The organism is Rhizobium sullae, from assembly GCF_900169785.1.
Taxonomy (GTDB): domain Bacteria; phylum Pseudomonadota; class Alphaproteobacteria; order Rhizobiales; family Rhizobiaceae; genus Rhizobium; species Rhizobium sullae.
In genome coordinates this window covers 1-55,068 of sequence record NZ_FWER01000030.1, presented here as the reverse complement: position 1 = coordinate 55,068, position 55,068 = coordinate 1, and the positions used below count along the sequence as shown (strand labels likewise).

Below are 55,068 nucleotides of genomic sequence, written 5' to 3'. Positions count from 1 at the left end.
TCGAAGATGCTGCGGGTGGAAGCGCCTGCCGATGCGATCGATATCGTCGGCACCGGGGGTGACGGCAGCGGCACCTACAATATCTCGACGCTGGCGGCGCTGATCGTCGCCGGCGCCGGTGTTCCGGTCGCCAAGCACGGCAACCGCGCCCTGAGTTCGAAATCCGGCGCCTCCGATAGCCTTGCCGCACTCGGAGTCAAACTCGAGATCGCACCTGAAGTGATCACCCGCTGCATCAGCGAGGCAGGCGTCGGCTTCATGTTTGCCCAGCAGCACCATTCGGCGATGCGGCATGTCGGCCCGTCGCGCGTCGAGCTCGGCACCCGGACGATCTTCAACCTGCTCGGCCCGCTGACGAACCCGGCCGGGGTGCGCCGCCAATTGCTCGGCGTCTTTGCGCCGCAATGGGTCGTGCCGATTGCCGAAGTGATGCGCGATCTGGGATCGGAGAGCGTCTGGGTCGTGCATGGCGATGGCCTCGACGAGATCACCACGACCGGCAAGACCAGTGTCGCCGCACTCGAAAACGGCAAAATCCGCACCTTTGAGCTTTCGCCGGCCGATTTCGGTGTTTCGTCTTGTGCGCTTGCCGCGATCAAAGGCGGCGATGGCGTCGCCAATGCCGCGGCCCTTCGCGAAGTGCTGAGCGGCGCGAGGAACGCCTATCGCGATATCGCCCTTGCAAACGCGGCTGCCTCGCTCGTCATTGCCGGTAAGGCGGAGACGATCACCGAGGGCATGAAACTCGCGACCGAATCGCTGGACAGCGGCGCGACCGCTGCAGCACTCGATAAACTGATCGCCGTTTCGAACGATATCGACTAGGATTGCCTGATGACCGATATCCTGCGAAAGATCGAGGCATACAAGCGCGAGGAAATCGCCGCCGCCAAGGCGAAGGTTTCGCTTGCGGACCTGAAGGCGATGCAGGCAGGGCAAACCGCGCCGCGCGGCTTCCACAAGGCTCTCGCCGCCAAGCGCGCTGCCGGACTGTACGGCCTGATCGCCGAGATCAAGAAGGCAAGCCCCTCCAAGGGCCTTATCCGCCCGGATTTCGATCCGCCGGTGCTCGCCAAAGCCTATGAAGCCGGTGGTGCCGCCTGCTTGTCGGTCTTGACCGACACGCCAAGCTTTCAAGGCGCGCCGAAGTTCCTGACGGCGGCCCGCGACGCCTGCGCCCTTCCGGCGCTGCGCAAGGATTTCATGTTCGAGACATATCAGGTGCACGAAGCGCGCGCCTGGGGCGCGGATTGCATTTTGCTGATCATGGCCTCGCTTTCCGATGACGAGGCAGAGCAGCTGCAGGATGAAGCCTTTGCGCTCGGCATGGATGTGCTGGTCGAAGTGCACGATGCACCGGAAATGGAGCGGGCGCTGAAACTCTCCTCGCCGCTCGTCGGCATCAACAATCGCAGCCTCCGCACCTTTGAAGTCAGCCTGACCGTCAGCGAGGAGCTTTCGGCGATGGTTCCGGATGACCGGCTGCTGGTCGGCGAAAGCGGAATCTTTACCCATGCCGACTGCAAGCGGCTGCAGGCGGCCGGCATCGACACCTTCCTCGTCGGCGAAAGCCTGATGCGCAAGGACGACGTGACGGCTGCGACCCGCGCTCTGCTCTTCGGCGAAGCGGCAATCGCGGCGGAATGACATGAGCGGCGAAAAGCCAAGCCTGACCCATATAGCTGCCTCGGGCGAGGCCCACATGGTCGATGTCGGAAACAAAGCCGATACGGTTCGCATTGCGACCGCAGAGGGCCATGTGAAAATGGCGGCAGCAACGTTGCGATTGATCCGTGACGGGAATGCGAAGAAGGGCGACGTCATCGGCACCGCGCGACTTGCTGGCATCATGGCGGCCAAGCAGACGTCCAGCCTTATTCCGCTCTGTCACCCTTTGATGCTGACGAAGGTGAGCGTCGAGATCGATGAGGACGCCGCCCTGCCCGGCCTGCGCGTCACCGCGACCGCCAAGCTCACCGGCAAGACCGGTGTCGAGATGGAGGCATTGACGGCCGTGTCCGTCGCCTGCCTGACGATCTACGACATGGCGAAGGCCGCCGACAAGGCGATGGAGATCGGCGGCATCAGGCTGCTCGAAAAATCCGGCGGCAAATCGGGCGACTTCCGCCATCCGGAGGCTCGCCGATGAGCCTGCTTCCGGTCGCAGAGGCGCAAGGCAGGCTGCTTGGCAGCGCCAATCCGATTTCCGATGTCGAGACCGTTTCGCTTGCCAACGGCGATGGACGCGTCCTCGCGAACGGCTTGCCGGCGCGGCTGACGCAGCCGCCCTTCAACGCGTCTGCGATGGACGGCTATGCGTTGCGCCGCGAGGATGCACCGGAACCCGGCGCTCAGCTCAAGCTTATCGGCACATCCGCTGCCGGACACGCTTTCGACGGCACGGTGGGCAAAGGCGAGACAGTTCGTATCTTTACCGGCGCACCGGTTCCCTTAGGCGCCGACAGCGTCTTGCTGCAGGAGGACGCGGAGAAGATCGACGGCGGCATCCGCACGAAATTTCCCGTTCGCCAAGGCCAGCATATCCGTCCCCGTGGTCAGGACTTTGCCGAGGGCGAGGCGGTGCTCGCGGCCGGCACCGTCATGGATTTCACGCGGCTGACGGTGGTGGCCGCGATGAACCATGCCTCGCTCGACGTGCTGCGCAAGCCGCTTGTGGCAATCCTTGCGACCGGCGACGAGCTGCTGGCGCCCGGAAGCGATCTGGGTCCTTCGCAGATCATTGCGTCGAACACGTTCGGTATCGCGGCACTGGTGCGCAAGGCCGGCGGCGACGTGCTGGACCTCGGCATTGTAGCTGACGACAAGACGGCGATCACTTCAGCGGTCCGCAGGGCGCAGGCTGCCGGGGCCGACGTTGTCGTGACGCTCGGTGGCGCCTCCGTCGGCGACCATGACCTCGTGCAGGCCACACTAGTTGCAGCGGGCATGACGCTCGATTTCTGGAAGATCGCCATGCGGCCTGGCAAGCCGCTGATGGTTGGTAGCCTCGGAAGCACGCATGTGCTCGGCCTGCCGGGCAATCCCGTGTCGAGCCTCGTTTGCGCCTTGCTGTTCCTCGAGCCGCTGATCCGCAAGCTTGCCTCCCTGCCGCCTGTGAAGCGCGACTCAACGGTCGAGGCGGCGGTCACCCTTGCCGCCAACGATCAGCGCCAGGACTATGTGCGGGCGAAGCTCGCCAAATCCTCCTCCGGCAACTGGTTGGTAGAGCCGTTCGGCAAGCAGGATTCGTCGATGATGAAGGTCTTCGCCCATGCCGACTGCCTGATCGTCCGCCCGCCCCATGCACCGCAGCTTCCGGCAGGAACCCCCTGCCCGGTGATGCTGCTCCGGCCTGAGCTTCTCGGCTGACGTTTAGTGCGATCCGTCGGACCTTCGCCGTATTAAAGCGAATAAACCCCACTGACCTTGTCCGCACCTGCATCTCCAAAATCTGTGACAGCATGTGTTGCGACGAGGCGGAACTGCTCGCGCGGGAAAGATGCCCTGTCGGGATCGCCGATCAGGATATCGATGCTTGCGGCGCGGCAGCGGGCAAGGAATGGCAGAACGCGGCTTGCAAGCCTTGCATCGTAGAACACGTCGCCTGCCAGGATGACGTCGCAAATGGGAGGCAACGCGTCGAGGATATCGGCTTGCAGGGTTTCGATCGCAACGCCGTTGGCAGCGGCGTTGAGGTCTGTTGCGGCGATGGCACGGGGATCGACATCCACGGCGGTGACATGCATAGCACCTGCCTTCACAGCGGCAATAGCGACAAGGCCCGAGCCTGAGCCGAGATCAAGGACACGGCGGCCGTTAACGGTCTGAGGCTGCGAGAGGATATGGCGGGCGAGCACGGTTCCGCCAGCCCAATGATAGGCCCAGTAGGGTGCCGCGCCATCCAGACTTGTCAATCGCCCAAGCCCGCTTCCCGAATGCGCGAGATGGAGCACTATCTCCGGAATTGCCGGTACCCGCTGAAGGCGGAGGTTTTCGCGAATGAAATCTGCTGCCGCAAGATATTCCGGGCGGTCTTTACCTGTCATCGGCGCGCCTATATCCATCGCGCCCACGGAATTAGTAGTTCTTCATGGCGAGGTGCGGCATGCCCCCGTCGAGAAATTTGTCACCGAACGCAGTGAAGCCGAACTTCTCATAGAGCGCGATCTTGTCGCTTTGAGCCGTCAGGTAAAAGCGATTGCCGCGTGCCGTGCGATGCGCCTCCATCGCAAAGCGGATCATCGCGCTTGCGATGCCATGGCCGCGCCATTGCGCTCCGACGGCCACGCGGCCGATCTTCACGTGATCGTCGAGATAGACGACACGAAGCGTGCCCGCGACTTCGCCGGCATGGATGGCGACGATGTGCTGGGCGCTGAGATCGGCTTCATCGAATTCCTCGTCGGCGGGCACATTCTGCTCGCCGATGAAGACGGCACGACGCAGCTTGAAAGCTTCGTTGCACAAGGTGCTGAAGAGCGGAACCGATAAAATCAATGTCTCTGTCACGGTTGCCTCTCAAGTGGGCACATACGGAAGGCACCAATTGTCAGTCCTTTTCTCCTCAGCCTTGCTTCTTCTTAGCGAATTTGCCCTTCGGCGCGAAGCCGCCCTTGCCCTCGAATTTTGGCTTACCGGCTGCCGTGCTCCAGGGCTTTTCGTTGCGCTCGCCATTCGCCGGAGTGGCTTTGCCTTTGAAATCCTTCTTGAACTTCCCCTTAGGGCGCTCATCATGGGACGTCTCGTCGCGGCGCTCGCCGAATGGCTTCTTGCCGCCGTAAGGTTTCGCGGCGGCCGGGCGGCCGAAATCCGGCGTGCCGTTCAGACGTGTCACGCGGATGCCGCGCTCCATCGTCTTGTTCGGCCCGACCGCTTGCAGAAAGGCTTCGGCGCTATCGGCAGAGATTTCCACATAGGTTTCTTCCGGCTGCATCTTGATCGCGCCGATTTCGCGTTTCGTCAGATTACCGTTGCGGCAGAGCATCGGGATCAGCCAGCGCGGTTCGGCATTCTGCTTGCGGCCAACGGAAACCGAAAACCAGACGCTCGGTCCGAAATCGTCGCGCGGGCCCTTCTGGCTCGGTTCGCGCGGCTCGAAGGCATCATCGCGGCGCTGACGCTTGCGGTCGCCCTCGATCGAGACTTCGATCAGATCCTCCGGCGCCGACTGATTGGAGCGATAGAGGCGCACGAAGGCCGCGGCGAGCTTTTCCGCGCCGTGATTTGCAATGAGCCGGCTGACCAGCACTTGATCCTCTTCGCGCCCGGCCTCGCTGAGGATTGGGTCGGCAAGCAGGCGCTCGTCGTCGCGGCGCATCACGTCTTCGGCCGACGGCGGCAGAGCCCAGGCGGCGGCGATCCCGGCGGCATCGAGAATGCGCTCGGCCTTGCGGCGGGCATTGAGCGGGACGATCAGCGCGCTTACGCCCTTGCGCCCTGCCCGGCCAGTACGGCCGCTGCGATGCAGCAGCGTTTCCGGATTGGTCGGCAGGTCGGCATGGATGACGAGATCGAGGCCGGGAAGGTCGATGCCGCGCGCAGCCACATCCGTTGCGATGCAAACGCGGGCGCGGCCGTCGCGCATCGCCTGCAGCGCGTGCGTCCGCTCGTTCTGCGTCAGTTCGCCGGAGAGCGCCACGACCGAGAAATTGCGGTTGTTGAAGCGGGCCGTCAGATGATTGACCGCAGCGCGGGTCGAGCAGAAGACGATGGCATTGGTCGCCTCGTAGTAGCGCAGCACGTTGATGATCGCGTTTTCGCGATCGGCGGGCGCAACCGCGAGCGCGCGGTATTCGATATCGACATGCTGCTTCTCTTCGGTCTGAGTCGAAATGCGCACCGCGTCGCGCTGGTAACTTTTGGCGAGCTTGGCGATGGCGGACGAAACCGTTGCCGAGAACATCAGCGTCCTGCGGTCGCCGGGTGCGGCATCGAGGATGAACTCCAGATCCTCGCGGAAGCCCAGGTCCAGCATCTCGTCCGCCTCGTCGAGCACGACGGCCTTCAGTGCTGACATATCGAGCGCCTTGCGGCGGATATGGTCGCAGAGACGGCCGGGCGTGCCGACAACGATATGGGCGCCGCGTTCCAGCGAACGGCGCTCGCTGCGGATATCCATACCGCCGACGCAACTGACGATCAGCGCACCGGTCATCTCGTAGAGCCATTCGAGCTCGCGCTTCACCTGCAGGGCAAGCTCGCGTGTCGGCGCGATTACCAGCGCGAGCGGTTCGGCGGCGGGCGCAAATCGCTCTTCGCCTTCGAGCAGCGTCGGCGCAAGCGCAAGCCCGAAGGCGACGGTCTTGCCCGAGCCGGTTTGCGCCGAAACCAGCGCATCCGAGGCGGCAAGCGCCGGATCCAGCATGGCCTTCTGAACTGGGGTCAGCGCTGCATAGCCGCGCTTCGCCAACGCCTTGGCGATCGCCGGAACGACGCTGTTGAGATCTGTCATCTGTCTGTCTTTCGGAATATCGGGCGCAGAAGCGCCGTGGCCGGAACCTGCCGGCAGAACGGTTGGCGCGTTCCTACCCGCTAAGACGGCAAATGTCAAAGCGGCAAATCAGGTGGCTGGGCGCCAGAGCCAGACGCCGATGCTGCCGGAACGGCCGCGGATATGCGTCTCGAGCGGACCCTCCAGCGGACCGGCGGGCAACGGGCCGCCGTCGCTGGACGCGACGCGGACGAGAGCTGCGCTGAAGGCGACCTCTGCGCCGCGGCTTGCCGCGACTTCCATCAAGCGGCTGGCGACATTGACGGTGTCGCCGGTCGCGGTGATCTGCTGGCGGTCACCGGTACCGAGGCGCGAGGCGACGACCGGGCCGCAATGGGCGCCGATTTTGAAGCCGATCCTGCGCTCCCCTTGCAGGTCCGCGTGAGAATTGAGCCAGGTGCGCATCCGGTCTGCGAGCGCCAGCGCGCAGGCGGCGGCACGTGAGGCATCGTCATCCGCCGGATGCGGCAGTCCGAACAGGATCATCGCGCCGTCGCCCATGAAGCTGGTGATCGCGCCGCCATGCGCCCTCGCCTCCTCATCGACGATCTCGAAGAAGCCGCTCAGGATCTCGCGCACGGTCACCGCGCCGACCGCCTCGCTGAGACCCGTAAAACCCGACAGATCGATGAACACCACCGCCGCGTTCTGCCTTACCGGTACGGCGAGGAAGGACGGGTCTCGGGCAAGCCACTCGCCGAGGCCTGGGGCTTCGACCCGTTGCAGGAGCTCGCTCTGGGCGGCGAAAAGACGGGCCTGACGGCGGCCGAGAAGGAGCTGCGCTGCACCGAAAGCGAGAACGGGAGGCAGAGCGGCAGCGATCGGCAGCGATGCGCTGAGCCAATAGCCCGCCCTGAACATGGCGAGATTGACGGTTGCCCAGGTAACGAGAACCAGCACGATCAGCGCAAAACCGATAATGCTGCGCCGCCAGGCAATCAGGCCGACAAGCGCCAGCGGCAGAAGCACCGCGACAGTGGCATCCAGCCGGCGGATATTGTGATCGCGCACGATGCTGTCGCCTGCGATCAGATGCGCTATGGCTGTCGAAATGACCTCGACTCCGGGTAACACCGGATCGAAAGGCGTCGGAAAAACGTCGCCGCCGGCCGTGACCGTTGAACCGAAGATGACGACGCGGTTCTCAATTGCGTCTGGAGGCACCTTGCCGTCGAGCGCGTCTGCCAGGCTGAATGTCGGGATGGTGCCGCGTGGGCCATAGAAGGTGAGCGGCAGACGCTGACCGGTATCGGTCGGAATATGCCGGTCGGCAAAGGAGATGCTGCCCGGCTGGAATGCAGGATCGCGATCGAGCGCCAGCGATGCGGTCCGCAACGCGAATGATGGATCGACGCGTCCGTCGCTGCGCGAGATCAGGGGCATGAAACGGGGGACGCCTGTCTCGTCCGTTGCGACATTGACGACGCCGGTGGCGGCGACATCGGAAAAACGCTTGAGCGGCAGGAGCAGGCTGTCGGCGAAGGGGATCCCAGCAAGCGGGTCGTTCGGGTCGCTTGCCACCGTCTGGGTACTTTGCGGAAAGACGGCCGCGGCGGCAATAACTGACGGCACGAGCCGGAGCGCGGATACGAGCGCCGAATCACCTTGCTCGGTGCTCGGGTCGATGAAGAGCAGATCGAGAGCGATCGTCTTCGGCCTTAGGGCGGCAACCGTAGTGACCGCGCGGGCAAGCGTTGCCCGGTCGACAGGATAGCCGTGTGATGCGGCCGTGCGGTCGTCGATCGCAACGATCGCGACCATTTGCGGCGGCATCTTGCGGCCGATCAGCACGCTCCGGAAATCCGTCAGCGAAGCTTCCATCCGGTCGAGGAACCCGGCGCTGCCCGTGAGATGCAGGGAGCCAAGAAAGCCTCCCCAAAGTGCAGACAGGAGAATGGCAGCAGTGATCGAAAATCTCTTGTCGGGCATGAGCTCTACTGGCCGAGGCGGGCAAGCAACGCGGCGGCACGGGCGGCCGGCCAGCGGCGCACTTCAAGCGCGCCTGCGCCGCTTGTGACATCGACTCCCTCGCCGGGACGGAGTACGACCGGATTACCCGCAGGACGGCGCACGGCAACGGAGCCTTGCACCACGAGCACGGACGTCCGGCCGCCTGCAACGTCGACTGCCCATTGCGTGCCGCGTACGGCAGCGATCGCCTGAGGCGTCACCACCTGAAAGCTGCCTGTGTGGCGAGCGTCGTCGACATCGACCAGGATTGCCTTGCCGCGCAGCGACACAACATCGGGGCTGCCGTCGCGGTTGCGGTCATTCAGCCTAAAGGAAGCACCGGCCTCGGCCGTCACCGTTACGCCGTTCGGGCAGCGGAGGATTTCACGCCCGCCCGCTGCATTCTCGACAGTGCACCCGCCCGTTTGAGCAAGTGCGGCGCCCGCCGGCAGGAGAAGTGCCGCAAGGGCGGCTGCGGCAAAACCGCGAAGGAATGCTGAGATTATGCTCATGATCCGCCCCCACATCGCACAAACGTCATGATCCGGCATGGTATTCGCCATGCGGTCACCTGCTTGCCCCGGCCCTATCATCATAAAACAAAACCGGATTTTCGTATGCAGAAAAGCGCAAGCTGGCAAGGTTGACGAGTGTTACCCACCAGAAGTTTCAATCATGGGTCCTGTGTAGCGTGCTCTTGGACGGATAAGATGGCCATCTTCGACCTGCTCCATGGCATGCGCGAGCCAACCACAGGTGCGAGCGAGAGCGAAGATGATAAGCGGCGCATCTTCGGGAAGCATGAAGGTGGCCGTCAGGGCGGCGATCGCGAAGTCGACATTGACTGGCTCGCCGAGCAATTCCTCGCCTGCTTCCGCCAGAGAACCAAAAAGCCGTGGCGCTTCGAAGCTTGCCATTAACGCCTTCGCACGAGGATCGCCCTGCGGGTAAAGCCGATGGCCGAAAGCCCGCACAACTCCTTCGGACGATAGCGCTCCACGGATTGCCTCTCGCACCCCAACGCAAGCGGCCTGTTCGGTAAGCAGCGTGACACTCAGCCACGCCCCGCCGTGGCGGGGGCCTGTGAGCGCCGCTAGACCCGAGAGCGTCGCCGCCGAAAGGGCCGCACCGGAAGATGCGGTGACGCGCGCCGCAAAAGCCGAGACGTTGAGTTCATGTTCGGCGGCGAGCACCAGAGCCCGGCGGATCGGATCGGCCGCCTCGGGTCGCTGCCAGCCACGCGCAAGACGTTGATGCAGAGGCATTGGCTCGCCATGCCAGGGGGCGAGTCCGCCGGCCACGGTTAATAGCACGTCCGCTGCCTCTGCTCGAAGAACTGCCGGATTCCGACCGAGGGCCGGCAGGTCGGTGGTGACGCGCGCTGCAAGAAGCGTGAAGGCATTCGCCATGCGGGATGCGTCGCCCTCACCGCCTTCGCCCGTTTCGAACGCAATATTTCCGCCGCCCCACAGGAGTGCCGCGACCTCTTCCAGCGTCGCATGCTCGGAAAGAGCGACCGCCTCACGGCCGCGATAGAACAGCCTTCCATCGGAAATCGTCGAGATCGCCGTCGGCAAAACGGGATCACCCCAGCGGATCGCTTCGGCTGCCACCGCTGCCGACTGCCGTCGGCCTGCGTGCCGCTCCGCCAGTCGCCCGACGTCGTCGGCCTGGTAGAGGCTACGACGCGGGTCGGCGGGATCCGGTTTGGCGCGGATCCGTCCGCGGCTAACATTGGCGTAAAGCGTCTGTGGCTTTGTACCGAGGCGGGCAAGCGCCTCTTCGGTGGTGATCCAGAGCGTGTTCATATTGATCGATTGCATCAAGATTGACGTCAATAAGACTAGGCCCGATCATCCTCCTCGTAAAGGAGAAACACCCATGAAGAACGGACTTGAAGACGTCATTGCCGCAGAAACCCGATTATCGGATGTGGATGGAGAACTCGGCCGCCTGATTATTCGTGGGGTGTCGCTGGATCGCCTCGTGGAGCGCGCGACCTATGAGGATACGGCAGCCCTGTTGCTCGATGACCTGCTGGAGGTCCCCGCTGCCGCCGGCGAATTGAAAACCCGCCTCGGCCGTATGCGTACGGAAGTTTTCACGCATGTCCGGGCCATGGATGAAGCGCTTTTGAAGCTGCCGCCGGTCGATGCGATGCGGGCGCTGATTGCTCGTTTGCCAGACGGCGAGGATTTCGAAACGGTATTGAGGCTCCTCGCTGCACCCGCGGTGTTCCTGCCGGCGGTGTTGCGCATGCAACGCGAAGAGAAGCCCGTTCCGCCGGACGCCTCGGTTTCGCAAGCCGCGGACATTCTGCACATGATGACGGGCAGGATGCCGAGCGCCGAACAGACGGCTGCGCTGGACGGCTATCTGGTGACGATTTCCGATCACGGGTTGAACGCCTCGACCTTCGCCTCGCGCGTAATCGCCTCGACGCATGCCGGCCTCACCTCTTCGGTGCTTGCGGCGCTCAGCGCACTCAAGGGACCGTTGCATGGCGGCGCGCCGGGACCGGTCCTCGATATGCTGGATGCGATCGAAACGGAGAACCATGCGAAAACATGGCTCGCCGCTGCCCTTGATCGCGGCGAGCGGCTGATGGGTTTCGGCCATCGCATCTATCGCGTCCGCGACCCGCGTGCCGACGCCTTGAAAAATGCGCTGAAGCCGCTTGTTGCAACCGGCCAGGTCGACCGGAAACGGATAGCGCTGGCGGAGGCGATCGAAAAGGCGGCGCTCGCCATCCTCAAGGAACGCAAGCCGGATCGCCCGCTGGACGTCAATGTCGAATTCTATACGGCGCTGCTTCTGGAATCGCTCGGCTTCCCGCGCGAGGCCTTCACCGGCGTCTTTGCGATCGGCCGCACCGTCGGCTGGATTGCGCATGCGCGCGAACAGTTGCTCGAAGGCCGATTGATCAGGCCGAAATCGGTCTATGTCGGGCTCTTGCCGCTCGCTGCATGAACAGGGGTTCCGGGGTAGGTTCACGCCTGCCGCCGGGCCGGGCTTTTCCGGCCCAGCCGCGGACATAGGCGGCAAGTTGCTCCAGCGTCTGAAGGCAGCCGGTTTCGTTATCCTCCAGGCGAATTCCTTCCGGAATATCCTCGGTTACCATCGTGACTTGGGTGCCACCCGCCGCAGGGACGAGATGGGTGCGGACGGTCATCTCTCCGGCGAAGGTCGGATCCGGTGAATCGAACACCGTCTTCCAGACGACGAGGGCATCCGGAATGAGCTTGGCGGTCCGTCCGCGGAAGGTATCGGTCTTTTCCGAGGTCTTGCCGCTCATCTCCGTCTCGTCATCCGGATAGACCAGCGACATGTTGAAGGCACCGCCTTCCCTGCCCTCGAATTCATGGACGATGCCGCGCATATCACCAGGTGGAAGCCAGGTGGCAACCGCTTCCGGATCGAGGAAGGCAGCATATATCGCACACGGCGGCGCGTGGATGATGCGGGAGACGGTAATGCTGCGGTTTGCGCTCGTGCGGCGCAAGATAGCAGAGGGGCACCTGTTTTAAAGGCCGCTCCCGCAAATGTCGCGAAGCGGCCTTTTGTTGCTCAGACCAACCGGCTCTGCTCGGTGGCGGCTTCAATGAAGCTTGCAAAGAGCGGATGCGGGTCGAGCGGCCGGGACTTCAGTTCCGGGTGATACTGGACACCGATGAACCACGGATGATCCGGATACTCGATCGTTTCCGGAAGCACGCCGTCCGGCGACATGCCGGAGAAGACGAGGCCGCAGTTTTCCAGGCGGTCCTTGTAATCCACGTTGACTTCGTAGCGGTGGCGATGGCGCTCGGAAATATCGGTCGATCCGTAGATTTCGGAGATCTTCGTGCCTTTCTTCAGCGCCGCCTTGTAGGCGCCGAGGCGCATGGTGCCGCCGAGGTCGCCGGCTGCTGTACGCTTCTCCAGCGCATTGCCCTTGATCCACTCTGTCATCAGGCCGACGACCGGTTCCTTGGTAGGGCCGAATTCTGTGGAGGAGGCATTCTCGACGTCAGCGAGATTGCGTGCTGCTTCGATGACCGCCATCTGCATGCCGAAGCAGATGCCGAAATACGGCACCTTGCGCTCGCGGGCAAACCGGGCCGCATGAATCTTGCCTTCCGAACCGCGTTCGCCGAAGCCGCCAGGAACGAGAATGCCGTGGACCTTTTCGAGGTACGGCGCGGGATCTTCCTTTTCGAATATCTCCGACTCGATCCATTCGAGATTGACTTTGACGCGGTTGGCGATGCCGCCGTGATGCAGCGCTTCGATCAGCGACTTGTAGGCGTCCTTAAGGCCGGTGTACTTGCCGACGATCGCGATCGTGACTTCGCCTTCCGGCGTGCGGATGCGATTGCAGACCTCTTCCCACGGCTCAAGGCGCGGCTTCGGCGCCGGCTCGATGCCGAAGGCGGCAAGCACTTCTCCGTCGAGGCCCTCTTTGTGATAGGCCATCGGCACGTCATAGATGTTGGCGACGTCGAGCGCCTGGATGACGGCGGACGGACGGACGTTGCAGAAGAGCGAGAGCTTGCGGCGCTCGGCTTCCGGAATTTCGCGGTCGGCGCGCACCAGCAGGATATCGGGATGAATGCCGAGCGCCTGCAGTTCCTTGACGGAATGCTGCGTCGGCTTGGTCTTCAGCTCGCCGGCGGCCGGAATGTAGGGCATCAGCGTCAGGTGGACGTAGATCGCGGTGCCGCGCGGCAGGTCGTTGCCGAGCTGGCGGATCGCTTCCATGAAGGGCATCGCCTCGATATCGCCGACCGTGCCGCCGATCTCGCAGATGACGAAATCGTAATCGTCATTTCCCTCGACTACGAAATCCTTGATCTCGTTGGTGACGTGCGGAATGACCTGGACGGTGGCGCCGAGATAGTCGCCGCGGCGTTCCTTGTCGATGATGTTCTTGTAGATGCGGCCGGTGGTGATGTTGTCGGTCTTGGTTGCCGAACGCCCGGTGAAGCGCTCGTAGTGGCCAAGATCGAGGTCGGTTTCCGCGCCGTCGTCGGTGACGAAGACTTCGCCGTGCTGGGTCGGGCTCATGGTGCCCGGATCCACGTTCAAATAGGGGTCGAGTTTGCGAAGCCGCACCCGATAACCACGGGCCTGCAACAACGCTCCGAGAGCCGCAGCCGCAATTCCTTTACCGAGAGAGGAAACCACGCCGCCAGTGATGAATACGTATCGCGCCATGGGAGTCACCGGATACCTTTTCAAAAACGATTCCACCAGCCCAAAAATTCTTTTCCAGAACTTTTGGCGCCGGCATGGAATCTGAACAAAAGAAAACCGGCAGACCCTGGGGCCTGCCGGCGGTTTATTTCGTCGACCGGCTTACTGCCCGGTCGGGACGCCGCCCGGTTGGGCCGGAGCAGCCGGTGCCGCCGGCGCGGTCTGCGTTGCAGGTGCGTTGGCTGCCGGTGCCTGTCCAGCGGGAGCTGCTGTGCCGCCATTCGGAACGCCATTGCCGGCAGGCTGGTTCGCGGGCTGCTGCGGAGTGCCGCCGCCAAGCGAATCGAGAATGCCGTTGCCCTGCCCGCTCGTTGCCGGGATGCGGTCGAGAATGTCGGTCGGGCTGCCCTGATAACGTGTCAGGATGCCGAGGCCGAGCGAAGTGACGAAGAACAGCGCGGCAAGGATGGCGGTGGTACGTGTCAGCGCATTAGCCGTGCCGCGCGCCGACATGAAGCCGGAGCCGCCGCCGATGCCGAGGCCGCCGCCTTCCGAACGCTGGATGAGCACGACGCCGACAAGCGCCAGCACGATCATGAGGTGAATGACAATCAATACTGTCTGCATGGGTCCAGTCCTGCCCGCATGCGGCGGGCATCGAATAAAATCTGGCGCTGTTTACATGAGGTGATCCGCTATTCCAAGCCCTTAGGCCCAGAATATACACGTCATCACGCGAGCAGCGCTTCGTATGCGCCGTAGATGGCGAGGAAATCGGATGCTTTCAAGCTCGCGCCGCCAATCAACGCGCCGTCGACATTGGTAACGCCCATCAGTTCCCCGGCATTGCCGGGCTTGACGGAGCCGCCATAGAGGATGCGGATTTTACTGCCATTCGCGCCGAAGCGGGCGACAAGTTCCGAACGCATGAAGGCGTGCGCCTTCTCGACGTCCCGCACTGTCGGCGTGAGGCCGGTGCCGATCGCCCAGACGGGTTCGTAGGCAATCACGGTGTTTTCGGGTGTCGCGCTATCCGGTACAGAGGCCGAAAGCTGCCGCTTGAGAATGTCGAGCGTCTGCCCTGCCTTGCGCTGGTCGGCCGTCTCGCCGATGCAGATGATGGCGGTGAGATCGGCGGCAAAGGCAGCCTCGGCCTTGGCGCGGACGAGATGGTCGGTCTCGGCGTGGTCCTTCCGGCGCTCGGAATGGCCAACGATCACGTAGGTTCCGAAGCAATCGGCGATCATCTCGGCTGAGATATCGCCGGTATGAGCGCCCGACGGGTTTTGATGGCAATCCTGCGCGCCGATCGCGAGCGGGCTGTCGGTGCAAAGCGCGGTCGCGACATAGAGCAGCGTCGCGGGCGGGCAGATGAGCGCCTCGACGTTCTTGGCGAGCGGCGAATTCACGCCTTCCGCAATCGCCTTGATCTGATCGAGAGAGGCGCGCGTGCCGTTCATTTTCCAGTTTCCCGCCACGAGCGGGCGCACGTCAGGTGTCATGCCAGCCTTCCAACTTTTCTCGTAAGCCTGCGCCTTAGCAAAAGCATCACGGAAAGGAAAGCGATCCGCCGCTTACGTAAGGGAAATAAGAAGATTTGACGCGCAAAATGCGTAAAATCTGCCCGACGCTTTGCCTAAGAGGCGAGGAACCAGTTCAAAACTCTTCGCCAATCGATCATCCGGATCGGCGTGCCGTGGTTGCCGTTTTGAAAGAGCGTGAAATGGGCAGGGTATTTCGTCTCATGAAGCCTTTTGAAGAACGCCTGCTGGCCGGCAGCCGCATAGACCGGATCGCGGCTGCCATGGACGAACCAAAGCGGTAGCCTCGCCTTATAGAACGCGCTCCTTGCGAAATCCGGATCCGTGACGCCGCTCAGGACGATCATGCCTTTCAGCCGTTTGACGCTGCCTGGGTCGCGCGCAATGCCCCAGCAAATCTGGCTGCCCATGGAGGCGCACGAAAGGATCACCGGGCGGTGGCCGGATTTCTCGCTCGCATAACGGATCAGTTCGGCGATGTCTGCTACGCCTTCGCCGTCGAACGTGCGCACGGTCGGTGAATAATAGACGCCGCCATTGGCTACCGCGAGGTTCTTGAGGCGATTGAAATTACCGCCGAAGCTGTAGTCGTTGGCGCCGAGCCGACGGTCACCGCCACGCCCGTGGATGAAGATGGCGGTGAACGCCGCATTATCTCCCGGTCCCACCCTGGTGACATCCACCCTGCGGCCATTGAGTGACAATGTTTCGTCCTGCTGCTGCTTGCGCACGCCGAGCGACACGTATTTCTGCTGCGCGCGCTTTTCGGGGATCTGGTCGCGGCCGTTGATGTCGCGCATCTCGTCGTATTCGATGGCTTCGAAGGCGCCGCCGTCGGCGGTCTGCAGCACGTTCTGTCTAGAGAAAAGTTCGTCCTTGTAGGGCGGTAAAGCATCGGCTGCAGCGGTGCCGATATCGGCGGACAGGAAAAAGGCCGCAATTGCGGCGATAATCGTGCAATGACTTGTGGACATTCTCATGCGGGCGGTTTCCTAACACATCAGGCCGCTTGCCATTCCGGGCCCGGCAACGCAAACCAATTCCACAGAATTCCGCCAAATCGGGCGGCGTCGCGTAACGAGGCGCTTTCTGGCAGAATCTGCCTGATTCGCTAACGTGACATCAAACGCGGTGATTTTGGGTCGTGTCCTCACTCGGAGGTTCCAGCCCAAAACAGGATTGAAGATCTGAACGACTCCATGGATGACAGCAACGACCTCTTCTCCGGAATACCCCTGACGCCCAAGCAGGAGGCGGCTGCAAAGCCCGCCGCGCCCCCCGAAAGGCCTGCGGCGTCTGCTCCGCGCCCTGCCCCGTCCACTGCGGGCTCGGACGACTACGGCGCATCCTCCATCCGCGTTCTGGAGGGGCTGGAACCGGTGCGCATGCGCCCCGGCATGTATATCGGCGGCACGGACGAAAAGGCGCTGCACCATCTCTTTGCCGAAGTCATCGACAACTCAATGGACGAGGCGGTCGCCGGCCATGCGAACTTCATCGAGGTGCATCTCGATATCCAGGGCTACCTGACGGTCAGCGATAATGGCCGCGGCATCCCGGTCGAGAACCATCCACAGGTTCCCGGCAAATCGACGCTCGAAGTCATCATGACCAAGCTTCATGCCGGCGGCAAGTTCGACGGCAAGGCGTACGAGACCTCCGGCGGCCTGCACGGCGTCGGGGTTTCGGTCGTCAACGCGCTGTCCGACGATCTCGAGGTCGAAGTAGCGCGCAACCGCAAGCTTTACCGTCAGCGCTTTTCGCGCGGTCTGCCACAAGGTGGCCTCGAGGAGCTCGGCGATGTGCATAACCGCCGCGGCACCCGCGTGCGCTTCCATCCCGATCCGCAGATTTTCGGCGACCATGCGAAGTTCGATGCCGGGCGCGTCTTCCGCATGGCGCGGTCGAAGGCTTATCTTTTTGGCGGCGTCGAAATCCGCTGGAGCTGCGACGAAGGCGTCCTGCCGGAAGGCTCCGAAATCCCGGACAAGGCAGTCTTCCACTTCCCCGGCGGCCTGAAGGACTACCTGCAGGCTACGATGGGCAAGGAATTCACCGTCACCCGCGAAATCTTCGCCGGCAAGACGGAGAAGGCGAGCGGCCACGGCTCGCTCGAATGGGCCATCACCTGGTACGGCGGCGACCAGCAGATCCATTCCTACTGCAACACCATTCCGACGCCGGAGGGCGGCACGCATGAAGCGGGTCTGCGCATCGCGTTGACCAAGGGCCTGAAGGCCTATGCCGACCTGACGCAGAACAAGCGCGCCGCGCAGATCACCACGGATGACGTGATGATTTCGGCAGTCGGCATGCTCTCCGTTTTTATCCGCGAGCCGGAATTCGTCGGCCAGACCAAGGACAGGCTCGCGACCGTCGAGGCGCAGCGCATCGTCGAAAACGCGCTTCGCGATCCCTTCGATCACTATCTGGCGGACAATCCCAATGAGGCCGAAAAGTTACTCGACTGGGTCATCGAGCGCGCCGAAGAGCGTCTGCGCCGCCGCAAGGAAAAGGAAGTCAACCGCAAGACGGCAGTGCGCAAATTGCGCCTGCCCGGCAAACTGGCCGATTGCTCACAGAACACGGCACAGGGTGCCGAACTCTTCATCGTCGAAGGCGACTCGGCAGGCGGCTCCGCCAAGCAGGCGCGCAACCGCGCCAATCAGGCGATCCTGCCTCTGCGCGGCAAGATCCTGAACGTAGCGAGCGCCGGCCGCGAAAAGCTCGGCGCCAACCAGCAATTGGCGGATCTCGTACAGGCGCTCGGCTGCGGCACACGTTCCAAATATCGAGAGGAAGACCTGCGTTACGAGCGCATCGTCGTGATGACTGATGCCGACGTCGACGGCGCTCACATCGCGTCGTTGCTGATCACCTTCTTCTACCAGGAGATGCCCGAGCTTGTGCGCGGCGGCCACCTGTTCCTGGCCGTGCCGCCGCTCTATAAGATCACCCAGGGTGCCAAGTCCGCCTACGCGCGCGACGACGCCCACAGGCAGGAGCTCATGGAAACGGAATTCAGGGGCAAGGGGAAGATCGAGGTCAGCCGCTTCAAAGGTCTCGGCGAAATGCTTCCGGCGCAGCTCAAGGAAACCACCATGGACCCCAGCAAGCGGACTCTGCTGCGCGTGGTGATAGACGAGGTTGATTTCGAGGGAACGCGCACGGCGGTGGACGACCTGATGGGCACGAAACCGGACGCGCGCTTCCGCTTCATTCAGGAGCGTGCCGCCTTTGCCGAAAACCTCGATATTTGAACTCTAGTCGAGACGGACGTCGATCTTCGTCTTCACCGAGTTGGCGAGGAAGCAGAGATCATGGGCCTCGTGATGGAGCTTTTTTTCCATCTCGCGGCTCGGCGCTTCGCCAGCATAGACCACCGCCGGCTTCAGCTCGACGCGGCTGACGAGCATTTTTCCGTCGATCTTCTCCATGATCCCGGTCGCCGCATCGACATAGCTGTCGACGACCATGCCCTTCTTGGAGGCGAGCCACAGATAAAACAGCATATGGCAGCTTGAGAGCGCCGCAACATAAGCCTCCTCGGGATCGACGTTCTCGGCGACCGCGTATGGAAGCGGCACGTTGTGCGGCGATGCCGAGGCAGGCACCGAAAGGCCGCCGTCGAAATTCCACACATGGCCGCGGCTGTACTTGCCGTCCGTGAAACTGCCCTCGCCGCGCTGCCATGATACTTCTGCTGAAAATGTCGTCATCGTTCGAACGATCCTTATGAATCCTGATGCCCAACCTGCTGCCATTTTCACCGGCTATCAAGGTTCAGAGGAAATTCCGTCACATTCCGTATAGAGGTTTAAGATATGTCGCTACCTGACGGCTTGGCGCACCTTTCGATTGGACGAGGCCGGCCCTTAGACGATCGATAAGCTTGCGTCCGGGCTTCGTATGGCGCATATCCGTGATTGAGAAGAAGGAATAAAAAGCGACGTGAGCCTCTCGAACAACAAGAAACTGCCTGGCGAGCCGCGGTGGCTTGGGCCGTCCGCGTCTACACGTACGCCGCTCATTCCCTCGATTTCTGCTGCCCGCTGGCTGCTGATCCTCATCGTCGCGGCAGGCGTCTATTTCTTCTACGGTTTCGTCGTTCCGGTGCTGGCCGCACTCGTCATCGGTTTCGCGAGCTGGCCGCTCTATCGCAGGCTTCTCGCGCGCGTCGGCGGCAATACGACAATCGCTGCCACGATCGCGATCCTTCTGATCGTCACTTTCCTCGTTATTCCGATCGGACTTGCGATCACCTATACGACAGGTGAGGTGCGCGAATGGGTCGCCTGGATCATTCACGCCAACCGGCAAGGCGCGCCGACGCCGCAGTGGATCCTCGCTTTGCCCTTTGCAGGGCCCTATCTCGACGATCTGTGGGTGAAATATATCGGCAGCCCCGGCTCCGTGGGCGAGGTCATCCAGGCCGTCAGCGGCGCCAATATCGGCAATATCTACCGCGCGGTTCTCGCAGCCGGCGGTGCGTCGTTCCACCTGCTTCTGACGCTGCTCTTCATGCTGATCGCGCTGTTCTTCGTCTATCGCGACGGCGCGTCCTTCTCGCGTCAGATCGACATGCTCGGCGAGCGCATCCTGCCTAATCGCTGGGAGCGGATTTCGCGCGTCGTTCCGGCAACAATCAGCTCGACCGTCATGGGTATGACGCTGATCGCGATCGGCGAAGGTATCGTGCTCGGCGTCGCCTACTGGATCGCAGGCGTCCCCTCGCCCGTGACACTTGGCGTCCTCACCGGCATCATGGCCCTGATCCCGGGCGGCGCGCCGCTCTCTTTCACCTTGGTCTCGATCTATCTCGTTGCCAGCGGATCGCATGTTGCCGGCGTTGCGCTCTTCACCTGGGGCACGGTCGAGCTCTTCATCGTTGACAAGACGCTGCGTCCGAAGCTCGTTGGCGGCCCGATCAAGCTTCCCTTCCTGCCGACTTTCTTCGGGCTCGTTGGCGGCGTGAAGACCATGGGCTTCCTCGGCCTCTTCATCGGCCCGGTCCTGATGGCGCTGCTCGTCGCGATCTGGCGCGAATGGATGCATGAAGTGAAGACCAGCGACCAGACCGCAGGCCTTGGCCCCGAGGTCATGATCGACGAGCACGCACCGCCGGTGCAGCGCGCTGCAGACGGCTGATCATTTCAGCCGCTTCTCCATGAAGAGGCTGAGCGGGTCCGGCAGGTAAGAGCCGAAGGGCTCGATGTCGGCATAGCCGTATTTGCGGTAAAGGCCGATCGCCTCCGGCTGGTAGATGCCGGTCTCGAGCCGGAGCGCATCGAGGCCGAGTTCCCGGGCGCGTTCCTCGAGCCGGTCCATCAGGCGGCTTGCGACTTTCAATCCCCTCGCCTCCAGATCGACGAACATGCGCTTGATCTCCGCCGTGCCGTCACCTGCCTCCACGAGTGCCGCACAGCCGACGATTGCTCCTGCATTCCGCGCAACGAAGAAACTTACGGCAGGCTTCTCCAGGGTCGAGAGACCGACGAGGTGATTGCTTTCGGCAGGATAGAGCGACTGCGCATAGGCATCCGAAAGGTCGAGAAGGCGGATGATTTCCGGTTGGCGCGGCGATTCAAGAGCGACGGTGACAGACATGGTGTTCTCAGGTTCTGCGGCGGCGGCGCATGACAAAAGGTTAATGTGGCCGCCATCTTTCGGTTGGAATTGCCTCGTCTAAGGCAAGGAATTTCAATAATCAAAGGGTTCGATTATGCAAGCGGTCTTCGTCGCCATGACCATCCTCGGCTGCAATGACTCGGTCACGCAATGTAATTATGTCGCAACGATCGATAAGCGCTGGGAAACGGTGGCGATGTGCGACGCCGAGTCGGAAAAGCGGCTCAAATCCTTTGCCAATGCCAACTACCCGACCGTGATCGCTGTTTGCGAAGCACCGAAGCCCGCTGTCGCGGCGGAGCCGCCCAAAATTGCCAACGCCACCCCTGCCCCGGTGCCGACGGTTCAGGACATCGAAAAGACCGGCATCCGCGCTTTCGCTCTCCGCTTTGCCGACCGAGTGCGCACACGCCTGCCCACCGGCGAAAGCGTCAAGCATACGCTGGAGAAGCCGGTACACTTTGTTTCGGATGGCTATTCCTGGGCCGTTCAGCGTTTCAAGAATTAAGACTAGGCGGCGGCGAGCGCCGTCAGCGAAGCGTAGCTGCGCGCCGATTGGCGTTGCTCGGTTATATGAAGCTTCTCGACCAGATCGAGCAGCTCGCCGACGGCGTTATGGGTGCCGTCGTGGTGACGGAAGCGTTCGAGCAACCTGCCGCACACATTGGCAAGCATGGTGCCTCCGGTCTTTTTGGACGCTTCGCGCCAGAGAAGCGTCGCTTCGACGAACACTGTGCTGATCTCGCGGTTGAGCCCGGCCGCCTCGTAGAGGGCACGTACCGCATGCATGCGGCCGGTAGCGAGGATCGAGCGAACGCGCTTTTCGGTGCAGCCGGTAAGATTGACGATGGCGCCCGCGAAGAAATCCACCTTGCCGCAGCAGAGGGCATGCATGAGAAAGCACGGCGTCAGATGACCAGTAAGACGCAGGTGCTCGACGAGATCGGCGATCTCGCGCGGCTGGATGTCGCCGGCGAGCGATACGACAGCCGCCTGAGTCGCCTCGCGGCTGATGCGCTGCAAACGATTGAGACCGATAACCGCCCGCGCCAGCGGTAGGGCGACCAAGGCATTGCTGACATGCTGCGTCAGCAGTTGACGGGCATCGGCTGGAAGATCGGCGCGATCAAGCAGCAGATTGCGGATATCGCAGCAGTCGCCCAGCCGTTCCGCAATGCGCTTCAGGGATGCTGGAGCAATCGTGGCACCCTCGTTTTCGAGAAGGCAGAGGATGTCCTCTTCATCACCGACTTCCGCCAGAGCGGCTGAAACGGCGCGGGATATCGAAGCACGTGCGGCGATCAGGATGCGAGTCACACTGCCGCCGCGGGCTGCGAGATCGACCAGATCGGCGTCTGAGAGCAGCGGAGAGCACGTCACGGCGTGGCAGGCGATCTCCGGCTGGTCTTCGGCCAAGGCAAGAATGATACCGCGGGGCGCGTCGCTCGACCAGGCGATCACCTCCGCCAGCGCCAAGCGCACGCCCGGCGACGGATCGTCGAGCAGGAAGGTCATTGCCATTTCGGCGGCCCGGCGCTCCTCGGGAAGCATTTCGGATTGCAGATAGGCCCGGCCGAGTGCGCTTGCGGCGCGGGCCCTGTCTCCAGCCTTGGCAGTCTCAACCCAGCGCAGAAAAGCTTCTACGATCACATTACGCCCCAACCTTCGAACGCGATTCCTTCGCGCTCTACCTTTGGAATGAGGCTATCGGCAAATGGTTTATGATTGGTTCACCATATTCATTAACCCTTGCCCGCCGCGATCAGATCGTTCGGCACTTGCGGGCGCAGCAGCTCGAAGACGTCGCTGCCTTCGCTGTAATCCATATACCCCATGCGCGCGACAGGCCGGGCGATCGACATGTCCAGGCGTCCCTCGCGGATGATCGATTCATCGATATGGATGCCGACAACTTCACCGAAAACCATGACGCTCTCCGAAGGTTCGCCGGAAAGGGTCTTGGGTTCGATCAGCTCGGTCACCTTGCATTCGAGCACGGCGAAGGCTTCGGCTACATAGGGCGCATCGACAAGCTCGCCCTGCTTTGCCGTAAGTCCCGCTAGTTCGAATTCGTTGACGCCGTAAGGCATGGTTGCCGACGAGAGGTTCATCTGCTCGACAAGATTGCGGCTTACGAAATTGCAGGTGAAGACCCCGGTTTCAGCAGCGTTGCGCTGGCTGTGCTTACGGCCGCTGGAGGAAAACATCACCAGCTTCGGCCGGTCGGAAACGGCGTTGAAGAAGGAATAGGGCCCAAGGTTCAGCGAGCCGTCCCTGCCCTTCGTGCCGATCCAGCCGATCGGCCGCGGCGTGATGATCGCCTTGAACGGATCGTGCGAGAGGCCGTGCATATTGCTGTCGGTCGGATAGAACATCAATCTTCCCCGCCGACCCAGGTGACCGTCTCGGTGAGTTCCGGGCGGGGGCGTTCGACCGCGGGAAACTCTGTCGAGCCGATATGGATGAAGCCGGCAACCTTTTCGCCGGGCTGGACCCCAAGCAGCGGATAGGCACGGTCGTCGTAAGCGAACCATTCGGTCAGCCAGTTTGCGACCCAGCCATGGGCATTCGCCGAGAAGATGATGTTGAGGCAAACGGCACCGGCCGACATGATTTGTTCCCATTCCGGGATCTTGAGATGCGGACCGGCCTTGCTGACCACGGCAACGACGACCGGCGCGCGCGTCAAGCGCGTGCGCTCGACCTCTATCATTTCCTCGGAAAGATCGGGCTTGGCTTCGAGTGCGAGCTTCAGAAGCTCTTTGCCGATGCGAACACGCTCTTCACCGCGATAGACAATGAAGCGCCAGGGCGCGAGCTTGCCGTGGTCGGGAACGCGAGATGCCAGACGGAGGATTTCCTCGATCTCCGCCTTCTCCGGTCCGGGTTCGCACATCTGGAAGGCAGGGATGGAACGGCGCACGGCGAGGTAATCGATCAACTTGATATCGGATTTCATGCGGGGGAAACTTTCATTTTCATGACAGCGGTAGGGATGGGTCTTGAATTTGCCATCGCGTTGGTCTTGAAGTGGCCTCTGTGATTTCAGAAGTCAATCTGTTCAGGAAAGACATGCTCGGCATTTTGCCTTTTGCGCGTATGGCCTTTGCACTTGTTCTGGCGGCTTCGCTGCCTTTCGGCGCAGGCGCGCAGGACGCGTTCAAGGAGTTTAAGCAGCTCGATACGACGGCAAAAATGCCGAAGCTCAACGCGTTCATCGCCCCCGGCAGCGCGCCTCAAGGAGTCGCGTTGCAGGAGGTCGAGATCGAGGCGAAGCTGACGGCCGACGGCGAGCCGCTGGAAGACGGCCTCTCCTGGTACGTGTTCAGCCCGATCGCCGGGGGCGACGGCAAGCTGCCGCTGGTGGCGAGCGCGCGCGGCGGGTCGGCGGCTTTCCAGCTGGCGCCGGGCGACTATCTGGTGAACGTCTCCTTCGGCCGCGCCGGCGTCACACGCAAGGTGAATGTTCCCGACAGCGGCAAGCTTGACAAGCAAGTGATGGTGCTCGATGCGGGCGGTCTGCTGCTCAACGCGATTTCCGGCTCCGACGTTCGCATCCGCCCGGATCAGCTGCGCTTCTCCATCTACTCGTCGGAAGTCCGTGATGACGGCGAACGCGGATTGGTGACGGCAGACGTCTCGCCGAACACCGTCGTCAGGCTGAATGCCGGCACCTATCACATCGTTTCCGAATATGGCGATGTCAACGCCGTCATCCGCGCCGATATACAGGTGGAAGCCGGAGGGCTCACGGAAGCGACCATCCAGCACCGCGCGGCGCAGATCACCTTCAAGCTGGTTTCCGAAGCCGGCGGTGAAGCGATCGCCGATACGGCCTGGTCGATCCTGACGGCCGCGGGCGACAGCGTCGGCGAAAGCGTCAGCGCTTTTCCGACGATGGTTCTGGCCGAAGGCGAATATTCCGCCGTCGCGCGCAACAAGGACAAGATCTATCAACGCGACTTCAAGGTCGAGGCCGGCAAGAATACCGATGTCGAAGTGCTGATGAAGAACGAGCAGCCGCAGGAGCCGGCAAGCGCCGCGACGACGCTGCAGCAGGAACCGCAGCCATCAGCCGCCGGCGAGCAGCAGAATTCCGCACCGGCGCCGTTGCCTTCCTACGAGCAACTGCTGCCGGGCAACGGCACGGCAGGCGCCGACGCCGATTGAATTCAGACGCGCTTTCGTTTGGTGCCGAAATCCAACGAAAAGACCGCATCGTAAAGCGCTGCCAGCAGATCCTTGCGGTCGTTCCTTCGCAGTTTTTCATAAGGCAGTACCTGGCCCGCGCGCGCGACAATCGTCTTGCCCGATAGCCGGCGGAATTCGCGGATCAGCAGTGAGAGGCGGAGCGTCGGCGAGAAGCGGCTGACGATATGAAAGAGCCGCCCGTTCTGGCCTTCGAAATAGATTGGCAGAACGCTGGCACCGGCCGCCTGGACGAGCTTGGCAGGAAACATCTTCCAGGGCAGATCTTCGGCTCGGCCGAAGCCGTTTTTTGCGGTGGCGACGCCGCCGCCTGGGAAGATGATGACGGCAACGCCCTCCTTCAGAAGCCGGACCGCCGCCCGGCGCGTCTCCATGTTGAGGGCGATGGCCTCTTTCGTCTCATCGAAGGATATCGGAAGCGAATAGGCCGCCATTTCCGGAACCTTGAGCAATTCGTTGTGTATGAGAACGCGAAATGGTCGTCCAAGCTGTTCGGCAAGAGCCAGCACGGCAATGCCGTCTCCAATACCGAACGGATGGTTGGCGACGATGACGAGCGGCCGGTCTGCGGCCGTTTCCGGCGGCCACGCGCCATTGATGTCAAGGCGCACGTCAAGGAGATCGAGCAGTTTGCCGAAGACGCGCTCGCGCGTTGGAACGATATCGCTGCGCCAGATAGCGTAGAGCCGCACGTAACGGTCGCGCCCGGAGAGCCCCTCGATCGAGCGGATCAGCCAGCGCTTGAGACGCGGATCGCTTTCGCTCGCATAAGATAGCTGTTTGAATCGCAAAGCCGCCCAGCCTCTCGTAAAAGACCGGACGGCTATATTTCAAAGCGATGACAGCCGTCTGACAGAAATCAGGCAGCTATCGCCTTCTTGGCTTCGATCTTGCGGCGGATATCCGGCGGCGTCGCTTCCCAAGCAAGGCTCTCGATCGCCTCGGCAAGCGGCATCGAGGTCTGCTCCTGGCTGCCGAGGCGGCGGATGTTGACGGTGCGCTCTTCGGCTTCCTTCCTGCCGCAGACGATGATCACGGGAACTTTCGTAACGGAATGTTCGCGGATCTTGTAGTTGATCTTCTCGTTACGGAAGTCGGCCTCGACGTTGAGCCCTGCCTCACGTAGCGCTTCGGCAACTTCCGCGCCATAGCCGTCCGCTTCCGAGGTGATCGTTGCGACCACGACCTGCAGTGGCGAAACCCAGAGCGGCAGATGGCCCGCGAAATTCTCGATCAGGATGCCGAGGAAGCGTTCCATAGAACCGCAGATGGCGCGGTGGATCATCACCGGCTGCGTCTTCTCCGAATTGCTGTCGATATAGAAGGCCCCGAAGCGTTCCGGCAGGTTGAAGTCGACCTGCGTCGTGCCGCACTGCCATTCGCGGCCGATCGCGTCCTTCAGTGTATATTCGAACTTCGGGCCGTAGAACGCGCCCTCACCCGGCAGAATGCCGGTCTTGATGTCGTTCGACTGCTGCTGGATCGTGGTGAGCACGTCCATCATGACGCTCTCGGCGCGATCCCAGAGTTCATCCGAACCGACGCGCTTGTCCGGGCGCGTGGAGAGTTTGATGGTGATCTCGTCGAAGCCAAAATCCTTGTAGACCGAGAGGATCAGGTCGTTGATCTTCAGGCACTCAGCGGCCATCTGCTCGTCGGTGCAGAAGATGTGCGCGTCGTCCTGCGTGAAGCCGCGCACGCGCATGAGGCCGTGCAGCGCACCGGACGGTTCGTAGCGATGCACCGTGCCGAATTCCGCAAGACGGATCGGCAGTTCGCGATAGGACTTCAGGCCATGCTTGAAGATCAGCACATGACCCGGGCAGTTCATCGGCTTCAGGGCGAAGATGCGGGTGTCGGCTTCCTTGTCATCTGGATGCGTCAGCGAATGCGCCGATTTCACCGCGAACATGTTCTCCTGGTACCAACCCCAGTGCCCAGAGGTCTCCCAGAGCGAGGTATCGAGAACCTGCGGCGCGTTGACTTCCTGATAGTCAGCGGCCAGACGCCGGCGCATATAGGCCACCAGCGCCTGGAAGATGCGCCAGCCCTTGCCATGCCAGAAAACGACGCCCGGGCCCTCTTCCTGGAAATGGAACAGGTCCATTTCACGGCCGAGGCGGCGATGGTCGCGCTTCTCGGCTTCAGCAAGCATGTGAAGGTAGTTGTCGAGTTCGGACTGCTCGGCAAAGGCCGTGCCGTAGATACGGGAGAGCATCGGATTGTTGCTGTCACCGCGCCAATAGGCGCCTGCAACCTTCAACAGCTTGAAAGCCGAGCCGATCTGACCGGTCGATGCCATGTGCGGGCCGCGGCAAAGGTCGAACCAGTCGCCCTGATAGTAGATCTTCAGATCCTGGCCTTCCGGAATCGCATCGACGAGTTCGACCTTGTACTGCTCGCCCTTGGCGGCAAACACTTCCTTCGCCTTCTCGCGCGACCAGACCTGCTTGGTGAAGGGCGCGTTGCGGGCGATGATCTCCTTCATCTTCTTTTCGATCTTCGGCAGATCGTCCAGCGTGAAGGGTTCGTTCTTGGCGAAGTCGTAGTAGAAGCCGTTCTCGATCACCGGGCCGATCGTCACCTGCGTACCGGGCCAAAGCTCCTGCACGGCTTCCGCCATGACGTGTGCTGCGTCGTGGCGGATGAGTTCCAGCGCGCGCGCGTCGTTACGGGTGATGATCTCGATCTTGCCCGTCGTCACGGGATCGGAAAGGTCGCGCACGGTGCCATCGATCGCAATGGCGACGGCCTTCTTGGCAAGCGACTTGGAAATGGATTCGGCAACGTCGCGGCCGGTCGTGCCGGTGTCGAAGTTGCGTTGATTGCCATCGGGGAAAGTCAGGGAAACGGATTGGGACATATCGATATTCTCCTTGTCCAGTCCCGCCAACGAATGCGGGTGGTTGCAATGAAGCGCTTCGTCCGCACGAACGCGCTGCCGCCTGATACCGAGATTTGGCCTTTGAGTAAAGGCAGACCCTGTTCAGCCGATCATTTCGGCAAGGCCACGCACCGTGTTCCAATTGCGCAGCGTGCCGGCGCCCATGCGCTTGGTGGTGAGCGCCGACAGCAGCTTCCATTCGCTGGGTTTGCCGGCGAAATCGATCCAGAGATCGCCATCGGCAAGCGCCAAACGCTGGTTGGCCTCGACGTACTTCTGAAGCGCGTCGAGAGCGGGCCGTTCGAGCGGCTTGCGCATGACGCGGACGATCACTTGGCTGCCATCGCCATCCGGAAATGGATTGGAGTTCGCCAGCCTCGACCAGTCCTCACCCTTGCGGACGATGATATCGACGGGCTTGCCGAACTTCGATTTGAAGGCAGTTTCAAGCTTCGCCTCGATGTCGCCGAGTGGTGCATTGTCTGCTTCAAAGACGATATTGCCGGTCGAAACCAGCGTGCGCGGGTTGCGGTAGCCGAGAGCCGCCGCCATGTCGCGAAGATCGGACATCACCACCCGGCGTCCGGGCGCGAGCACAATGCTGTGAAGGAGCGCGACATAGGCGATCTTATGTGGCATCGGCGTGCCGTCAGCCCATTTTCCGTCCGAGCGCGAAATAGCGCCACGGCGTCCACCAATGAAGGCGCTGCTCCAGCCTTTCAGGTACGGGATCAAGACCGCTCGTTCCGCCCGGCCCGCAGCGCCCGACGCGGAAGACGGTCATCCAGCCGCCGGCCCAGAGGCCGTGGCGTGCGATCGCCTCGTAGCCATATTCGGAGCATGTCGGAATATGCCGGCATGAATTGCCGATGAAGCCGGACAAGGTCAGCTGATAAAGCCGGATCAATCCCATGCCGAGCAGGCGATCGGGGGTCTTGCGGAAAGGGCCGGTATAGTTTCGGGAAAACCGCAAAGGCTTTCTTTGCGAAGCTGCCGCGCCGCCTTCGTCCTTATCATGGCTTGTCGAGCAGAATTCGCACATCGCTTACGCCGCTCACGCCTCCGCCATTTCCGCGCGCTTCGCTTCGATCTGCCCAACCGCATCGACGACAGCGTCGAAAGTCAGCATGGTGGATGCGTGGCGAGCCTTGTAGTCCTTGACCGGCCGCAGGTAGCGCATGTCCTCGAATCGGCCTTCCGGACCTTCTCCGTCCGCCTTCAGCATCGCGAGCATGTCTTCACGGGCCTTGCGAAGTTCGCCAGCCGTTGCGCCGATCACGTGGCGGGCCATGATCGAGGACGATGCCTGGCCGAGCGCGCACGCCTTGACGTCATGGGCAAAAGCCGTGACGGTATCGCCATCCATCTTCAGCCAGATCCGCACCTTGGAGCCGCAGAGTTTCGAATGCGCCTGGGCGCTTGCGTCGGCATCGGCAAGGCTGCCTGTCAGCGGAATATTGCCTGCAAATTCGAGGATTTTGCTGTTATAGATGTCGTCCATGATGAATTCCGCTCCAGATTGCCGCGGATCGGCCCATATCGGCGGTCATTGTATCATAAACAAAAAACACACCGTGTCGTGCTAGCATACTTACATGAAGACGCCGTCTTCCTATATGTATGTCGTTCGAAGGCCATGAAAATGCAATGGCCTCGGGTAAGTTTGATTGGGAAACCGTGCCGGACGGGCTATGAGCCGCCCCGAAAGCCCCGGAGCCTGCCAAAGGTGCAACATTCCTGACAGGGGATACCAGTGGCGAGTCCGAAAGACGGTCTGCACACTCGCGGACCAGGAGACTTGAGCAGTATGGACGCCATCGTAAAGAATTTTCCGCACAACAACCGTGACTCCGAACGCCCCAGCCAGAAGGAAGCGGAAGACGCAATTCGCGTTCTGCTTCGCTGGGCTGGTGACGATCCGTCGCGCGAAGGATTGATCGACACGCCTAACCGTGTTGCCAAAGCCTATCGCGAACTTTTCGCCGGCTACGACATGGACGCGGAAGACGTTCTAGGCCGCACCTTCGAAGAGGTTGCCGGCTACGACGATATGGTTCTCGTGAAGGACATTCCGTTCTACTCGCACTGCGAACATCACATGGTCCCGATCATCGGCAAGGCGCATGTCGCCTATATACCCGACGGAAAGGTCCTAGGGCTTTCGAAGATCGCCCGCGTCGTCGAGATCTACGGCCGCCGTTTGCAGACACAGGAAACCATGACCGCGCAGATTGCCAAGGCGATCGACGATACGCTTGCTCCGCGCGGCGTTGCGGTCATGCTCGAAGCCGAACATATGTGCATGGCGATGCGCGGTGTACAAAAGCAGGGTTCCACCACATTGACGACAACCTTTACCGGGACCTTCAAAGCCGAGCCTGCCGAACAGGTGCGATTCATGACCATGGTGCGGAGCCGCTAATACGGCTCCACTAAGAGAGCCGAATGATGCCGTTTGCATTCAATGCGCCGTCCGACGACAAATCCGAGCTGGAAGATGCCGGCGATTTCACGCCCCGCTTCGACGATCGAGGCCTGATCACCGCGATCGTCACCGATGTGCACGATGGCGAGATCCTGATGGTTGCGCATATGAACGCGCAGGCGCTGGCGCTGACGATTCAGACGGGCAAGGCTCATTATTTCAGCCGGTCGCGCGGCAAGCTCTGGATGAAGGGCGAGACATCCGGCAACGTTCAGACCGTGAAGGAAATCCGCACCGACTGCGATCAGGATGCAATCTGGCTAAAAGTAGAGGTCGCCGGGCACGACGCGACGTGCCATACTGGTCGCCGTTCCTGCTTCTACCGTACAGTGACGCTTCGCGACGGGAAACCAATGCTCGATATCGTTGATGACGAGAGGCATTTCGACCCGAAAGACGTCTACGGAAAGTAGCGCACGTATCAGTTGTCTGCTCGTTATTGAGACAGGAAGCGCTGCCGTATACGATTTGGAAAGGAACGGAGACACTATAATAAACCGCAATATTTTATGCCTGGAGGAGGCACGCCATGCTGAACTGGAGTTTGCATCGTCAGAGCTCTGAAGCAGGTGATTCAGGTTCCGGTGCCTCGACAGTTCCAGATATGACAGCTCCTCTGACGTCCGCCCTTCCCCCTAAGAGAGCAAAGATTGCGCTGGCGCTTGGCGGCGGTGCTGCGCGCGGCTGGGCACATATAGGGGTGCTGCGGGCACTGGACGAGGCGAACATCGAAGTCGGCATGATCGCCGGAACCTCAATCGGTGCGCTGGTCGGCGGCTGCTACCTTGCCGGCAAACTGGACGAACTGGAGGCCTTCGCCCGTTCACTGACGATGCGGCGCATCGCAAGCCTACTTGACCTTACGATCGGCGGCAGCGGACTTTTCGGCGGCATGCGTCTGACGAAACGCATGCAGGAGCATCTCGAAGGTCTGAACGTCGAAGACCTCGACCGTCCTTTCGTGGCAGTCGCTGCGGAGGTGAACACCGGCCACGAAGTCTGGATTTCCAGCGGCTCGCTGATTACGGCGCTGCGCGCATCCTATGCCTTGCCCGGCATCTTCGAACCGGTTCGCAGCAACAGTCGCACCCTGGTCGACGGCGCGCTGGTCAATCCGGTGCCGGTTTCGGTCTGCCGCAGCTACGAACAGCAGCTCGTCGTGGCCGTCAATTTGAACTACGACCTCTTCGGCCGGTCCGCAGTCGTCAAGCATAATGCGAGCCTGACGCTTCAGGAAGTGCAGAAGCAGGAGGAAGCACCTTACGCGCGCCTCGGAATGACCGGCGTGATGGTGCAGGCCTTCAATATCATCCAGGACAGGATTTCGCGGGCGCGCCTTGCCGGCGATCCGCCGGACATTTCGCTGCATCCGCGTCTCAGCGACATCGGCCTCTCGGAGTTCCATCGGGCCGGCGAAGCGATCGATCGCGGATACGAGGAAGCCAAGGCGCGGCTTCCCGAACTCCGGCGGATGCAGGAAGCATTCGCCAGCCAGGTGTGACGGCCGGCGAACACCTCAGCCCGCGATATAGGCCTTGATTTCTTCTGCTTCGCGCTCGACTTCCGCGATGCGCGTCTTCACAACGTCGCCGATCGAAACGATTCCGACGAGCTTTCCATTGGTTTCAACCGGTAGGTGGCGGAAGCGTCGGCTGGTCATCAGTTCCATCAACTCGTTGACGGTCGTGTCTTCGTGGCAGCGGAAGACCCTGGATGTCATCAGCGAGACAACCGGCTGATCGAGGCAGTCCTTGCCAAACTTCGCAACGGCGTTGACGAGGTCGCGCTCGGTAAAGATCCCGGCAATACGGCCCTCCACGCCGACGATGACGACTGCGCCGATCTTGCGGCTGCTGAGCACTTTGGCCGCTTCGCCGGCGGTCGTGTTCGGCCCGGCCGTGACGACGTTGCGGCCCTTCAGGTCGAGGATGGCTTTTACGGTGTTGGACATTCGAAACCTCCCATATCGAAAGTGAAACACTTAACTGAACCGAGGCACCTGCGAAGGGCTGTTCGTCCCAACGCGGATCACTTCGGATGGTGCACTCCAAAGCTCAAGATTGCAATATATCCGGTTCTTCTGAAACCTCAGGCTCTGCCGGAATATTCCTGTCGAAGAACGGGAAGAGAAAGAATCCGAAAATGAAACCGCCGATATGGGCGTCCCAGGCGATCGGCTGGTTGGGGTCGCCGATCAGCGGAATGCCGACCGCGATCAGTCCGTTGCCGATCATCCAGAAGAGCGTGAACACGATAACCGTGCGGCTGCGGAAGGATTCGATCACCGACAGCCGCGGATTGAGGTGCGCCGGACGCGGCACTCTTCGTTCTGGCGGAAACGCAAAGCGGCAGGCGGCTCCCATCAGCCCGGAAACCACGCCGGAAGCGCCGATAAGCAAGGTCGGATCGCCCCAGTTCAATCCTACATGAAGCGCTGCGGAGGCGATCGACGCGAGAACCCAGAAGATGACATAGCGCGAGCCACCGATGCGTCGTACGACCGGCGCGCCGAAAGCCATCAGCCACAGCCCGTTGAAGAGTATATGCTCCACGCTGCCGTGCAGCAGCGAATAGGTCACCGGCGACCAGAGCCATTGCAGTCCCTGTTCGGAGAAAGGAATCACGTAGCGCACCGGGATGAAGCCGAAGGTGATGAAAAGCCATTCGACTGCGTTTGCGGAGAGGATGAACGACTGGACCGCATAGATCGCACCGAGCAGACAGAGCGTCACCAGCAGGATGCCAGGCAAATTAAAAACCGGCGTCCGGGTCTTTTCAACTGGAATTTCCTCAGCCGTTTCCGGCTCCGTCCTGTGATCGTCCATATGCGTCCTCGCCGGATTGAGGCCCCAGCCTTACAGGAGCGAGGATCAAAAAAAAAGCCGCCCGGACGAGCCGGACGGCTTGCCGAGCGTCCCCCGAGAATGACCCCGCGCCCGATCAGTGAACGTGCTGAACTTCGTTTCCGAAGCGATACACAACAGTTGCACGGCATGTGATCGGCGGCAATTGAAACCGTTCCTTAACCTTAACTGCCTGCGGTTGGCATGAAATCCGCATGGTAAGGATCAGAAGAGCCGTTCGGGCTTGAATTTGAACCGAAATGAAACAGGTTGGTGCGCCGTGCGTCATCAGACGATCATCGATATTTACGATTACTGGAACCGCCTGCGCGGTGCCTGCGACGCGCCGCTGAAATCACAGATCGAACCGTCGGCCCTTGGCCACCTTCTGCCGAGCCTTTTCATTCTCGAAAAGAACGACGACCTGGGCGCCGTCACCTTCCGGCTTGCCGGCACGCGCATCTGCGATCTCTTCGGCCGCGATTTGCGCGACGAGAGCTTTGCCGAACTCTTCGGCGACGGCCATGCCTATGACATCGAGGCAACGCTTCTGGGCGCGATGCATCATGTCATCCCGACGCTGCTCAATGCCACCGGCTACAGCACGGCAGGCCATCAGGCAACCTTCGAGATCATCGTCATGCCGCTGCGCTGCGAGAACGGCTGCCGCGCGCGGCTTTTCGGCGCCATTGCGCCATCCGTCGCGGCAAGCTGGCTGGAAATCGTGCCGCTCGATTTCCTGGCACTCGACCGCAGCCGCCTGCTCCGCGACAAACCCGGGCAGAACGGCGGTGGGAGCAACTGGCCATTCACAGCCGCCGCCGAACGTCGGGATGGCTTCGGTGTTGTCCTCGGCCGCATGATGTCTTCATTGTTTTCCGGCGCGCCGCGCTGACCGTCTCATTCCGGCACAGCCTTATCCTATGCTTCAGGCTGTATTTGACCCCTTCAGGACAACCTTCTGTTAAGGGATTGCGGGTAATGATTGCGGTATAACATTTTATGAAGAAGCGCTTTCATGCACTCATTCCAGCAAGCCCAGACGCCACGGACAACAGTGCCGCGCCCTGAGCAGGGTGTCTTCCAGCGTGTGCCCATCAATATGCAGGGCCGCCTCATGCTTGCGAATTACGAGGAATACGAATGTACGGTGATCGATATGTCGCCGGGCGACATGTATGTCACCTGTGCCGGCCGCCCGCGTGCCAATGAGCGCGTCGTCGCGTATATCGATCATCTCGGGCGCGTCGAAGGTCACGTTCTGACCGTGGATGCGCGCGGCTTCACGATGTCGATCAACGCCACCGAGCGTAAGCGGGAGAAGCTCGCCGCGCAACTCACCTGGCTTGCCAACAAGCATGAGCTCGGCCTGCCGGAAGACCGGCGTCATGATCGTCTGACCCCGCGTGAAACGAAGACCGAGCTGACGCTTGAGGACGGCACGCGCTACACCTGCCGCATCATGGACCTGTCGTTGTCGGGTGCTGCGGTCGACATGGAGGTGCGCCCCGCGATCGGCACGCCGGTTCGCCTCGGCAACATGCGCGGCCGCGTCGTTCGACATTTCAGCGAGGGCGTTGCGCTAGAGTTCCTCTCGCTGCAGTCCCGTGAGACGCTGCGAGAATTCCTCTAAGCGGCCTTTGTCATTTCAGTGTTACGGCTATGACTGATGAAGGCAGCCCGAAACAGGCGGTCTTTGCATGTCATCGCGTTATCCCGAACTCGAGCCCTATGACACAGGATTCCTGGAGGCCGGAGCTGGCAACCGGATCTACTGGGAATGCTGCGGCAATCCTGCCGGCCAGCCTGCACTGGTTCTCCATGGCGGTCCCGGCTCAGGCTGCTCGACGACCGCACGACGCTACTTCGATCCTTCAGCCTATCGCATCGTGCTCTTCGACCAACGCAATTGCGGCCGCAGCCTGCCGAGTGCCGCCGAGTTCGGCACGGACCTTGCGGCAAACACCACGTGGCATTTGGTCGACGACATAGAGCGGCTTCGGCTTTACCTCGATGTCGACGGCTGGGTGATATTCGCGAACTCCTGGGGCTCGACGCTGGCCCTCGCCTATGCTGAGAGCCATCCCGATCGCGTACGAGCCATGGCGATCGCTGGAGTAACGACCACCCGCCGCACCGAAATCGACTGGCTCTGCCATGGCATGGCACGCTTCTTTCCCGAGGAATGGCGGTGGCTGCGCGAAGCCATACCGCCAAACCTCCGCCATCTCGATACGCTTTCGGCCTTTCACCAATTGCTGAATGCGTCTGATCAGGAAGCCCGCATGAAGGCGGCACGCGATTGGCACGGCTGGGAGGCTGCATCGATCCTTCTGGCCGATCCGGATGGATTTCCCCGCCGCTGGCACGATCCCGACTATCTGCTCGCCCGTGCGCGGATCGTCACGCACTACTTCTATAACGGCGCATGGCTTGAAGATGGTTTCCTGCTCCGCAACGCTGGGCGGCTGGCCGGGATACCCGGCATCCTGATCCAAGGCCGCCTCGACCTGGAAGCCCCGCTGACAACTGCTTGGGAGCTCGCCGAAGCATGGCCCGGCAGCCGCCTTGTCGTGATTGAGAACGCCGCCCACTCGATGTCAAACGCGACAATCTCCTCCGCCATCGTTGGCGCAACCGACGAATTTCGCGAAATTTTCCGAAAATAATTCTTGGGCGCCGCTGCGAAAAATAAGCCTCGCTCGCTGTTCTGGTGTGCCGCTCGGTGTGTCGCGCCGCGCGCGGGTGCCTGGCGGCTGGAGACAGAATTTACGGCGATCGGTCTCTGCCGTTAACTTTATCACGGAAACGCAGCGCTTGCAGCATCAGTAAATCTTGTGCCGATATGTAAAATTTTATTCGAAACTGCATCGAGTTTTATGCGTATTTGATTTTGTTTTTAATTAGGTTTTACGTGCTTTTGAATCAACTAAGCTATTAATTTTACTGCGAAATTTTGCGCAGGATAAAAACGTCCCTGTCATTGTCATCCTCACAAAACGGGGACGACAAAGACAATGTTCAATGCACTCAAAGGCACGTTTCTGGCCGGTATCCTGATGATGGCAATGACGGGCTCGGGACAAGCGGCGCCTGCCAATATGACCCTTGCAGGCAACGCAAGCCCGCCGATCGGCCACTACGAATTCTGCAAGGTAAACGCGAGTGAATGCGCTTATGACGGTGGCGACGCCGGCCCCGCGATCCTGACCCAGGAGCGTTGGAAGACCATTCTTAAGATCAACTACGAGGTCAACTCGCAGATCCAGCCGATGACCGACAAGGAAATCTTCGGCGTGGAAGAACGCTGGGCCTACCCGCGCACTGTCGGTGATTGCGAGGATTTCGTGCTACTGAAGCGCAAGATGCTGATCGATGCCGGCATCTCTCCATCCGATGCGCTGATAACGGTCGTCATGCAGCCGAACGGCGAGGGCCATGCCGTTCTGACGGTCCGCACCGACCACGGCGACTTCATTCTCGACAACATGCGCAACAAGGTGATGCTCTGGGCGGACACCGAATACACTTTTCTGAAGCGCCAGTCCGCAGATGATCCCGCACGCTGGACGAAGCTGCAGGACGGACGTGCCGTCGCGGTTGGTAGCGTACGCTAAGGCAAATCGCCCGGCCGGAAATACCGGCGGGTCCCACTCGGCCCGGTCAGTCACCCCGCATCCCCGTCCCGACCGGCGCCCTGGAGCCGCTCCTGCTGTCCCGGGAGCGGCTCATCCTTTTTGAGGGACGCCCGGCAATCAGGGTTAATCTTTCTTTAACTGCATCCACCCGATGATGCGGTGAGATTCATCCAGGCACCGGCGGCTCCAGTTTCGTTTGCGGCGGTCAGACACCGAAGAACCGCCATGAGCAACCTCGCCCGCAGCGCCGGCGCATCCGACGAGTCGCCTCGCTTCTCGAACGACTTCACCCTCTGGCTGACCGCAGTCGTTGCAGTGCTTGCAATGCTGACGCTTGGCATCAGCATCGGTGGCCGCTGGATCGGCCGGCACATTACGCTCGCTGGCAATACCGACGATACGGCCGCCGTCATGATCACCATCGGGCGCGACACGCTCAATCTGCCCGAGAACGTTATCCGCTTCCCGAGCCAGAGACGCAGCGGAGTTGCCGAGCGTGCCGATGTCTATCTCACTTGGCCGGAACTGCAGGGCTATACGAAGCAACACCGCGGACGCTTCGACGACGTCTCGCAGTCCGCCAATCTCATCTTCCTTCAAATCACCCAGAGCACGATGTCGCAGGACATGTCCGGCCGCCTCGAGCCCATTTATTCGCACCTGATGGAAGACGCCGCCGTTCTCTATGGCAACGGCTTGACCCTTCACAATCTGAAAGCCGAGGCAGGTTATGGCGGCGAAGTTCTGCTGACGGCACCGCGAACGAACCAGGCCGCCTATGCCGTGCGCTGCATCCTGTCGTCTTCCGCGGCCAATGCCACGAGCGGGGATTGCCAGCGCGACATCAAGGCCGGGAAAGGCCTCAGCGTTCTTTACCGCTTCTCAAGCCGTCATTTGCAGGACTGGGACCATATTGATGCCGCTATTCGCACCTTTGTGGAGGCCCGTCTTGTGACCCATTCCACAACACCCCGCTAAAATGCGTCAGGACGGCGAAACAAACGATTAATCATAAACGGATTGGTAACCCCGCCCGGTTAATTTCAAGAGACGATGGCCGCGACGACGAGGAGATGTGCGGCCGGTACAAACATCTGAAAATGCAAGCGAAGAGTGAAATAGTGTCAAGGTCAATATCCTTCGTATCATCGCCGCGATCCGGCAGTTTCCTGGTGAAGATGCTCGCGGCGATCGCGATCGCAACAACGGCTTTCCTCGTCGGGTCGGTTACGGCCGAAGCAGAAGCCGCAAATTCGAAATATGCGGGCATCGTCGTCGATGCGAAGTCCGGCAACGTTCTCTACAGCGAGAATGCCGACCGCCTGCAGTATCCGGCGTCACTGACAAAAATGATGACGCTCTACATGGTCTTCGAGGCGCTCGAGCAGGGCCGCCTTCGTCTCGACACGCGCGTTCCCTTCTCGGCTTACGCTTCAGCGCAGGCTCCGACCAAGCTCGGCGTCAAGGCCGGCGGCTCCATCAGCGTCGAACAGGGCATCCTCGGTCTTGTGACGCTCTCCGCCAATGACGCGGCAACCGCGCTTGGCGAATTGCTTGCCGGCAGCGAAAGCCGGTTCGCCCAGATGATGACGGCAAAGGCGCATGCGCTCGGCATGACCCGCACCACCTATCGCAATGCCAACGGCCTGCCGAACACTGCGCAGATGACCACGGCGCGCGATCAGGCCCGTCTCGGAATCGCCCTTCGCCAGCATTTTCCGCAGTATTACAGCTATTTCTCCACGCGCAGCTTCAAGTTCGGCAAACGCGTCATCCGCAGCCACAATCGCCTTGTCGGTTCCGTGCGCGGCGTCGATGGCATCAAGACCGGCTATACCCGGGCTGCCGGATTCAACCTCGTTAGCTCCGTGCAGGCCGACGGCAAGTCGATCGTCGGCGTCGTCATGGGCGGCGCCTCCACGCCTGCCCGCGATGGACAGATGCGCAAACTGATTGCGACCTATCTTCCGAAGGCTTCCACGCGCGGCGGCTCCAACCTGATTGCGCAGACGGCGCCGACGCCAATTCCCTCGCCTGCCGCTTCTGTAGCTGAAATTCCTGTTGCGGCCACCGATGTCGACCTGCCGCGCAAAGGCCCGACGCCGGACACGCGCTATGAGGTGGCGTCCGCTGCCGTCGCCTATACCGACGCGCCCGCCGCGAAATCCGAAAACCCGCTTCTTGCCGGACAGAAGACGGAGATCCCTGCTCCGACCAAGGTGAAAACCAAGAGCTTCAAGCAAGCCTCCGTCGCTGTCCCCACTTCCGCCCCGGCCTACATGCCGCCGGACGAGCCCGCCGGCAATCCGGTCGATGCTCTCACGACAGCTTCGGTTGGCCCTGCGGCCTCTGCCGCAAAGCCGGCTCCGGTTACCGAGCAGGGTCCCAGCGGCTGGGTCGTCCAGATCGGCGTATCGTCCAGCCGCGAAATGGCGATGGACCTGCTGGAGAATGCCAAGAGCAAGGGCGGCAAGGCGCTGCGTTCTGTGAAACCCTTCGCGGTCGCCTACGCAAACGGCGGCGATCAGGTCTATCGCGCCCGCTTTGGTGGCTTCGACGACCAGCGCGACGCCGTCAATGCCTGCAAGGCGCTCAAGCGCGCAGGCGTCAAATGCTGGGCAGCTGCCCAATGAGAGATACGGCGCCGCCAGTGTTCCTGACGGCGCCGTTCACGGTCGGAATCGGTGTTAGCGGCGCCGGCCACAGTTCATAACCTCGATTTGTAATGCGTACGGGGACGATTATGGCCACCAATGGAAATGTAACGGGTTTTCCGCCCCGCAGTTCAGGCAAGCCGGCGCGGTTCGGCCTTCATCCGCTGCACGAGGCCGCGCTCAGGCTTGCGGAGATCGGCCTGCACCGGCCGAGAGCAAAGTCCGCAAAGACGAAGGATCTCATCAACCTGCTGCTCTGCCACGGCGCGCGCGCCTGGCGCTACTCGCAGCCGGAAGCCAGCATCCATCTGCATGTCACCTGCCCGGACGGTAAATCGCCGGTCATGCTGCGGCTGCGCTGAAGTTACAGCAATCCGAGCTCCGACAGCTCGCGGCGCAAATCCGCGGGCATTTCTGCAACGCCATCTCCAAGTGTCGCAATATCCCGCGGCACGTCTTCTTCCGGATAGTAGCGCCAGCCCTGGAAGGGGCGTTTTGGTTGTGCGGCGGTTTCGATCACTTCCGGGCCGAGAATCAGGTGGCACCGGCCGATTCCTTCGCCGTCCTTGAACGTCTGGATGTCCAAGAGCTTCTGGCGCGCCTGCACCTGGCCCTTGATCACCCAATAAAGAGAGCCGCCGTCAAGCAGTTCATCCACGCGTTTCGGAACCATGCGCGTCGTATGAACGGAATGCGGCTCGAGGTCGGCCGCAATCGCCCGCAGCACACGCTCCGCCACCCATTCGCGCAGATCCTCGATCGAGTCGGCGCCGACGCATAATTTGATCAGATGCAATGCCATGCCGCCCGTTGAAATCCTTTTGACGGGCAGCGTCAAGCGACTACCGGTCGCAAGTCCACAGGCTCAGCATTCGACGACGTTGACCGCCAGCCCGCCGGTTGAGGTTTCCTTATATTTCTCGCTCATGTCGTAACCCGTCTGGCGCATCGTCTCGATGCAGGCGTCGAGCGGCACGAAATGCTGGCCATCGCCCTTGACGGCAAGCGACGCGGCGGTAACGGCCTTGACGGCACCGAGCGCATTGCGCTCGATACACGGCACCTGGACGAGTCCGGCAACCGGATCGCAGGTCATGCCGAGATGGTGCTCCAGCGCGATTTCCGCGGCGTTCTCGATCTGCGCCGGTGTACCGCCCATCACCGCCGCAAGTCCCGCAGCTGCCATCGCTGCAGCAGAACCCACTTCGCCCTGACAGCCCACTTCGGCGCCGGAAATCGATGCATTGTGCTTGATGATGCCGCCGACGGCAGCAGCCGTCAGCAGATAGTCGCGAATGCCATTCTGATCCCAGTCTTCGTGGAAATGCTCGTAGTAGCGGATCGTTGCCGGAATGACGCCCGCAGCACCATTGGTGGGCGCGGTCACCACGCGGCCGCCTGCCGCGTTCTCCTCGTTGACGGCCATGGCATAGACGCTCAGCCAGTCGTTGGCGAGCAACGGATTGATGCGGTTGCTCCTCCACTCTTCCTGCAGCTTGTCATGGATTTTCCGCGCACGGCGCCGGACGTTCAATCCACCTGGCATGACGCCGTCGACCTTGAGGCCGCGCTCGATACAGGAGCGCATGGCTTCCCAGATACGGTCGAGTCCCGCATCAAGTTCCTCGCGGCTGCGCTGGCTCTCCTCGTTGGCGCGCTTCATCTGCGCAATGCTCAGACCCGAACGCTCCGCCATCTCCAGCATCTGCTTGGCGGTGGCGAAGGGATAAGGAACCCTGGTCGCACCCGCGACGGCCTTCTTCCTGGCGCGCATCTGCTCGAGCTCGGTATCGGTGACGACGAAACCGCCGCCCACGGAATAATAGATACGTTTCAGGAGCAGACGTTCGTCCTTGTCGTAGGCGGAGAAGGACATGCCGTTTGCGTGGCCCGGCAGCGGCTGCTTCTTGTCGAAGACCAGGTCGTTCTTCGGCATGAAAAGATAAGCTGGGTGGCCGGGCGGGTTGATGCGGCCGGAGCGCTCCACCTGGTCGATGATGCCGTTCATCTTGTCCGGATCGACGCTACCGGGTTTCTCGCCCATCAGGCCGAGAATGACCGCCCTGCCCGTCCCGTGGCCGATGCCGGTATGGGCAAGCGAACCGTGCAGGCTGACCTTGATCGCCGCAACCTGGGCGCCGGAGGATGGACGCGGCCACTCGTTCGAGAGGATTAGGTCGAGGAAGCGGTTGGCTGCCGACATTGGCCCCATCGTATGCGAGCTCGACGGCCCGACACCGATCTTGAAAACGTCGAATACCGAAAGGAACATGTGTGTTTCCTGTGAAAATCTTCCGTCAGACTATCCAAAAGGCTAGTTCGGCGCTCGCGACGAACCGACATCGCGTTTAATTGGCGCGACACTAAAACGAATAGGCACGTCTTACCAGTCATTGCAGCAGGCAATTGCATCTGTAGAGTGGCGGCGTCGAATGCGGGATTTGTAACATTGATGCTGACGGTTGCGGATTATATCGCGCTGGCTTTCTTCGCCATGCTCTGGCTCGGTTATTCGTGGCTCTTGCGCGGCAGGACATTCTTCGGCCGCACGAGCCTGACCCATGCCATGACCGAGCGGCGGCGCGAATGGATCTATAATTCGCTGCGCCGCGACCTGAAGATGATCGATACGCAGATCATGGCCGGTCTGCAGAACGGCACGGCCTTCTTTGCATCGACCTCCATGTTTGCGATCGGCAGCTGCTTTGCACTGCTCGGCGCGACGGACAAGGTGAGTGCCATCTTCGCCGATCTGCCTTATGTATTCAGCAGCGGCACCGCGAGTTTCGAACTCAAGGTCGGCGGGCTGGCGGCCCTTTTCGCATACGCCTTCTTCAAGTTCGGCTGGTCTTACCGGCTCTTCAACTACTGCAGTATACTCTTCGGCTCGATCCCAATGGTGCGCGACAGCGAGACCGATATCATCGCTGCCGAGCGCGCCGCTGAACGTGTCATTCGCATGAACGTCATTGCCGGCGGACATTTCAACGAGGGTCTTCGCGCGATCTTCCTGTCGATCGGTTATCTCGGCTGGTTCGTGAATGCTTACGTTTTCATGGCGACGACCGCGGTCATCGTTGTCGTGCTGACGCGCCGGCAGTTCTTCTCGGAGGCGCGTCTGGCTATCATGGATGCCAACCCGCCATCAGATCTCCACCTTTCTGCTATTCGCCGCGATACGCCGCAAGATAGCGGAAGTGATTTGTCCGGGGGATTGTGATGACTATTTCTGCGAGCGAAAACGGTACGTCCGCCCGGCCACCGCGCATCGGCCTGCTCGATACGGCGCGCGGCGCAGCGCTGATTGCGATGGCGACCTACCACTTTACCTGGGACATGGAGTTCATGGGCTATCTGGCGCGCGGGACGGCGGAGACTGGGTGGCTGAAGATCTATGCCCGTGCGATCGCGTCGACCTTCCTCTTCCTCGCCGGTGTCAGCCTGATGTTTGCCGGCACACCAAGCATCAGGCGCCAGGCCTATCTCCGGCGGCTTGGCATGATCGTTTCGGCCGCGGCTCTCATCACGGCCGCGACGGCAATTGCGATGCCGCAGGGCGCGATCTTTTTCGGCATTCTGCACAGTATCGCGGCGGCAAGCGTCATCGGCCTGCTCTTCTTGCGCCTGCCCGGGATTTTGATCATCACCGCCGGCATTGCGGCTGTCGTCGCCCCGCTCTATCTGCGCTCTTCATTCTTCGACACGCCGTGGCTTTGGTGGGTGGGCCTTTCCCAGACTGTGCCGCGATCGAACGATTATGTGCCTGTTTTGCCATGGATCGGGCCCTTTCTCATCGGTATGGGCGTTTCGAGCATAACGCTGAAACAGGGCTGGGCAGAATGGCTCGCAAAGTTTGGCACAGGCACCACTTTGCTTGCAAAAGCCGGCCGCCACAGCCTCGCCATCTACCTGATCCACCAGCCGGTCCTGATCTCGATCGCATATGCGCTTTCGATTGTCGCGCCGCCCGCAAAGCCGGATCCCGTGCAGACCTACCTGCAGCAGTGCCAATCCTCCTGCGTCGTCCAGGAAGGAGAAGCGCTTTGCCGCAGCTTCTGCCAGTGCACGCTCGAAAGATTGCAGGGCGAAAACCTGTTCACGCCGCTCCAGTCTGGCGCAATCCAGGCGGATAAAGATGAAAGGGTACAGCGTATCGCATTGGAGTGCAGCACCGAAGCGCAATGACGGTCGTTCGATGAATGCCTATCGTTCGAAGCCGCTGAAATTTCCATGGCCGCCGGTTCTATACGGCCACGCTTTACTCTCCGCTTTCCTGCTTGGCGAAATCGTCGGGCTTCCGGTACCCCGGATGCATGCCGCCTTTGCCTGGATCATTGGTGCAGCACTCACCTACGCCGACCCGGAGCACCTCGTGGAAAGGCATAGTCCAGGTGCGTCGAGCGCTCCCGTCATAGCAGCGATAAAGGAAGGGGTAGCTAATCTGGCAGACCGTGCCTGTCGCGACTGAAGCTACCTGCTGTTGCGCATGCCGTCCATTCAGGTGGAAAATTCTCATCGCCGCCATATGGGCGATCAAGACTTTGCTGGAGAGCGGGACGACGATCATGCGGAATCGCGCAACAGCCCGTCTCTTCACCCGCGGTCCCTTCCGCTGCACGCGCAATCCGATCTATCTCGGCTACACGCTTGCAACGATCGCCTGCGGCCTCGTGACGGGAAATAGTTGGTTCTAGGTCGCAGTCGGCGGGAAGAACGGCACCTGCAGGCCCGCTTCGGCTGCGATTTCGAAGGCTATTGCAGAAGAACCAGAGGTTCGATCTGACGCTCAGGTGCCCACGCCGATTTCTGCGAGACGGCCGAGGCAGGCCTCTTCGATATTGTCGAGCTCCGTCAGCGTATCGTCGATGTCCTTGCGCTTCTTGCGCAGGTCTTCCCGTTTTTCGTCGATGCGCTTCATCAAAAGCTTGAGCTGGCCGAGTTCCCCCGGAGGATCCTTGTAGACCTGAATGATCTCGCGAATCTCTGCGATGGTGAAGCCGATGCGGCGGCCGCGCAGGATTTCCTGAATCAGGCGCCGGTCGGCCGGACGGAACAGGCGCGTGCGCCCGCGGCGTTCCGGATGGATCAGGCCTTCGTCTTCGTAGAAGCGAAGCGTGCGGGTCGACACACCGAATTCCCGCGTCAGCTCCGTTATGCTATAGTATTTATTCACTGGCATTGGTTTCCCACTCTCGTGCCCCATAATATTGACTTTTACGTAATAGTCAATTTATGCAGGTTCGGCTCAGATTCCGAACCACCAGGTGGCGATGCCGAGGAAGGCGAAGAAGCCAGTGCAATCGGTGACGGTCGTCACGAAAACGGACGACGCGATGGCCGGGTCCGCGCCGACCTTGTCCAGAAGAAGCGGCCAAAGAATGCCTGCGAGAGCCGCAGCCATCAGATTGATGATCATGGCGGCGCCGATGACCATGCCGAGCTGATAGTCGTGGAACCACGTGCCGGCAATCGTGCCCATGATGCTCGCAAAGACGATGCCGTTCATGATGCCGACGCCCGCCTCTCTGCGGATGATGCGGCCGGCATTGTAAATGTCGAGGTCGCGGGTCGCCAGCGCCCGCACCGTCACGGTCATCGTCTGCGTGCCGGCATTGCCTCCCATGGACGCCACGATCGGCATCAGCACGGCAAGTGCGATCATCTTCTCGATCGATGCATCGAAGAGCCCGATGACGCTGGCCGACAGCATCGCCGTGCCGAGATTGATCACCAGCCAGAGGAAGCGCGAGCGGACGGTCGAGATGACATTGTCCGAAAGCTCTTCGTCACCGACGCCGCCGAGGCGCTTGATGTCTTCATCCGCTTCTTCGTGGATGACGTCGACCACGTCATCGATGGTAAGAACACCGACAAGGCGATCGTTCTCGTCTACGACGGCGGCTGAGAGAAGGTCGTATTGCTCGAAGAGTTGGGCCGCCTCTTCCTGGTCCATCTCGGCCGGAATCGGATGGGTCGTCTCGCGCATGATCGCCTCGATCTTCGTCTGCCGCTTGGTGCGGAGAAGCTTGTCGAGATCGACGGCGCCAAGCAGCTTGAAGGTCGGGTCGATAACGAAGATCTGCGTGAAGGAGTAAGGCAGGTCCTCCTCCTCGCGCATGTAGTCGATCGTCTGCCCGACGGTCCAGAATGGCGGCACCGCCACGAATTCCGTCTGCATGCGGCGGCCGGCGGAACTTTCCGGATAGTCCAGCGCCCTGCGTAGGCGCACCCGCTCGGTGAACGGCAGCTGCGCCAGGATTTCTTCCCGGTCTTCCTTGTCCAGGTCCTCGAGAATGTAGACAGCGTCGTCCGAATCGAGGTCGCCAATTGCAGCGGCAATCTGCTCGTTCGGTATCTGGTCAACAATTTCGCGGCGGATCGCTTCGTCGACCTCCGTCAGCGCCGTCATGTCGAAATCGTCGCCGAGGAGGCGGACAAGCGCCAGGCGCTGATCCGGCTGGATCGATTCCAGCAGGTCGCCTATTTCCGACTCGTGAAGGCGCGCGACGTTCTGCCGGAGAAAGATCGTGTCACGGTCGGCGATGGCAGCGCCGACAAGCGCCAGAAAGTCGCTACGGACGTTACCGTCCTCGTCGTAGATGTCGGCGCCTTCGTCGTCCGGACGTCTGCGGATGCGGTCGTCTTCTCCGGTTTCCGTCATCTGTCGTCCTCGCGTTCCAAGATTAACGACTGTCGCGCCGCATTCGAGAATGGCGGCTGAAAGAGTATTGTCAACAACCGGATAAGCGAATTCCGCCTGCCTCCCGGCCCGCTCGAATTCCAGCCCTGCTAGCCGAAACACGCCTCGCCGTCTAGCGCCAAGCGCGTCCCCGCAGATGACAATGCGCCGTCTTGCCGATAGTTTCCGCGCGCTAGCAAACCAGGACCGCCCGCCGATGGCCATTCGTCCCATTCTTCATTATCCGCATCCCGGCTTGAAGACAGTCTGCGAACCGGTGACAGTCTTCGATTCGGCGCTGCGCGAGCTTGCGGACGATCTGCTGGAGACGATGCGCGCCGCACCCGGCGTCGGCATCACGGCCGCCCATGTCGGTGTCTTCCTGCGGGTGGCTGTGATCGAGCTCAGCAAGGCAGACGGCATTCGGATCTATATCAATCCTGAAATCACGTCGGTTTCGGACGAACTCACGCGCCAGACCGAAGGAAGCGTCTCAATGCCCGGAGTGACCGACGATGTCGCGAGGCCCGCCGCGATCCGTTTTCGCTATCAGGACATCAACGGCGTCCAGCATGAAGACGATGCCGATGGCTTCCTGGCAATCTGCATCCAGCACGAAGTGGACCAACTTGACGGCATATTCTGGCTTCAGCGCCTGTCGAAGCTGAAGCGCGACCGACTGATCCGGAAATGGGAAAAAGCGGCGCGGTGATTTCACGAAACTTTGGCGAACCATTCCGGACCGTGAGCGTTCTTCGATCAAGGTAACGCCTGAGGGAGAACGACGATGCCGAGGAAGAACGACAAGACAACCTTTTCGCGCGAAGACGATTATCGCGATTACGAAGAACGCAATCTTGACGAGGGCTGGCCCTACTCCGACGGAGCAAGATCGGCCGGGTCGGGAAATCGAGCCTACGGCGAAACGCCGGCAAATTTCGACCGCGATCCAAACGGCGGCTTTCGCGTTGACGGCACGGATAAAGACGGTAACGAAAACCGGCTCAAGGATTCGCTCAGGGCCAATACGATCGACCGCGACGAAAGCGATGACCTCGAAGCGCGCGTGACGGAGAACCTGGAAAACATTCCGGATTTGAACCTCGACAGCATCGATGTTCACGCTGACGGCCACACCGTAACGTTGGAAGGCGCGGTCGAAACCATCGGCATGGCCCGCAAGGTTGAACTCGGGGCTCTTTCAGTCGATGGCGTCCACCGTGTCCGCAACCGCCTGGAAACGATCGGCGTCGATTCGCATCTGTCGGACGAGGATTGAAGACCCTGACAATCAAGGCGGCACGAACCGTCTAGCATGCCGGCAAACGAAAAAGGACCGAAAACCCGGCCCATTTTTCATGCTGTCCGCGCGATGGGACGTCTTAAAATTCTCTCTGGAAGAGAAATGGTGCGGTCGAGAAGACTCGAACTTCCACGGGTTGCCCCACAGCGACCTCAACGCTGCGCGTCTACCAATTCCGCCACGACCGCATCGTGGTAGGTGCCGAACTGCGTCGGCGGGGCAGCATGTAGCAAAAGCATTTGGGGTGCACAAGGGCGATATGACAGATTTTTGCAAAACAAATCACAGCATTTGAATTGCACGTCGAACGGGGCCATATAGGCGGTCTGCCGCCTGTGATCGCCGTGCGGCGAGGGAAAGTCATGCTGCGCACCGATCTGCAATTCTCCATGTTTCCGCTTGAAGGCTCAAAACCGGTGCGCTGGCGCATCGCCGATGGTCTCGTAGCCTACGAAGAGGCCGTAGGAGCGATGGAGCGCGAGGTGGCGATGATCGCCGAAGGCGGCGACGAGCTTGTCTGGCTCGTCGAGCATCCGCCCCTTTATACGGCAGGCACCAGCGCCAATGCAAAGGACCTTGTGCAGCCGGATCGTTTCCCGGTCTTTGCGACCGGCCGCGGCGGCGAATACACCTATCATGGCCCCGGCCAGCGCGTTGCCTATGTGATGCTTGATCTCAAGCGCCGTCGTCAAGATGTGCGCGCTTTCGTTGCAGCGCTGGAAGAAGTGGTGATCCGCACGCTCGATTCGATGAATGTGCGCGGCGAGCGGCGCGAGGATCGCGTCGGGGTCTGGGTAAGACGGCCGGAGAAACCGCTGCTGCCGGACGGCAGCATGAGCGAGGACAAGATTGCCGCACTCGGCATCCGGCTTCGCCGATGGGTGACGTTTCACGGCCTGTCGCTCAATGTCGATCCGGACCTCGATCATTTTACTGGCATCGTGCCGTGCGGGATTTCCGCCTATGGCGTGACGAGCCTAGTCGATCTCGGCCTGCCGGTGATGATGGCGGATGTGGATATCCGTCTGCGGGAAGCCTTCGGAACGGTCTTCGGCGAAACGGTGGGCGAGCGCTAAGCCATATTGATCGGCATGCATTCCTATGGTTGATGGCTTCGTTCCCGAAAGCCGCACGATGTCCCAAGAACAGTCTCCGCAAAATCCGCTTCAAGGCATGGGCATCATGGCCGGCGCCATGGTCGTCCTGCCCGCCATGGATGCGATCGCCAAATACATGGCGACCTTCGAGGCGATGTCGCCTGGCCAAGTGACTTTCTACCGCTTCTTCTTTCAGGTTGCCTGCACGCTTCCTATCTTGTTTGCCGTCTTCCGCTGGAAGGCGCTTTCGGCCAAGCGGCCGTGGATGAACCTTTTGCGCGGCGCCTTGCATGGTGCAGCCAGCCTGCTTTTCTTCGTCGCGGTCAAATACATGCCGCTCGCCGATGTCTTCGCGATCTATTTTGTCGAGCCCTTCATGCTGACGGCGCTTTCGGCGCTCTTTCTCGGGGACACAGTCGGCTGGCGGCGATGGATGGCGATCGTCGTCGGATTCGGCGGCGCGATGATCGTCATCCAGCCGAGCTACGAAATCTTCGGCCTGAAGGCGCTGCTGCCGGTGTGCTGCGCCTTCCTCTTTTCTCTTTATCTTTTCCTTAACCGCGCGATCGGTGAGGCTGATTCGCCATTGACGATGCAGACCATGGCCGGATTCGGCGGAACGCTCTTTATGGGCGCCGCGCTCCTTGGCGGAAATGCGCTTGCGATACCCGATTTCGAGATGTCGCTCCCTTCCTCCACGCTGGGCCTCTTCCTTCTGCTGATCCTCGGCACCATTTCCGGATATGCACATATGCTGGTCGTCAGGGCATTCCGCCTGGCGCCGCTGTCGCTGCTTGCCCCGTTCCAATATTTCGAGATCATCTCGGCGACGGTGCTCGGATACGCGCTGTTCGACGATTTTCCCAATTTTTCCAAATGGATCGGCATTTTCATCATCGTCGCATCAGGTCTTTTCATCATCTGGCGCGAACGCGTTCAATCACGATCGCTAAAATCGTCGGAGACGCCTGCATAATCGGTTAACTTTTGTTGTTGATGGTTCATCAATTCCGCTGCGCTAGAGCTGTTTCAGGCTTCATGATGAAGCCTGGAGATAAAAGATGAGCGAATTCCGATTGGCTTTTCCGGCATGCGTGATCGCCGGGAAGCATCGGTTGGCCGCCGACGATATCGGCCTCTTGCGCAGGCACAGCTTTCCGGACGGCGTCCGGACGGCGCACGACGTCGTTGTCATGCTTGCGCTGAACAATTCCTGCCCTGAAAAATGCCCGGAATGGAACTCCTTCTTTGTGGAGCAACTCGCCGGTTTCATCGTCAACTACAGTTATCCGCAAGGCTCGCTGGACGAAATCAATGTCGCATGGATCATGCGCATGTTCGCGACTGGCGGTGTCGTCAATTCGGCGCTCGAACTGGAGCTCGTGCTACATATCATGGAGATTTCCGCCCATGTGCCGGACGATCTGCGCGCCTTTGCGCTCGATCAGCTGCGGCTCGCGATCACCGACGATGTCGGCGGCTACAAGCTGTCGCGCGCAGTGGATCGCAAGGGCGTCACCCGTCAGGACGTCGATTTCGTCATGCGTGTGCTGAGGAACATCTGTGAGGGCGGTGTGCTTCCGGTTTCACTGCTTACCTACAACGTTCTGCACCGGATCGAAGCGGCAACGCTGCCTGCCGCCAATCATCCCCGCTGGACCGACATCCTGCAGGCTCTCGAACTCCGCGAATATGTCGAACCGCGCACCAGCCGCTGGCTGCGGATCGTGGACGACGAACAAGCGGTCGCGTGACTTCCGTTAGGACAGGTCCCCTCCTCACCGTCAACTTTCGCACGATTGTGCGTCTCGACGTTTCTGCGTAGAACTTCTGGACGCATTTTTCGGGTGGAGTCTGCATGTTCAAGAAAATCCTGATCGCGAACCGCGGCGAGATCGCTTGCCGCGTGATCAAGACTGCGCGCCGCATGGGTATTGCAACGGTCGCGGTCTATTCGGACGCAGACAGGGATGCCCTCCACGTCGAGATGGCCGATGAGGCCGTGCATATCGGTCCGGCCGCGGCGGCCGAGAGTTATCTCGTCGCCGAAAAGATCATCGCCGCCTGTAAGGAGACCGGTGCCGAAGCCGTCCATCCCGGCTACGGCTTCCTCTCGGAACGAGCCTCCTTCTGCGAGGCGCTAGAAAGGGAAGGCATCGTCTTCATCGGGCCGAAACCGAAGGCCATCAGGGCGATGGGCGACAAGATCGAATCGAAGAAGTTTGCCAATGCCGCCAAGGTCTCGACGGTGCCGGGCTATCTCGGCGTCATAGAAGATGCCGCGCATGCCGAAAAGATCGCCGGTGAGATCGGCTATCCGGTGATGATCAAGGCTTCGGCCGGCGGCGGTGGCAAGGGCATGCGCGTCGCCTGGAACGAGGCGGGGGTGTGCGACGGCTTCGACCGCGCCCGCTCGGAGGCGCGGAGTTCCTTCGGCGATGATCGCGTCTTCATCGAGAAATACATCGTCGACCCGCGTCATATCGAAATCCAAGTGCTGGCCGATGCGCACGGCAATGCCGTCTATCTCGGCGAGCGGGAATGCTCGATCCAGCGGCGAAACCAGAAGGTCGTCGAAGAGGCGCCCTCGCCCTTCCTCGACGAAAAGACCAGGCAGGCGATGGGCAAGCAGTCTGTCGCGCTGGCTAAGGCCGTCGACTACCAAAGCGCAGGCACGGTGGAATTCATCGTCGATCGCGACCGAAATTTCTATTTTCTCGAGATGAACACGCGGCTGCAGGTCGAGCATCCGGTGACGGAACTGGTGACCGGGATCGATCTTGTGGAGCAGATGATCCGCGTCGCTGCGGATGAAACGCTTCCCTTCAGCCAGAAGGACATAAAGCTGAATGGCTGGGCGATCGAAAGCCGGCTCTACGCCGAAGATCCCTATCGCAACTTCCTGCCCTCGATCGGCCGCCTGACACGTTACCGTCCGCCGGCGGAAGGCAGGCACGGAAACACGATTGTCCGCAACGATACCGGCGTCTTCGAGGGCGCGGAAATCTCGATGTATTACGACCCGATGATCGCAAAGCTTTGCACCTGGGCGCCAGACCGTCCGACGGCGATCGACGCCATGGGCCAGGCGCTCGACGGCTTCGTGGTCGACGGCATTGCGCATAATCTGCCGTTTCTTGCGGCATTGATGACGCATCCGCGCTGGCGCGAAGGCCGGCTTTCGACGGGCTTCATTGCCGAGGAATATCCGGACGGCTTTGCGCCGATGGTGCCGGATCAGCGGGAGGAAACGATGCTGGCTGCCGTGGCTCTCTCGGCATCGTTGATCGAAGCAAACCGGCGCGAACGCCATGTCGACCGTCTGCGCGCGTCGGACGGCGATCTCCGCCAGGAATGGGTTGTGAAGATCGGCGGAAGCTACGTGCCGGTAAGGCTGATCGACGGACTCGTGACCATCCCGTTCGACATGGAGATGGAAGCAGTGGGAGAAACGCTGCATGTTATCACCGATTGGAGACCCGGCGATCCGGTCTGGAACGGGGCAGTCAGCGGGCAGGCTGTGACGGCACAGGTGCGGCCCGTTCTCAATGGCATGCTGATCGACTGGCAGGGTCTCGCCGTCCGCGCAGGCGTTTTCACGCCGCGCCACGCCGAACTCGACCGCCTGATGCCCGTCAAGCTGCCACCGGATACATCGAAGCTGCTGCTTTGCCCCATGCCGGGACTGGTGATCTCGATCGCCGTCGCGGAAGGCCAGGAAGTAAAGGCCGGCGAGACACTTGCCGTGGTCGAAGCCATGAAGATGGAAAACGTGCTGCGCGCCGAACGCGATCTGGTCGTCGGCAAGATCAATGCGAAACCCGGCGAGAGTCTCGCCGTCGATGCCGTTATCCTGGAATTCGCCTGATCCGGATTGGCACAAGCCCATCCGCGCCGCGGTGAATGCGGCTTCGCTTTTGTTAAGGTCTTGCAGTTTAAGATGGAGCGTTCTCGTCCTGTGGCTGGGGCCGGAGTAACGAATGACGGCACTACAATCTGCCGCCCTGCTGCTTTTCATCAATCTTGGCCTTCTCTGGCTGCTCATACGCATACCGCTCGGCCTGCGCACCATTCGCTTGAAACGCGCATTCCGGCGTTCGCCGGAAGAGCTGTGGAAAGCGATCAATCCCGCCGGCAGCGACGCCGACTGGCACCATTCCGTTATCAGCAGCAAGCCGCTTGGAAACCGTAAGGGTATCGTCGAACAGTTTTACAGCCATCTGGACCGCAACGGCGAGCCTCTGCGCCGCTTGCTCGCTTTGGAGCCGTTGCCCACTGCCGGCGGCCGCGGCTTTCGCGCGCGGGTAACTGACGACAGTACGCTCGATGCGACGTTCTGGCAGGACTTCAGCGAAAGCAGAATCGTCCGCCGTGCGCCGGACGGCGCCGAGATCGAAATTTCGCAGACGGATCGTTATCGCGGCCTCGCGTTCCTTCTCTTCCGGTACTTCGTCCTGCGCCGCGAGCTGCGTGCCCTGGAGGGGTGGCTGGCGACCGGAGAGTCCGTCCCTCAGGGCCATTTCGAACATCCTGCCGTTCAATGCTGCCTGGCGCTTCTATCGACGCTGCTGCTTTGGCCGTTCTTTGGTCTTACCGTCGGGGGCCTGATGATCTCGACCTTTCTCACGCTCGTCATCGCCCTGCACGAACTCGGACATCTTGCCGCCTACCGGACGTTCGGGCACGAATCCGTGCGCATGATTTTCGTGCCGTTCCTCGGCGGTATTGCAATTGGCGGCAGACCGTACAGAAGCCATTTCGAGGTTGCCACCTGTGCGCTGATGGGGCCTGGCATCTCGGCCTTTTTCGTCCCGATCCTGATTGCCGGGGATAACCTTGCGGCACATGGCCTGCTGCCGGAGCAATTCCGCGGTCCGCTATTGATCTTCCTGCTTATCCTCGGCGCCTTCAACCTGCTCAATCTTCTGCCGATGCAAAGGTTCGACGGTGGTCAGGTCCTGCGGCAAATCTTCAGGACGCGCCGCTCGCTGATCGGAGCGAGCTTTGCCGCAACGGCCTGTGTTCTAGGTATCGGCTGGGAGATCGGCGTTTCCAGCGGTGTCCTGGCGGCTGCCCTCGCGGTCTTCATCCTGCTCAGCATGATCGGCGCGGGCTCCCTCAAGCCGCGCCACAAGCTTGAGGAGATGAGGGCCGGCGAACGCATGCTCGTCGCCTTCGGGCTTTACGCCGCAATCGCCATACATGGTTATGCCGTTGTCCTTTCCGCGGAAAAGCTCTTTTGACGCTTTGAGCAAACTTGCTGCCGCAAGCAGCTGATTTTGCAATAATGTTATCGCCGCCTTGCCTTTTTCGCTTGAGCCGCTCGCGCCCGGCATGCCAAGGTTCGTCCGGAAAATCACGAGGAGATCAGACGATGGACGTTCGCGCCGCCGTAGCCGTTCAGGCTGGAAAACCACTGGAAATTATGACCGTGCAGCTTGAAGGGCCGAAGGCCGGCGAGGTGCTGGTCGAGGTCAAGGCGACGGGCATCTGCCATACCGATGATTTCACCCTGTCGGGCGCCGATCCGGAAGGTCTCTTTCCGGCAATCCTCGGCCACGAGGGCGCCGGCATCGTCGTCGATGTCGGCCCGGGCGTCACTTCGGTCAAGAAGGGTGACCACGTCATCCCGCTCTATACACCGGAATGCCGTGAATGCCCGTCCTGCCTGTCGCGCAAGACCAATCTCTGCACCGCGATCCGTTCGACCCAGGGCCAGGGCCTGATGCCGGACGGCACCTCGCGCTTTTCGATCGGCAAGGACAAGATCCATCACTACATGGGCTGCTCGACCTTTGCCAATTACACGGTGCTGCCGGAGATCGCGCTCGCCAAGGTCAATCCTAACGCCCCCTTTGACAAGATCTGCTACATCGGCTGCGGCGTGACTACCGGCATCGGCGCCGTCATCAACACCGCCAAGGTGGAGATCGGTGCAACGGCCATCGTCTTCGGTCTCGGCGGCATCGGCCTCAACGTCATCCAGGGGCTGAAGCTCGCCGGTGCCGACATGATCATCGGCGTCGATTTGAACAACGGCAAGAAGGAATGGGGCGAGCGCTTCGGCATGACGCATTTCGTCAATCCGAAGGAGGTCGGCGACGATATCGTGCCCTATCTCGTCAACATGACAAAGCGCGGCGCCGACCAGATCGGCGGCGCCGACTACACCTTCGACTGCACCGGCAACACCAAGGTGATGCGCCAGGCGCTGGAAGCCAGCCATCGCGGCTGGGGCAAGTCGGTGGTCATCGGGGTTGCCGGCGCCGGCCAGGAGATTTCGACGCGTCCCTTCCAGCTGGTCACCGGCCGCAGCTGGATGGGCACCGCCTTCGGCGGTGCGCGCGGCCGCACCGACGTGCCGAAGATCGTCGACTGGTACATGGAAGGCAAAATCCAGATCGATCCGATGATCACCCACACAATGCCGCTCGAAGACATCAACAAGGGCTTCGAGCTCATGCATTCCGGCGAAAGCATCAGGAGTGTTGT

56 protein-coding genes, 1 tRNA gene and 2 pseudogenes (1 of these 59 only partly in view) are annotated in these 55,068 nt (G+C 61.2%); 30 read left to right on the top strand and 29 right to left on the bottom strand.

Going from position 1 to position 55,068, the window contains the following annotated elements; translation table 11 throughout:
- The 4 genes in view from trpD to BN1800_RS23785 are tightly spaced (at most 9 nt apart) and all read left to right on the top strand, a layout consistent with a single transcriptional unit that may run on beyond the window.
- Positions 1–825 carry the 3' portion of an anthranilate phosphoribosyltransferase gene (gene trpD / locus BN1800_RS23800; protein WP_087001426.1) on the top strand. The gene continues 192 nt to the left of window position 1, outside the view, so 825 of the gene's 1,017 nt are visible here — the last part of the coding sequence; its start codon lies off the left edge, out of view; it ends in the stop codon at positions 823–825.
- A 9-nt stretch (positions 826–834) separates the two neighbouring features.
- The gene (gene trpC, locus BN1800_RS23795) at positions 835–1,647 is read left to right on the top strand and encodes an indole-3-glycerol phosphate synthase TrpC (protein WP_027513139.1); all 813 of its coding nucleotides are present in this window, start codon (positions 835–837) and stop codon (positions 1,645–1,647) included.
- A 1-nt stretch (position 1,648) separates the two neighbouring features.
- Positions 1,649–2,149 carry a cyclic pyranopterin monophosphate synthase MoaC gene (gene moaC / locus BN1800_RS23790; RefSeq protein ID WP_087001425.1) on the top strand — a complete coding sequence of 167 codons (501 nt, stop codon included), beginning with the start codon at positions 1,649–1,651 and terminating at the stop codon, positions 2,147–2,149.
- The gene (locus tag BN1800_RS23785; RefSeq protein WP_087001424.1) at positions 2,146–3,369 is read left to right on the top strand and encodes a molybdopterin molybdotransferase MoeA; all 1,224 of its coding nucleotides are present in this window, start codon (positions 2,146–2,148) and stop codon (positions 3,367–3,369) included. The genes moaC and BN1800_RS23785 overlap by 4 nt, the downstream gene beginning before the upstream one ends.
- A 32-nt stretch (positions 3,370–3,401) precedes the next feature.
- On the opposite strand, the gene BN1800_RS23780 is transcribed toward BN1800_RS23785, so the two are convergent.
- The 6 genes from BN1800_RS23780 to BN1800_RS23755 form a co-directional block, all read right to left on the bottom strand.
- Positions 3,402–4,046, bottom strand: a complete 645-nt coding sequence (locus BN1800_RS23780) for a class I SAM-dependent methyltransferase (RefSeq protein WP_087001460.1) — start codon at positions 4,044–4,046, stop codon at positions 3,402–3,404.
- Between the two features lie 31 nt (positions 4,047–4,077).
- Entirely contained in the window at positions 4,078–4,509 is a 432-nt protein-coding gene (locus BN1800_RS23775) for a GNAT family N-acetyltransferase (protein ID WP_087001423.1), read from the bottom strand.
- A 55-nt stretch (positions 4,510–4,564) separates the two neighbouring features.
- A complete protein-coding gene (locus tag BN1800_RS23770; RefSeq protein WP_087001422.1) occupies positions 4,565–6,451 on the bottom strand; it encodes a DEAD/DEAH box helicase in 1,887 nt (628 codons plus the stop codon).
- A 108-nt stretch (positions 6,452–6,559) separates the two neighbouring features.
- Entirely contained in the window at positions 6,560–8,419 is a 1,860-nt protein-coding gene (locus BN1800_RS23765; protein ID WP_087001421.1) for a CHASE2 domain-containing protein, read from the bottom strand.
- A 5-nt stretch (positions 8,420–8,424) separates the two neighbouring features.
- Complete coding sequence (locus tag BN1800_RS23760; RefSeq protein ID WP_087001459.1) at positions 8,425–8,952, bottom strand: FecR domain-containing protein; 528 nt, start codon at positions 8,950–8,952, stop codon at positions 8,425–8,427.
- A gap of 141 nt (positions 8,953–9,093) precedes the next feature.
- Complete coding sequence (locus BN1800_RS23755) at positions 9,094–10,263, bottom strand: citrate synthase (RefSeq protein WP_244564613.1); 1,170 nt, start codon at positions 10,261–10,263, stop codon at positions 9,094–9,096.
- 58 nt (positions 10,264–10,321) lie between these two features.
- Here BN1800_RS23755 and BN1800_RS23750 point away from each other — a divergent pair, with 58 nt between their 5' ends.
- Positions 10,322–11,410, top strand: a complete 1,089-nt coding sequence (locus BN1800_RS23750) for a citrate synthase/methylcitrate synthase (RefSeq protein WP_087001420.1) — start codon at positions 10,322–10,324, stop codon at positions 11,408–11,410.
- Between the two features lie 55 nt (positions 11,411–11,465).
- Here the strand turns inward: BN1800_RS23750 and BN1800_RS23745 are convergent.
- From BN1800_RS23745 to BN1800_RS23725, 5 genes and pseudogenes are all read right to left on the bottom strand, one after another.
- Positions 11,466–11,942: pseudogene (locus tag BN1800_RS23745) on the bottom strand (SRPBCC family protein); the annotation flags it as partial.
- A gap of 65 nt (positions 11,943–12,007) precedes the next feature.
- The gene (locus BN1800_RS23740) at positions 12,008–13,636 is read right to left on the bottom strand and encodes a CTP synthase (protein WP_027513149.1); all 1,629 of its coding nucleotides are present in this window, start codon (positions 13,634–13,636) and stop codon (positions 12,008–12,010) included.
- Between the two features lie 141 nt (positions 13,637–13,777).
- Positions 13,778–14,242 (bottom strand): preprotein translocase subunit SecG, encoded by a 465-nt coding sequence (gene secG, locus BN1800_RS23735; RefSeq protein ID WP_027513150.1) that lies wholly within the window; start codon positions 14,240–14,242, stop codon positions 13,778–13,780.
- A gap of 104 nt (positions 14,243–14,346) precedes the next feature.
- Positions 14,347–15,117 (bottom strand): triose-phosphate isomerase, encoded by a 771-nt coding sequence (gene tpiA / locus BN1800_RS23730; protein WP_087001418.1) that lies wholly within the window; start codon positions 15,115–15,117, stop codon positions 14,347–14,349.
- A gap of 134 nt (positions 15,118–15,251) precedes the next feature.
- A complete protein-coding gene (locus tag BN1800_RS23725; RefSeq protein ID WP_087001417.1) occupies positions 15,252–16,136 on the bottom strand; it encodes an alpha/beta fold hydrolase domain-containing protein in 885 nt (294 codons plus the stop codon).
- A 219-nt stretch (positions 16,137–16,355) separates the two neighbouring features.
- Here BN1800_RS23725 and parE point away from each other — a divergent pair, with 219 nt between their 5' ends.
- A complete protein-coding gene (gene parE, locus BN1800_RS23720) occupies positions 16,356–18,416 on the top strand; it encodes a DNA topoisomerase IV subunit B (protein WP_087001416.1) in 2,061 nt (686 codons plus the stop codon).
- A gap of 3 nt (positions 18,417–18,419) precedes the next feature.
- Here parE and BN1800_RS23715 read toward each other — a convergent pair whose 3' ends face one another.
- Positions 18,420–18,875 (bottom strand): OsmC family protein, encoded by a 456-nt coding sequence (locus tag BN1800_RS23715; protein WP_087001415.1) that lies wholly within the window; start codon positions 18,873–18,875, stop codon positions 18,420–18,422.
- A 232-nt stretch (positions 18,876–19,107) separates the two neighbouring features.
- Here BN1800_RS23715 and BN1800_RS23710 point away from each other — a divergent pair, with 232 nt between their 5' ends.
- On the top strand, positions 19,108–20,304 hold the full coding sequence (locus tag BN1800_RS23710; protein ID WP_087001414.1) for an AI-2E family transporter: 1,197 nt from the start codon (positions 19,108–19,110) through the stop codon (positions 20,302–20,304).
- Here BN1800_RS23710 and BN1800_RS23705 read toward each other — a convergent pair whose 3' ends face one another.
- Positions 20,305–20,763 (bottom strand): GNAT family N-acetyltransferase, encoded by a 459-nt coding sequence (locus BN1800_RS23705; protein ID WP_027513156.1) that lies wholly within the window; start codon positions 20,761–20,763, stop codon positions 20,305–20,307.
- 115 nt (positions 20,764–20,878) lie between these two features.
- Here BN1800_RS23705 and BN1800_RS23700 point away from each other — a divergent pair, with 115 nt between their 5' ends.
- On the top strand, positions 20,879–21,292 hold the full coding sequence (locus BN1800_RS23700) for a hypothetical protein (RefSeq protein ID WP_087001413.1): 414 nt from the start codon (positions 20,879–20,881) through the stop codon (positions 21,290–21,292).
- Between the two features lie 2 nt (positions 21,293–21,294).
- On the opposite strand, the gene BN1800_RS23695 is transcribed toward BN1800_RS23700, so the two are convergent.
- The 3 genes from BN1800_RS23695 to BN1800_RS23685 all read right to left on the bottom strand — a co-directional run bounded on the left by BN1800_RS23695 (position 21,295) and on the right by BN1800_RS23685 (position 23,743).
- Positions 21,295–22,434 carry a DUF2336 domain-containing protein gene (locus tag BN1800_RS23695; RefSeq protein WP_087001412.1) on the bottom strand — a complete coding sequence of 380 codons (1,140 nt, stop codon included), beginning with the start codon at positions 22,432–22,434 and terminating at the stop codon, positions 21,295–21,297.
- 92 nt (positions 22,435–22,526) lie between these two features.
- A complete protein-coding gene (locus tag BN1800_RS23690) occupies positions 22,527–23,159 on the bottom strand; it encodes a flavin reductase family protein (RefSeq protein ID WP_087001411.1) in 633 nt (210 codons plus the stop codon).
- The gene (locus tag BN1800_RS23685; RefSeq protein WP_087001410.1) at positions 23,159–23,743 is read right to left on the bottom strand and encodes a nitroreductase family protein; all 585 of its coding nucleotides are present in this window, start codon (positions 23,741–23,743) and stop codon (positions 23,159–23,161) included. Before BN1800_RS23685 ends, BN1800_RS23690 begins: the two co-directional genes overlap by 1 nt.
- 113 nt (positions 23,744–23,856) lie before the next feature.
- Between BN1800_RS23685 and BN1800_RS23680 the strand changes: the two genes are divergently transcribed.
- Positions 23,857–24,954, top strand: coding sequence for a hypothetical protein (locus BN1800_RS23680; protein ID WP_087001457.1), 1,098 nt, complete (start codon positions 23,857–23,859; stop codon positions 24,952–24,954).
- 2 nt (positions 24,955–24,956) lie between these two features.
- On the opposite strand, the gene BN1800_RS23675 is transcribed toward BN1800_RS23680, so the two are convergent.
- The 5 genes from BN1800_RS23675 to BN1800_RS23655 all read right to left on the bottom strand — a co-directional run bounded on the left by BN1800_RS23675 (position 24,957) and on the right by BN1800_RS23655 (position 29,378).
- Positions 24,957–25,784 carry a lysophospholipid acyltransferase family protein gene (locus tag BN1800_RS23675; protein ID WP_087001409.1) on the bottom strand — a complete coding sequence of 276 codons (828 nt, stop codon included), beginning with the start codon at positions 25,782–25,784 and terminating at the stop codon, positions 24,957–24,959.
- Positions 25,785–25,852: 68 nt separating this feature from the next.
- The gene (gene thrS, locus BN1800_RS23670) at positions 25,853–27,856 is read right to left on the bottom strand and encodes a threonine--tRNA ligase (protein ID WP_087001408.1); all 2,004 of its coding nucleotides are present in this window, start codon (positions 27,854–27,856) and stop codon (positions 25,853–25,855) included.
- Between the two features lie 123 nt (positions 27,857–27,979).
- Complete coding sequence (locus BN1800_RS23665; protein ID WP_179213871.1) at positions 27,980–28,516, bottom strand: DUF1697 domain-containing protein; 537 nt, start codon at positions 28,514–28,516, stop codon at positions 27,980–27,982.
- Between the two features lie 10 nt (positions 28,517–28,526).
- Complete coding sequence (gene yidD, locus BN1800_RS23660) at positions 28,527–28,919, bottom strand: membrane protein insertion efficiency factor YidD (RefSeq protein ID WP_087001407.1); 393 nt, start codon at positions 28,917–28,919, stop codon at positions 28,527–28,529.
- Between the two features lie 12 nt (positions 28,920–28,931).
- Positions 28,932–29,378, bottom strand: coding sequence for an iron-sulfur cluster assembly scaffold protein (locus BN1800_RS23655; RefSeq protein WP_087001406.1), 447 nt, complete (start codon positions 29,376–29,378; stop codon positions 28,932–28,934).
- A 306-nt stretch (positions 29,379–29,684) separates the two neighbouring features.
- On the opposite strand from BN1800_RS23655, the gene folE reads away from it, so the two are divergent.
- The 3 genes from folE to BN1800_RS23640 all read left to right on the top strand — a co-directional run bounded on the left by folE (position 29,685) and on the right by BN1800_RS23640 (position 31,863).
- Positions 29,685–30,299 (top strand): GTP cyclohydrolase I FolE, encoded by a 615-nt coding sequence (gene folE, locus BN1800_RS23650; protein ID WP_087001405.1) that lies wholly within the window; start codon positions 29,685–29,687, stop codon positions 30,297–30,299.
- Positions 30,300–30,322: 23 nt separating this feature from the next.
- Complete coding sequence (hisI, locus tag BN1800_RS23645; RefSeq protein ID WP_027513168.1) at positions 30,323–30,775, top strand: phosphoribosyl-AMP cyclohydrolase; 453 nt, start codon at positions 30,323–30,325, stop codon at positions 30,773–30,775.
- 116 nt (positions 30,776–30,891) lie between these two features.
- Positions 30,892–31,863, top strand: coding sequence for a patatin-like phospholipase family protein (locus BN1800_RS23640; protein ID WP_087001404.1), 972 nt, complete (start codon positions 30,892–30,894; stop codon positions 31,861–31,863).
- A gap of 15 nt (positions 31,864–31,878) precedes the next feature.
- Here the strand turns inward: BN1800_RS23640 and BN1800_RS23635 are convergent, their stop codons facing one another.
- Positions 31,879–32,313 carry a CBS domain-containing protein gene (locus BN1800_RS23635; protein WP_087001403.1) on the bottom strand — a complete coding sequence of 145 codons (435 nt, stop codon included), beginning with the start codon at positions 32,311–32,313 and terminating at the stop codon, positions 31,879–31,881.
- A 103-nt stretch (positions 32,314–32,416) separates the two neighbouring features.
- Positions 32,417–33,187, bottom strand: coding sequence for a rhomboid family intramembrane serine protease (locus BN1800_RS23630; RefSeq protein ID WP_087001402.1), 771 nt, complete (start codon positions 33,185–33,187; stop codon positions 32,417–32,419).
- 298 nt (positions 33,188–33,485) lie between these two features.
- On the opposite strand from BN1800_RS23630, the gene BN1800_RS23625 reads away from it, so the two are divergent.
- The 7 genes and pseudogenes from BN1800_RS23625 to BN1800_RS23595 all read left to right on the top strand — a co-directional run bounded on the left by BN1800_RS23625 (position 33,486) and on the right by BN1800_RS23595 (position 39,859).
- Complete coding sequence (locus tag BN1800_RS23625; protein WP_087001401.1) at positions 33,486–34,100, top strand: PAS domain-containing protein; 615 nt, start codon at positions 33,486–33,488, stop codon at positions 34,098–34,100.
- 123 nt (positions 34,101–34,223) lie between these two features.
- Positions 34,224–34,838, top strand: a complete 615-nt coding sequence (locus BN1800_RS23620) for a PilZ domain-containing protein (RefSeq protein WP_027513173.1) — start codon at positions 34,224–34,226, stop codon at positions 34,836–34,838.
- Positions 34,839–34,905: 67 nt separating this feature from the next.
- Positions 34,906–35,874 (top strand): prolyl aminopeptidase, encoded by a 969-nt coding sequence (gene pip / locus BN1800_RS23615; protein ID WP_027513174.1) that lies wholly within the window; start codon positions 34,906–34,908, stop codon positions 35,872–35,874.
- A 348-nt stretch (positions 35,875–36,222) separates the two neighbouring features.
- A complete protein-coding gene (locus tag BN1800_RS23610; RefSeq protein ID WP_087001400.1) occupies positions 36,223–36,822 on the top strand; it encodes a transglutaminase-like cysteine peptidase in 600 nt (199 codons plus the stop codon).
- Between the two features lie 217 nt (positions 36,823–37,039).
- Positions 37,040–37,821: pseudogene (locus BN1800_RS23605) on the top strand (hypothetical protein).
- A 122-nt stretch (positions 37,822–37,943) separates the two neighbouring features.
- A complete protein-coding gene (locus BN1800_RS23600; RefSeq protein WP_087001398.1) occupies positions 37,944–39,476 on the top strand; it encodes a D-alanyl-D-alanine carboxypeptidase in 1,533 nt (510 codons plus the stop codon).
- A gap of 110 nt (positions 39,477–39,586) precedes the next feature.
- Positions 39,587–39,859 carry a hypothetical protein gene (locus BN1800_RS23595; protein WP_027513178.1) on the top strand — a complete coding sequence of 91 codons (273 nt, stop codon included), beginning with the start codon at positions 39,587–39,589 and terminating at the stop codon, positions 39,857–39,859.
- 2 nt (positions 39,860–39,861) lie between these two features.
- On the opposite strand, the gene BN1800_RS23590 is transcribed toward BN1800_RS23595, so the two are convergent.
- Both BN1800_RS23590 and BN1800_RS23585 read right to left on the bottom strand, forming a co-directional pair.
- A complete protein-coding gene (locus BN1800_RS23590; RefSeq protein WP_027513179.1) occupies positions 39,862–40,299 on the bottom strand; it encodes a DUF1489 family protein in 438 nt (145 codons plus the stop codon).
- A gap of 63 nt (positions 40,300–40,362) precedes the next feature.
- On the bottom strand, positions 40,363–41,769 hold the full coding sequence (locus BN1800_RS23585; protein WP_087001397.1) for an L-serine ammonia-lyase: 1,407 nt from the start codon (positions 41,767–41,769) through the stop codon (positions 40,363–40,365).
- A 183-nt stretch (positions 41,770–41,952) separates the two neighbouring features.
- On the opposite strand from BN1800_RS23585, the gene BN1800_RS23580 reads away from it, so the two are divergent.
- Both BN1800_RS23580 and BN1800_RS23575 read left to right on the top strand, forming a co-directional pair.
- Positions 41,953–42,717 (top strand): DUF599 domain-containing protein, encoded by a 765-nt coding sequence (locus tag BN1800_RS23580; protein ID WP_027513181.1) that lies wholly within the window; start codon positions 41,953–41,955, stop codon positions 42,715–42,717.
- On the top strand, positions 42,717–43,682 hold the full coding sequence (locus tag BN1800_RS23575) for an acetyltransferase domain-containing protein (RefSeq protein WP_027513182.1): 966 nt from the start codon (positions 42,717–42,719) through the stop codon (positions 43,680–43,682). The genes BN1800_RS23580 and BN1800_RS23575 overlap by 1 nt, the downstream gene beginning before the upstream one ends.
- Positions 43,683–43,755: 73 nt before the next feature.
- On the opposite strand, the gene BN1800_RS42700 is transcribed toward BN1800_RS23575, so the two are convergent.
- Positions 43,756–44,064, bottom strand: coding sequence for a hypothetical protein (locus BN1800_RS42700; RefSeq protein ID WP_244564612.1), 309 nt, complete (start codon positions 44,062–44,064; stop codon positions 43,756–43,758).
- On the opposite strand from BN1800_RS42700, the gene BN1800_RS42695 reads away from it, so the two are divergent.
- Complete coding sequence (locus BN1800_RS42695; RefSeq protein WP_244564611.1) at positions 44,063–44,191, top strand: methyltransferase; 129 nt, start codon at positions 44,063–44,065, stop codon at positions 44,189–44,191. The two genes, BN1800_RS42700 and BN1800_RS42695, sit on opposite strands and share 2 nt — an antisense overlap.
- A 92-nt stretch (positions 44,192–44,283) precedes the next feature.
- Here the strand turns inward: BN1800_RS42695 and BN1800_RS23560 are convergent, their stop codons facing one another.
- A complete protein-coding gene (locus tag BN1800_RS23560) occupies positions 44,284–44,676 on the bottom strand; it encodes a MerR family transcriptional regulator (RefSeq protein WP_037143694.1) in 393 nt (130 codons plus the stop codon).
- 66 nt (positions 44,677–44,742) lie between these two features.
- Entirely contained in the window at positions 44,743–46,158 is a 1,416-nt protein-coding gene (mgtE, locus tag BN1800_RS23555; RefSeq protein ID WP_087001395.1) for a magnesium transporter, read from the bottom strand.
- Between the two features lie 235 nt (positions 46,159–46,393).
- Here mgtE and BN1800_RS23550 point away from each other — a divergent pair, with 235 nt between their 5' ends.
- Together BN1800_RS23550 and BN1800_RS23545 are read left to right on the top strand one after the other, a co-directional pair.
- Positions 46,394–46,888, top strand: a complete 495-nt coding sequence (locus BN1800_RS23550; protein ID WP_027513186.1) for a peptide deformylase — start codon at positions 46,394–46,396, stop codon at positions 46,886–46,888.
- A gap of 75 nt (positions 46,889–46,963) precedes the next feature.
- Positions 46,964–47,455, top strand: coding sequence for a BON domain-containing protein (locus tag BN1800_RS23545; RefSeq protein WP_087001394.1), 492 nt, complete (start codon positions 46,964–46,966; stop codon positions 47,453–47,455).
- 127 nt (positions 47,456–47,582) lie between these two features.
- Here BN1800_RS23545 and BN1800_RS23540 read toward each other — a convergent pair.
- Positions 47,583–47,667, bottom strand: a tRNA-Leu gene (locus tag BN1800_RS23540).
- 174 nt (positions 47,668–47,841) lie between these two features.
- Here BN1800_RS23540 and lipB point away from each other — a divergent pair.
- From lipB to BN1800_RS23510, 6 genes are all read left to right on the top strand, one after another.
- The gene (gene lipB / locus BN1800_RS23535; protein ID WP_027513188.1) at positions 47,842–48,555 is read left to right on the top strand and encodes a lipoyl(octanoyl) transferase LipB; all 714 of its coding nucleotides are present in this window, start codon (positions 47,842–47,844) and stop codon (positions 48,553–48,555) included.
- Positions 48,556–48,613: 58 nt separating this feature from the next.
- On the top strand, positions 48,614–49,552 hold the full coding sequence (locus BN1800_RS23530; RefSeq protein ID WP_087001455.1) for a DMT family transporter: 939 nt from the start codon (positions 48,614–48,616) through the stop codon (positions 49,550–49,552).
- A gap of 85 nt (positions 49,553–49,637) precedes the next feature.
- Complete coding sequence (locus BN1800_RS23525; protein ID WP_087001393.1) at positions 49,638–50,330, top strand: hypothetical protein; 693 nt, start codon at positions 49,638–49,640, stop codon at positions 50,328–50,330.
- A 104-nt stretch (positions 50,331–50,434) separates the two neighbouring features.
- Complete coding sequence (locus BN1800_RS23520) at positions 50,435–52,444, top strand: acetyl-CoA carboxylase biotin carboxylase subunit (RefSeq protein ID WP_087001392.1); 2,010 nt, start codon at positions 50,435–50,437, stop codon at positions 52,442–52,444.
- 112 nt (positions 52,445–52,556) lie between these two features.
- A complete protein-coding gene (locus tag BN1800_RS23515) occupies positions 52,557–53,819 on the top strand; it encodes a zinc metalloprotease (protein ID WP_027513192.1) in 1,263 nt (420 codons plus the stop codon).
- 131 nt (positions 53,820–53,950) lie between these two features.
- The coding region (locus BN1800_RS23510) for an S-(hydroxymethyl)glutathione dehydrogenase/class III alcohol dehydrogenase (protein WP_087001391.1) at positions 53,951–55,068 on the top strand (1,118 nt) is incomplete at its 3' end.

What these genes read in the sequence shown, in the direction of transcription:
- trpC (WP_027513139.1), top strand. Translation starts at nt 835, where the DNA reads ATGACCGATATCCTGCGAAAGATCGAGGCATACAAGCGCGAGGAAATC.
- moaC (WP_087001425.1), top strand. Translation starts at nt 1,649, where the DNA reads ATGAGCGGCGAAAAGCCAAGCCTGACCCATATAGCTGCCTCGGGCGAG.
- BN1800_RS23785 (WP_087001424.1), top strand. Translation starts at nt 2,146, where the DNA reads ATGAGCCTGCTTCCGGTCGCAGAGGCGCAAGGCAGGCTGCTTGGCAGC.
- BN1800_RS23780 (WP_087001460.1), bottom strand. Translation starts at nt 4,046, where the DNA reads ATGACAGGTAAAGACCGCCCGGAATATCTTGCGGCAGCAGATTTCATT.
- BN1800_RS23770 (WP_087001422.1), bottom strand. Translation starts at nt 6,451, where the DNA reads ATGACAGATCTCAACAGCGTCGTTCCGGCGATCGCCAAGGCGTTGGCG.
- BN1800_RS23765 (WP_087001421.1), bottom strand. Translation starts at nt 8,419, where the DNA reads ATGCCCGACAAGAGATTTTCGATCACTGCTGCCATTCTCCTGTCTGCA.
- BN1800_RS23760 (WP_087001459.1), bottom strand. Translation starts at nt 8,952, where the DNA reads ATGAGCATAATCTCAGCATTCCTTCGCGGTTTTGCCGCAGCCGCCCTT.
- BN1800_RS23755 (WP_244564613.1), bottom strand. Translation starts at nt 10,263, where the DNA reads ATGCAATCGATCAATATGAACACGCTCTGGATCACCACCGAAGAGGCG.
- BN1800_RS23750 (WP_087001420.1), top strand. Translation starts at nt 10,322, where the DNA reads ATGAAGAACGGACTTGAAGACGTCATTGCCGCAGAAACCCGATTATCG.
- BN1800_RS23740 (WP_027513149.1), bottom strand. Translation starts at nt 13,636, where the DNA reads ATGGCGCGATACGTATTCATCACTGGCGGCGTGGTTTCCTCTCTCGGT.
- secG (WP_027513150.1), bottom strand. Translation starts at nt 14,242, where the DNA reads ATGCAGACAGTATTGATTGTCATTCACCTCATGATCGTGCTGGCGCTT.
- tpiA (WP_087001418.1), bottom strand. Translation starts at nt 15,117, where the DNA reads ATGACACCTGACGTGCGCCCGCTCGTGGCGGGAAACTGGAAAATGAAC.
- BN1800_RS23725 (WP_087001417.1), bottom strand. Translation starts at nt 16,136, where the DNA reads ATGAGAATGTCCACAAGTCATTGCACGATTATCGCCGCAATTGCGGCC.
- parE (WP_087001416.1), top strand. Translation starts at nt 16,356, where the DNA reads ATGGATGACAGCAACGACCTCTTCTCCGGAATACCCCTGACGCCCAAG.
- BN1800_RS23715 (WP_087001415.1), bottom strand. Translation starts at nt 18,875, where the DNA reads ATGACGACATTTTCAGCAGAAGTATCATGGCAGCGCGGCGAGGGCAGT.
- BN1800_RS23705 (WP_027513156.1), bottom strand. Translation starts at nt 20,763, where the DNA reads ATGTCTGTCACCGTCGCTCTTGAATCGCCGCGCCAACCGGAAATCATC.
- BN1800_RS23700 (WP_087001413.1), top strand. Translation starts at nt 20,879, where the DNA reads ATGCAAGCGGTCTTCGTCGCCATGACCATCCTCGGCTGCAATGACTCG.
- BN1800_RS23690 (WP_087001411.1), bottom strand. Translation starts at nt 23,159, where the DNA reads ATGTTCTATCCGACCGACAGCAATATGCACGGCCTCTCGCACGATCCG.
- BN1800_RS23685 (WP_087001410.1), bottom strand. Translation starts at nt 23,743, where the DNA reads ATGAAATCCGATATCAAGTTGATCGATTACCTCGCCGTGCGCCGTTCC.
- BN1800_RS23680 (WP_087001457.1), top strand. Translation starts at nt 23,857, where the DNA reads ATGCTCGGCATTTTGCCTTTTGCGCGTATGGCCTTTGCACTTGTTCTG.
- thrS (WP_087001408.1), bottom strand. Translation starts at nt 27,856, where the DNA reads ATGTCCCAATCCGTTTCCCTGACTTTCCCCGATGGCAATCAACGCAAC.
- BN1800_RS23665 (WP_179213871.1), bottom strand. Translation starts at nt 28,516, where the DNA reads ATGCCACATAAGATCGCCTATGTCGCGCTCCTTCACAGCATTGTGCTC.
- yidD (WP_087001407.1), bottom strand. Translation starts at nt 28,919, where the DNA reads ATGTGCGAATTCTGCTCGACAAGCCATGATAAGGACGAAGGCGGCGCG.
- BN1800_RS23655 (WP_087001406.1), bottom strand. Translation starts at nt 29,378, where the DNA reads ATGGACGACATCTATAACAGCAAAATCCTCGAATTTGCAGGCAATATT.
- folE (WP_087001405.1), top strand. Translation starts at nt 29,685, where the DNA reads ATGGACGCCATCGTAAAGAATTTTCCGCACAACAACCGTGACTCCGAA.
- hisI (WP_027513168.1), top strand. Translation starts at nt 30,323, where the DNA reads ATGATGCCGTTTGCATTCAATGCGCCGTCCGACGACAAATCCGAGCTG.
- BN1800_RS23640 (WP_087001404.1), top strand. Translation starts at nt 30,892, where the DNA reads ATGCTGAACTGGAGTTTGCATCGTCAGAGCTCTGAAGCAGGTGATTCA.
- BN1800_RS23635 (WP_087001403.1), bottom strand. Translation starts at nt 32,313, where the DNA reads ATGTCCAACACCGTAAAAGCCATCCTCGACCTGAAGGGCCGCAACGTC.
- BN1800_RS23630 (WP_087001402.1), bottom strand. Translation starts at nt 33,187, where the DNA reads ATGGACGATCACAGGACGGAGCCGGAAACGGCTGAGGAAATTCCAGTT.
- BN1800_RS23620 (WP_027513173.1), top strand. Translation starts at nt 34,224, where the DNA reads ATGCACTCATTCCAGCAAGCCCAGACGCCACGGACAACAGTGCCGCGC.
- pip (WP_027513174.1), top strand. Translation starts at nt 34,906, where the DNA reads ATGTCATCGCGTTATCCCGAACTCGAGCCCTATGACACAGGATTCCTG.
- BN1800_RS23610 (WP_087001400.1), top strand. Translation starts at nt 36,223, where the DNA reads ATGTTCAATGCACTCAAAGGCACGTTTCTGGCCGGTATCCTGATGATG.
- BN1800_RS23600 (WP_087001398.1), top strand. Translation starts at nt 37,944, where the DNA reads ATGCAAGCGAAGAGTGAAATAGTGTCAAGGTCAATATCCTTCGTATCA.
- BN1800_RS23595 (WP_027513178.1), top strand. Translation starts at nt 39,587, where the DNA reads ATGGCCACCAATGGAAATGTAACGGGTTTTCCGCCCCGCAGTTCAGGC.
- BN1800_RS23590 (WP_027513179.1), bottom strand. Translation starts at nt 40,299, where the DNA reads ATGGCATTGCATCTGATCAAATTATGCGTCGGCGCCGACTCGATCGAG.
- BN1800_RS23585 (WP_087001397.1), bottom strand. Translation starts at nt 41,769, where the DNA reads ATGTTCCTTTCGGTATTCGACGTTTTCAAGATCGGTGTCGGGCCGTCG.
- BN1800_RS23575 (WP_027513182.1), top strand. Translation starts at nt 42,717, where the DNA reads ATGACTATTTCTGCGAGCGAAAACGGTACGTCCGCCCGGCCACCGCGC.
- BN1800_RS42695 (WP_244564611.1), top strand. Translation starts at nt 44,063, where the DNA reads ATGCGGAATCGCGCAACAGCCCGTCTCTTCACCCGCGGTCCCTTCCGC.
- BN1800_RS42700 (WP_244564612.1), bottom strand. Translation starts at nt 44,064, where the DNA reads ATGATCGTCGTCCCGCTCTCCAGCAAAGTCTTGATCGCCCATATGGCG.
- BN1800_RS23560 (WP_037143694.1), bottom strand. Translation starts at nt 44,676, where the DNA reads ATGCCAGTGAATAAATACTATAGCATAACGGAGCTGACGCGGGAATTC.
- mgtE (WP_087001395.1), bottom strand. Translation starts at nt 46,158, where the DNA reads ATGACGGAAACCGGAGAAGACGACCGCATCCGCAGACGTCCGGACGAC.
- BN1800_RS23550 (WP_027513186.1), top strand. Translation starts at nt 46,394, where the DNA reads ATGGCCATTCGTCCCATTCTTCATTATCCGCATCCCGGCTTGAAGACA.
- BN1800_RS23545 (WP_087001394.1), top strand. Translation starts at nt 46,964, where the DNA reads ATGCCGAGGAAGAACGACAAGACAACCTTTTCGCGCGAAGACGATTAT.
- lipB (WP_027513188.1), top strand. Translation starts at nt 47,842, where the DNA reads ATGCTGCGCACCGATCTGCAATTCTCCATGTTTCCGCTTGAAGGCTCA.
- BN1800_RS23530 (WP_087001455.1), top strand. Translation starts at nt 48,614, where the DNA reads ATGTCCCAAGAACAGTCTCCGCAAAATCCGCTTCAAGGCATGGGCATC.
- BN1800_RS23525 (WP_087001393.1), top strand. Translation starts at nt 49,638, where the DNA reads ATGAGCGAATTCCGATTGGCTTTTCCGGCATGCGTGATCGCCGGGAAG.
- BN1800_RS23520 (WP_087001392.1), top strand. Translation starts at nt 50,435, where the DNA reads ATGTTCAAGAAAATCCTGATCGCGAACCGCGGCGAGATCGCTTGCCGC.
- BN1800_RS23515 (WP_027513192.1), top strand. Translation starts at nt 52,557, where the DNA reads ATGACGGCACTACAATCTGCCGCCCTGCTGCTTTTCATCAATCTTGGC.